Source organism: Actinophytocola gossypii (assembly GCF_025165815.1).
In the GTDB taxonomy this organism is placed as follows: Bacteria; Actinomycetota; Actinomycetes; order Mycobacteriales; family Pseudonocardiaceae; genus Actinophytocola; species Actinophytocola gossypii.
On the sequence record NZ_JAFFZE010000015.1, the window covers coordinates 225,724 to 280,822 of the forward strand.

The 55,099-nt window shown below is 72.5% G+C and carries 55 protein-coding genes (2 of these 55 running past the window's edge); 26 read left to right on the forward strand and 29 right to left on the reverse strand.

What is annotated here, in order from left to right; translation table 11 throughout:
- Positions 1-87, reverse strand: partial view of a hypothetical protein gene (locus JT362_RS19955; protein WP_260192919.1) — the start only. Its footprint begins 1,281 nt before the window's first position; the window shows 87 of its 1,368 coding nt (coding positions 1-87); the start codon lies at positions 85-87; the stop codon falls past the left edge of the window.
- Positions 88-167: 80 nt separating this feature from the next.
- Positions 168-1,139 (reverse strand): non-homologous end joining protein Ku, encoded by a 972-nt coding sequence (gene ku / locus JT362_RS19960; RefSeq protein WP_260192920.1) that lies wholly within the window; start codon positions 1,137-1,139, stop codon positions 168-170.
- Between the two features lie 136 nt (positions 1,140-1,275).
- On the opposite strand from ku, the gene JT362_RS19965 reads away from it, so the two are divergent.
- The gene (locus JT362_RS19965; protein ID WP_260192922.1) at positions 1,276-1,575 is read left to right on the forward strand and encodes a WhiB family transcriptional regulator; all 300 of its coding nucleotides are present in this window, start codon (positions 1,276-1,278) and stop codon (positions 1,573-1,575) included.
- Here JT362_RS19965 and JT362_RS19970 read toward each other — a convergent pair.
- Positions 1,560-2,420, reverse strand: coding sequence for an alpha/beta hydrolase (locus tag JT362_RS19970; protein ID WP_260192924.1), 861 nt, complete (start codon positions 2,418-2,420; stop codon positions 1,560-1,562). The genes JT362_RS19965 and JT362_RS19970 overlap by 16 nt on opposite strands.
- 33 nt (positions 2,421-2,453) lie before the next feature.
- Between JT362_RS19970 and JT362_RS19975 the strand changes: the two genes are divergently transcribed.
- Entirely contained in the window at positions 2,454-5,426 is a 2,973-nt protein-coding gene (locus tag JT362_RS19975) for a glycine--tRNA ligase (RefSeq protein WP_260193237.1), read from the forward strand.
- Between the two features lies 1 nt (position 5,427).
- On the opposite strand, the gene JT362_RS19980 is transcribed toward JT362_RS19975, so the two are convergent.
- Positions 5,428-5,865, reverse strand: coding sequence for a VOC family protein (locus tag JT362_RS19980; protein WP_260192926.1), 438 nt, complete (start codon positions 5,863-5,865; stop codon positions 5,428-5,430).
- Positions 5,865-6,437, reverse strand: a complete 573-nt coding sequence (locus JT362_RS19985; protein WP_260192927.1) for a DinB family protein — start codon at positions 6,435-6,437, stop codon at positions 5,865-5,867. The genes JT362_RS19980 and JT362_RS19985 overlap by 1 nt, the downstream gene beginning before the upstream one ends.
- Before the next feature lie 54 nt (positions 6,438-6,491).
- Here JT362_RS19985 and JT362_RS19990 point away from each other — a divergent pair, with 54 nt between their 5' ends.
- Positions 6,492-7,442, forward strand: a complete 951-nt coding sequence (locus tag JT362_RS19990; RefSeq protein ID WP_260192929.1) for a helix-turn-helix transcriptional regulator — start codon at positions 6,492-6,494, stop codon at positions 7,440-7,442.
- A 7-nt stretch (positions 7,443-7,449) separates the two neighbouring features.
- Here the strand turns inward: JT362_RS19990 and JT362_RS19995 are convergent, their stop codons facing one another.
- Complete coding sequence (locus tag JT362_RS19995) at positions 7,450-7,701, reverse strand: hypothetical protein (protein WP_260192930.1); 252 nt, start codon at positions 7,699-7,701, stop codon at positions 7,450-7,452.
- A 166-nt stretch (positions 7,702-7,867) separates the two neighbouring features.
- Between JT362_RS19995 and JT362_RS20000 the strand changes: the two genes are divergently transcribed.
- Positions 7,868-8,041 (forward strand): hypothetical protein, encoded by a 174-nt coding sequence (locus tag JT362_RS20000; protein WP_260192931.1) that lies wholly within the window; start codon positions 7,868-7,870, stop codon positions 8,039-8,041.
- Here the strand turns inward: JT362_RS20000 and JT362_RS20005 are convergent, their stop codons facing one another.
- Complete coding sequence (locus tag JT362_RS20005; RefSeq protein WP_260192932.1) at positions 8,042-8,464, reverse strand: hypothetical protein; 423 nt, start codon at positions 8,462-8,464, stop codon at positions 8,042-8,044.
- Between the two features lie 116 nt (positions 8,465-8,580).
- Here JT362_RS20005 and JT362_RS20010 point away from each other — a divergent pair, with 116 nt between their 5' ends.
- The gene (locus JT362_RS20010; protein ID WP_260192933.1) at positions 8,581-8,835 is read left to right on the forward strand and encodes a ribbon-helix-helix protein, CopG family; all 255 of its coding nucleotides are present in this window, start codon (positions 8,581-8,583) and stop codon (positions 8,833-8,835) included.
- Positions 8,836-8,839: 4 nt separating this feature from the next.
- On the opposite strand, the gene JT362_RS20015 is transcribed toward JT362_RS20010, so the two are convergent.
- From JT362_RS20015 to JT362_RS20025, 3 genes are read right to left on the reverse strand one after another with little or no spacing between them, the layout of a single operon-like run.
- Complete coding sequence (locus JT362_RS20015) at positions 8,840-11,182, reverse strand: glycoside hydrolase family 65 protein (protein ID WP_260192934.1); 2,343 nt, start codon at positions 11,180-11,182, stop codon at positions 8,840-8,842.
- Positions 11,179-11,916 (reverse strand): HAD family hydrolase, encoded by a 738-nt coding sequence (locus JT362_RS20020; RefSeq protein WP_260192935.1) that lies wholly within the window; start codon positions 11,914-11,916, stop codon positions 11,179-11,181. Before JT362_RS20020 ends, JT362_RS20015 begins: the two co-directional genes overlap by 4 nt.
- A 45-nt stretch (positions 11,917-11,961) precedes the next feature.
- Positions 11,962-12,702, reverse strand: a complete 741-nt coding sequence (locus tag JT362_RS20025; RefSeq protein ID WP_260192937.1) for a PaaX family transcriptional regulator C-terminal domain-containing protein — start codon at positions 12,700-12,702, stop codon at positions 11,962-11,964.
- A gap of 55 nt (positions 12,703-12,757) precedes the next feature.
- Between JT362_RS20025 and JT362_RS20030 the strand changes: the two genes are divergently transcribed.
- The 3 genes from JT362_RS20030 to JT362_RS20040 all read left to right on the forward strand — a co-directional run bounded on the left by JT362_RS20030 (position 12,758) and on the right by JT362_RS20040 (position 15,966).
- Positions 12,758-14,395 (forward strand): acyl-CoA dehydrogenase family protein, encoded by a 1,638-nt coding sequence (locus JT362_RS20030; protein WP_260192938.1) that lies wholly within the window; start codon positions 12,758-12,760, stop codon positions 14,393-14,395.
- 25 nt (positions 14,396-14,420) lie between these two features.
- Positions 14,421-15,098, forward strand: coding sequence for a hypothetical protein (locus JT362_RS20035; RefSeq protein WP_260192940.1), 678 nt, complete (start codon positions 14,421-14,423; stop codon positions 15,096-15,098).
- Between the two features lie 100 nt (positions 15,099-15,198).
- Complete coding sequence (locus JT362_RS20040; RefSeq protein WP_260192942.1) at positions 15,199-15,966, forward strand: M15 family metallopeptidase; 768 nt, start codon at positions 15,199-15,201, stop codon at positions 15,964-15,966.
- 104 nt (positions 15,967-16,070) lie between these two features.
- On the opposite strand, the gene JT362_RS20045 is transcribed toward JT362_RS20040, so the two are convergent.
- A complete protein-coding gene (locus tag JT362_RS20045) occupies positions 16,071-16,481 on the reverse strand; it encodes a MerR family transcriptional regulator (RefSeq protein ID WP_260192944.1) in 411 nt (136 codons plus the stop codon).
- A gap of 111 nt (positions 16,482-16,592) precedes the next feature.
- Between JT362_RS20045 and JT362_RS20050 the strand changes: the two genes are divergently transcribed.
- Entirely contained in the window at positions 16,593-17,969 is a 1,377-nt protein-coding gene (locus JT362_RS20050; RefSeq protein WP_260192946.1) for a dihydrolipoyl dehydrogenase family protein, read from the forward strand.
- Positions 17,970-17,972: 3 nt separating this feature from the next.
- Here JT362_RS20050 and JT362_RS20055 read toward each other — a convergent pair whose 3' ends face one another.
- Complete coding sequence (locus JT362_RS20055; RefSeq protein WP_260192947.1) at positions 17,973-18,548, reverse strand: TetR/AcrR family transcriptional regulator; 576 nt, start codon at positions 18,546-18,548, stop codon at positions 17,973-17,975.
- Positions 18,549-18,623: 75 nt separating this feature from the next.
- Here JT362_RS20055 and JT362_RS20060 point away from each other — a divergent pair, with 75 nt between their 5' ends.
- The 4 genes from JT362_RS20060 (at position 18,624) to JT362_RS20075 (ending at position 23,508) form a co-directional block, all read left to right on the forward strand.
- A complete protein-coding gene (locus JT362_RS20060; protein WP_260192948.1) occupies positions 18,624-20,375 on the forward strand; it encodes an ABC transporter ATP-binding protein in 1,752 nt (583 codons plus the stop codon).
- 40 nt (positions 20,376-20,415) lie between these two features.
- Positions 20,416-21,495: a toll/interleukin-1 receptor domain-containing protein gene (locus JT362_RS20065; protein ID WP_260192949.1), complete on the forward strand. Its 1,080-nt coding sequence runs from the start codon at positions 20,416-20,418 to the stop codon at positions 21,493-21,495.
- A gap of 24 nt (positions 21,496-21,519) precedes the next feature.
- A complete protein-coding gene (locus tag JT362_RS20070; protein WP_260192951.1) occupies positions 21,520-22,386 on the forward strand; it encodes a LysR family transcriptional regulator in 867 nt (288 codons plus the stop codon).
- 66 nt (positions 22,387-22,452) lie between these two features.
- A complete protein-coding gene (locus JT362_RS20075; protein WP_260192952.1) occupies positions 22,453-23,508 on the forward strand; it encodes a tartrate dehydrogenase in 1,056 nt (351 codons plus the stop codon).
- Here the strand turns inward: JT362_RS20075 and JT362_RS20080 are convergent.
- The gene (locus JT362_RS20080) at positions 23,480-23,722 is read right to left on the reverse strand and encodes an HAD-IA family hydrolase (RefSeq protein ID WP_260193238.1); all 243 of its coding nucleotides are present in this window, start codon (positions 23,720-23,722) and stop codon (positions 23,480-23,482) included. The two genes, JT362_RS20075 and JT362_RS20080, sit on opposite strands and share 29 nt — an antisense overlap.
- A 112-nt stretch (positions 23,723-23,834) precedes the next feature.
- Here JT362_RS20080 and JT362_RS20085 point away from each other — a divergent pair, with 112 nt between their 5' ends.
- The gene (locus JT362_RS20085) at positions 23,835-25,067 is read left to right on the forward strand and encodes a pyroglutamyl-peptidase I (RefSeq protein WP_260193239.1); all 1,233 of its coding nucleotides are present in this window, start codon (positions 23,835-23,837) and stop codon (positions 25,065-25,067) included.
- A gap of 13 nt (positions 25,068-25,080) precedes the next feature.
- On the opposite strand, the gene betT is transcribed toward JT362_RS20085, so the two are convergent.
- The 3 genes from betT to JT362_RS20100 are packed head-to-tail and all read right to left on the reverse strand — an operon-like array spanning position 25,081 to position 30,238.
- Positions 25,081-27,096: a choline BCCT transporter BetT gene (betT, locus tag JT362_RS20090; protein ID WP_311202735.1), complete on the reverse strand. Its 2,016-nt coding sequence runs from the start codon at positions 27,094-27,096 to the stop codon at positions 25,081-25,083.
- A gap of 17 nt (positions 27,097-27,113) precedes the next feature.
- Positions 27,114-28,769 carry a choline dehydrogenase gene (gene betA, locus JT362_RS20095; RefSeq protein WP_260192954.1) on the reverse strand — a complete coding sequence of 552 codons (1,656 nt, stop codon included), beginning with the start codon at positions 28,767-28,769 and terminating at the stop codon, positions 27,114-27,116.
- Positions 28,766-30,238 (reverse strand): aldehyde dehydrogenase family protein, encoded by a 1,473-nt coding sequence (locus tag JT362_RS20100; protein WP_260192955.1) that lies wholly within the window; start codon positions 30,236-30,238, stop codon positions 28,766-28,768. Before JT362_RS20100 ends, betA begins: the two co-directional genes overlap by 4 nt.
- A gap of 83 nt (positions 30,239-30,321) precedes the next feature.
- Here JT362_RS20100 and JT362_RS20105 point away from each other — a divergent pair, with 83 nt between their 5' ends.
- Complete coding sequence (locus JT362_RS20105) at positions 30,322-30,888, forward strand: TetR/AcrR family transcriptional regulator (protein WP_260192957.1); 567 nt, start codon at positions 30,322-30,324, stop codon at positions 30,886-30,888.
- 2 nt (positions 30,889-30,890) lie between these two features.
- Positions 30,891-31,391: a DinB family protein gene (locus JT362_RS20110; RefSeq protein ID WP_375546534.1), complete on the forward strand. Its 501-nt coding sequence runs from the start codon at positions 30,891-30,893 to the stop codon at positions 31,389-31,391.
- A gap of 152 nt (positions 31,392-31,543) precedes the next feature.
- Here the strand turns inward: JT362_RS20110 and JT362_RS20115 are convergent, their stop codons facing one another.
- From JT362_RS20115 to JT362_RS20140, 6 genes are all read right to left on the reverse strand, one after another.
- Positions 31,544-31,846, reverse strand: coding sequence for a hypothetical protein (locus JT362_RS20115; protein ID WP_260192959.1), 303 nt, complete (start codon positions 31,844-31,846; stop codon positions 31,544-31,546).
- Between the two features lie 56 nt (positions 31,847-31,902).
- On the reverse strand, positions 31,903-33,330 hold the full coding sequence (locus tag JT362_RS20120) for an amidohydrolase (protein ID WP_260192960.1): 1,428 nt from the start codon (positions 33,328-33,330) through the stop codon (positions 31,903-31,905).
- Entirely contained in the window at positions 33,327-33,773 is a 447-nt protein-coding gene (locus JT362_RS20125; protein WP_260192961.1) for a response regulator, read from the reverse strand. Before JT362_RS20125 ends, JT362_RS20120 begins: the two co-directional genes overlap by 4 nt.
- Positions 33,766-35,334, reverse strand: a complete 1,569-nt coding sequence (locus JT362_RS20130) for a sensor histidine kinase (protein ID WP_260192962.1) — start codon at positions 35,332-35,334, stop codon at positions 33,766-33,768. The genes JT362_RS20125 and JT362_RS20130 overlap by 8 nt, the downstream gene beginning before the upstream one ends.
- Positions 35,331-36,536 (reverse strand): PP2C family protein-serine/threonine phosphatase, encoded by a 1,206-nt coding sequence (locus tag JT362_RS20135; RefSeq protein ID WP_260193240.1) that lies wholly within the window; start codon positions 36,534-36,536, stop codon positions 35,331-35,333. The genes JT362_RS20130 and JT362_RS20135 overlap by 4 nt, the downstream gene beginning before the upstream one ends.
- Positions 36,537-36,654: 118 nt before the next feature.
- Entirely contained in the window at positions 36,655-37,173 is a 519-nt protein-coding gene (locus JT362_RS20140) for a DinB family protein (protein ID WP_260192963.1), read from the reverse strand.
- 87 nt (positions 37,174-37,260) lie between these two features.
- Between JT362_RS20140 and JT362_RS20145 the strand changes: the two genes are divergently transcribed.
- Both JT362_RS20145 and JT362_RS20150 read left to right on the forward strand, forming a co-directional pair.
- Entirely contained in the window at positions 37,261-38,691 is a 1,431-nt protein-coding gene (locus JT362_RS20145) for an arylsulfotransferase family protein (RefSeq protein ID WP_260192964.1), read from the forward strand.
- 70 nt (positions 38,692-38,761) lie between these two features.
- On the forward strand, positions 38,762-39,883 hold the full coding sequence (locus JT362_RS20150) for a hypothetical protein (protein ID WP_260192965.1): 1,122 nt from the start codon (positions 38,762-38,764) through the stop codon (positions 39,881-39,883).
- Here JT362_RS20150 and JT362_RS20155 read toward each other — a convergent pair.
- The gene (locus tag JT362_RS20155) at positions 39,828-40,487 is read right to left on the reverse strand and encodes an enoyl-CoA hydratase-related protein (protein ID WP_260192966.1); all 660 of its coding nucleotides are present in this window, start codon (positions 40,485-40,487) and stop codon (positions 39,828-39,830) included. The genes JT362_RS20150 and JT362_RS20155 overlap by 56 nt on opposite strands.
- A gap of 80 nt (positions 40,488-40,567) precedes the next feature.
- Between JT362_RS20155 and JT362_RS20160 the strand changes: the two genes are divergently transcribed.
- Together JT362_RS20160 and ligD are read left to right on the forward strand one after the other, a co-directional pair.
- Positions 40,568-41,500 (forward strand): ATP-dependent DNA ligase, encoded by a 933-nt coding sequence (locus JT362_RS20160; RefSeq protein WP_260192967.1) that lies wholly within the window; start codon positions 40,568-40,570, stop codon positions 41,498-41,500.
- Positions 41,493-42,497, forward strand: a complete 1,005-nt coding sequence (gene ligD / locus JT362_RS20165; RefSeq protein WP_260192968.1) for a non-homologous end-joining DNA ligase — start codon at positions 41,493-41,495, stop codon at positions 42,495-42,497. The genes JT362_RS20160 and ligD overlap by 8 nt, the downstream gene beginning before the upstream one ends.
- On the opposite strand, the gene JT362_RS20170 is transcribed toward ligD, so the two are convergent.
- The gene (locus JT362_RS20170; protein ID WP_260192969.1) at positions 42,494-44,014 is read right to left on the reverse strand and encodes a glycoside hydrolase family 76 protein; all 1,521 of its coding nucleotides are present in this window, start codon (positions 44,012-44,014) and stop codon (positions 42,494-42,496) included. The two genes, ligD and JT362_RS20170, sit on opposite strands and share 4 nt — an antisense overlap.
- Before the next feature lie 141 nt (positions 44,015-44,155).
- Between JT362_RS20170 and JT362_RS20175 the strand changes: the two genes are divergently transcribed.
- Positions 44,156-46,642 carry a polysaccharide lyase family 8 super-sandwich domain-containing protein gene (locus JT362_RS20175; protein WP_260192970.1) on the forward strand — a complete coding sequence of 829 codons (2,487 nt, stop codon included), beginning with the start codon at positions 44,156-44,158 and terminating at the stop codon, positions 46,640-46,642.
- A gap of 452 nt (positions 46,643-47,094) precedes the next feature.
- On the opposite strand, the gene JT362_RS20180 is transcribed toward JT362_RS20175, so the two are convergent.
- The gene (locus tag JT362_RS20180) at positions 47,095-47,973 is read right to left on the reverse strand and encodes an alpha/beta fold hydrolase (protein WP_260192971.1); all 879 of its coding nucleotides are present in this window, start codon (positions 47,971-47,973) and stop codon (positions 47,095-47,097) included.
- A 58-nt stretch (positions 47,974-48,031) separates the two neighbouring features.
- Between JT362_RS20180 and JT362_RS20185 the strand changes: the two genes are divergently transcribed.
- Positions 48,032-48,865 (forward strand): helix-turn-helix transcriptional regulator, encoded by an 834-nt coding sequence (locus JT362_RS20185; protein ID WP_260192972.1) that lies wholly within the window; start codon positions 48,032-48,034, stop codon positions 48,863-48,865.
- On the opposite strand, the gene JT362_RS20190 is transcribed toward JT362_RS20185, so the two are convergent.
- Positions 48,837-50,033: a sensor histidine kinase gene (locus JT362_RS20190; protein ID WP_260192973.1), complete on the reverse strand. Its 1,197-nt coding sequence runs from the start codon at positions 50,031-50,033 to the stop codon at positions 48,837-48,839. The genes JT362_RS20185 and JT362_RS20190 overlap by 29 nt on opposite strands.
- Complete coding sequence (locus JT362_RS20195; protein ID WP_260192974.1) at positions 50,030-50,686, reverse strand: response regulator transcription factor; 657 nt, start codon at positions 50,684-50,686, stop codon at positions 50,030-50,032. The genes JT362_RS20190 and JT362_RS20195 overlap by 4 nt, the downstream gene beginning before the upstream one ends.
- Before the next feature lie 118 nt (positions 50,687-50,804).
- Here JT362_RS20195 and JT362_RS20200 point away from each other — a divergent pair, with 118 nt between their 5' ends.
- The 4 genes from JT362_RS20200 to JT362_RS20215 are packed head-to-tail and all read left to right on the forward strand — an operon-like array spanning position 50,805 to position 54,266.
- A complete protein-coding gene (locus tag JT362_RS20200; protein WP_260192975.1) occupies positions 50,805-51,323 on the forward strand; it encodes a hypothetical protein in 519 nt (172 codons plus the stop codon).
- The gene (locus JT362_RS20205; RefSeq protein ID WP_260192976.1) at positions 51,320-52,411 is read left to right on the forward strand and encodes an efflux RND transporter periplasmic adaptor subunit; all 1,092 of its coding nucleotides are present in this window, start codon (positions 51,320-51,322) and stop codon (positions 52,409-52,411) included. The genes JT362_RS20200 and JT362_RS20205 overlap by 4 nt, the downstream gene beginning before the upstream one ends.
- The gene (locus JT362_RS20210; protein ID WP_260192977.1) at positions 52,408-53,079 is read left to right on the forward strand and encodes an ABC transporter ATP-binding protein; all 672 of its coding nucleotides are present in this window, start codon (positions 52,408-52,410) and stop codon (positions 53,077-53,079) included. The genes JT362_RS20205 and JT362_RS20210 overlap by 4 nt, the downstream gene beginning before the upstream one ends.
- Positions 53,079-54,266: an ABC transporter permease gene (locus tag JT362_RS20215; protein WP_260193241.1), complete on the forward strand. Its 1,188-nt coding sequence runs from the start codon at positions 53,079-53,081 to the stop codon at positions 54,264-54,266. Before JT362_RS20210 ends, JT362_RS20215 begins: the two co-directional genes overlap by 1 nt.
- 24 nt (positions 54,267-54,290) lie before the next feature.
- On the opposite strand, the gene JT362_RS20220 is transcribed toward JT362_RS20215, so the two are convergent.
- Both JT362_RS20220 and JT362_RS20225 read right to left on the reverse strand, forming a co-directional pair.
- Positions 54,291-54,812, reverse strand: a complete 522-nt coding sequence (locus tag JT362_RS20220) for an ATP-binding protein (protein ID WP_260192979.1) — start codon at positions 54,810-54,812, stop codon at positions 54,291-54,293.
- An 80-nt stretch (positions 54,813-54,892) separates the two neighbouring features.
- Positions 54,893-55,099, reverse strand: partial view of a hypothetical protein gene (locus tag JT362_RS20225; RefSeq protein WP_260192981.1) — the end only. 405 nt of this gene lie beyond the right edge of the window; the window shows 207 of its 612 coding nt (coding positions 406-612); the start codon falls outside the window, past its right edge; the stop codon is at positions 54,893-54,895.

The window sequence follows — 55,099 nt, forward strand, 5'->3', positions numbered from 1 at the left end:
CGCCCGCCGCTGGGACCACTTCTCGCGTTGCTTGGACAACGACTCTTCCTCTTCCGGTGACAGCTCCACCGGGACGTTCTTGGTCATGCCGCCTCCCCACAGACGCATACCCCGGAATCGTTCTCAGGCTATCCGTCGTTAGGGGGCGGTGAGTGCGCAATCGACTACTACGCGGCGCCGGCTTTCGCGCGGGCCTCGGCCACCGCCTTGCTCAGCTCGTCGCGGCTCATCTTGGAACGGCCCTTGACGTCCAGGTCGCGGGCCAGCTTGTCCAGGTCGGCCTTGCTCAGGTTGTCCAGGTCGTCCGAGTCGGCCTTCGAGTCGGCCTTGCTCTCCTTCGCCGTGGGCTCGTCACGGCGCTTCTTGCGGCCCTCGACGCTGCGGGACAGCGCCTCGAACAGGTCCACGACCTTCGTCGGCTCGCTCGGCTCGGACTCGGCGACGATCTCCCGGCCCTCGCGCTTGTCCTCGATCAGCTTCTCGACCTGCTCGGTGTAGGTGTCGTGGTACTCCTCCGGCCGCCACTCGTCGGTCATCGACTCGATCAGGTTGACCGCCATCTCGATCTCCTTGCCGCGCGCGGTGGTGATCTCCGGCAGCGACTTGAGCTCCTTGGCGGGGTCGCGGATGTCCTCGGCGAACAGCAGCGTGTTCAGCACCAGCAGCCCGTCGCCGGCGCGGACCGCGGTCAGGTACTCCTTGCCGCGCATGACGAACGACGCGATGCCGGCCCGGTTGGTCTTCTCCATCGCCTGCAGCAGCAGCGAGTACGACTTGCCGTACTCCTCCTTGGCCGGGGCGAGCCAGTACGTGCGCTGGAAGTGGATCGGGTCGATGTCGTCGAGCTCGACGAACGAGCTGATGTCGATCGTGCGGGACCGCCCTGGCGCGATGGCGTCCAACTCGTCCGGCTCGATGATCACGTACTCCCCGCCGCCGAGGTCGGCGCCCTTCACGATGTCGGAGAACGCGACCTCCTTGCCGGTCCGCTCGTTGATCCGCTTGTACCGGATCCGGTCCGAGGTGCCCCGCTCGAACTGCCGGAAGCTGATCGTGTGGTCCTCGGTCGCGCTGTACAACTCGACCGGGATGGTCACCAGCCCGAAGTTGATCGCGCCGCTCCAGATCGGTCGTGCCACCGTTACCGCCTCCCCACGCTGTCGTACGGATCATCATGACGTGTTCGAGGATCGGCGCACCAGTCGTGTTTGATCCCGATCCGCCTCGGGTACCACGTCTTCGCACGGCCAAGCGCGAACGACGGAGGGCACACCCATGGTTGACGTATCGAGGCTTCCCGGTCCCGTGTCGGAGACCTGGGACTGGCAACGGCTGGGCGCCTGCCGGGGCCAGAACAGCGAGATGTTCTTCCACCCGCGCGCCGAGCGCGGCCAGGCGCGGGAGGAGCGGATCGAGCGCGCCAAGGAGATCTGCCGCGGCTGCCCCGTCATCGTCGAGTGCCGGCACCACGCGTTGACCGTGTACGAGCCGTACGGCATCTGGGGCGGCCTCGACGAGGGGGAGCGCCGCGCGGCCTACCAGCACCGGAAGCGCCGAGGTCAGCACGTCGCCTGACCTCCCGCCTGGCTTGCGAGCCGGACCGTGGCGCCGACCAGTCGGGGGCCGTCGAGGAGTTCGGGGTCGTTGTGACCCGCACCGGGCACCTCGACGGTGGTGACCGGCCCTGCCGCCGCCTCCGCCACGGTCCGGCTCAGCATCACCGGCACGATCTCGTCCGCCGACCCGTACACGACCGTGGTCGGCACCCGCACCCGCCGGACGTGCTCGGCCACCCGGAACCGGTCCTTGAGCAGCAGCCGGACCGGCAGGAACGGGTACAGCTCCGCCGCGACGTCGGCCAGCTCGGTGAACGGTGAGCGCAGCAGCAGCCCGCACGGCGGGTGCTCGGTGGCCAGCTCGGCCACCACCGCCGCGCCGAGGCTCTCCCCGAAGTACACGATCCGCTCCGCGCCCCGCTCGACCAGGTATCGCCTGGCCGCGCGCACGTCCAGCGCGAGCCCGTCCTCGGTGGGGTCGCCCGGGTTGCCGCCGTACCCGCGGTAGTCGAACAGCAGTACCGACATCCCGCGCTCCCGCAGCGCCGCCGCGAGCGGTGCCCTGGCCGCGCGGTTGCCGGCGTTCCCGGCCGCGACCAGCACGGTCACGCCGGTGCCGGTGCCGCGTGCCGGCACGTACCAGGCGCCGAGGGTGAGCCCGTCTGCGGTGCGCAGTTCGACGTCGCGGGCGCCGTCGAGCACCGAGCCGGCGGCGGGCACCGGGCCGTCGTCCGGCAGGTACACCAGGCGCCGCTGGAACAGGTAGGCGAGTGCCAGCACCACGACCGCCAGCACCACCACGACGACGAGCACTCTGAGCAGCACGGCACGAGTCTTGCGCAGCGCCCCGGACACGGCGTTCATGGTGCCCGACACTAGGGTTTACCCGTGCTGACCATGCAGGACGCGTTGCTGGCGTTGACCCGATACTGGACCGACCGTGGCTGCATGATCGTGCAGCCGTTCAACACCGAGGTCGGTGCCGGAACCCTCAACCCCGCCACGATCCTGCGCGTGCTCGGTCCCGAGCCGTGGCGGGTGGCCTATGTCGAGCCGAGCGTGCGGCCGGACGACGCCCGGTACGGCGAGAACCCGAACCGGCTGCAGACGCACACCCAGTTCCAGGTGATCCTCAAGCCAGACCCGGGCGACCCGCAGGAGCAGTACCTGGCGAGCCTCGAGGCGCTCGGCATCGACATCGACGCGCACGACATCCGCTTCGTCGAGGACAACTGGGCCAACCCGGCCACCGGCTCCTGGGGCCTCGGCTGGGAGGTGTGGCTGGACGGGCTGGAGATCACCCAGTTCACCTACTTCCAGCAGGCCGGCGGGATGAGCCTGGACCCGGTGTCGGTGGAGATCACCTACGGCGTCGAGCGGATCATCATGGCGCTGCAGGGCGTCAGCCACTTCAAGGACATCCAGTACGCGTCCGGCATCACCTACGGCGAGGCGTTCGGCCAGGCCGAGTACGAGATGAGCCGGTTCTACCTGGACGACGCCGACGTGGAGACCCAGCGGCGGCTGTTCGAGGACTACGCGGCCGAGGCCCGCCGGATGCTGGACGCGCGGCTGCCGGTGCCGGCGCACGTGCACGTGCTCAAGTGCTCGCACACCTTCAACGTGCTCGACTCGCGCGGTGCGGTCTCGACCACCGAGCGCGCCAGGGCGTTCGCGCGGATGCGCGGGTTGGCGCGGGAGGTGTCGGCGCTGTGGGCCGCGCGCCGCGAGGAACTCGGGCACCCGCTCGGCGAGACGCCCGCGCTCCCGGCCGCCACCCCGCCCGCGACGCTTCCGGAGGTCACCGGCCCGGCACCGCTGCTGTTCGAGATCGGCACCGAGGAACTGCCGCCCGGCGAGGTCACCCGCTCGGCGGGCGCGGTGCGGGACGCGCTGGTCGCCAAGCTCGCCGGGACGAGGCTCGCGCACGGCGAGGTGACCGTGCACGCGACGCCCCGGCGCATCGTGCTGCTGGTCGACGACGTCGCCCCGCGCGAGCCGGACGCCGAGCGGTTCGTGCGCGGGCCGCGCGTCTCGGCCGCGTTCGCCGCCGACGGCTCGCCGACGAAGGCCGCCGCCGGGTTCGCCCGCGGCCAGGGCGTCGACGTGTCCGCCCTGGAACGGGTGACCGTCGGCGACGCGGAACACGTCGGGGTACGCAGGACCGACACCGGGCGCGGTGCCGTCGAGGTGCTGGTCGAGGTGCTCGGCGCGCTGGTCGCGGAGCTGCGCGCGGACAAGAACATGCGCTGGAACGATCCCGCGCTGTCGTTCACCCGCCCGGTGCGCTGGCTGGTGGCGCTGCTCGGCGACGAGGTGGTGCCGGTGGTGGCCTCGACCCTGGCCGCCGGGCGCGTGACCCGCGTCCACCGCACCGCCGACACGCCCGAGGTCGAGGTCCCGTCGGCGTCCGGCTACCTGGAGTTCCTGGCCGCGCACGGCATCGTGGCCTCCGTCGCCGAGCGCCGCTCGTCGGTGGTGACCGACGCGACCGCGCTCGCCGAGTCGGCGGGCGGCACGATCGACGTCGACGGCGAGTCGGCGCTGCTCGACGAGATCACCAACCTGGTGGAGCAGCCGAACGCGATCCTCGGCGGCTTCGCCCCGACGTATCTCGAACTGCCGCAGGAGATCCTGACGACGGTGATGCGCAAGCACCAGCGGTACCTGCCGGTGCGCGCCGCCGACGGGGCCCTGCTGCCGCACTTCGTGGCCGTCGCCAACGGCTCGTGCGACGCCGACGCCGTGCGCGCCGGCAACGAGGCGGTGCTGCGGGCGCGGTACGAGGACGCCAGCTTCTTCTGGCGGGCGGACCTGAAGGTGGCCCCGGAGACGATGAAGGCCGGCCTGGCGAGGCTGGCGTTCGAGGAGCGGCTGGGGTCGATGGCCGACCGCGCGTCGCGGATCGCCCGGGTGGCCGGCGACCTCGGCTCGTCCATGCCCGACGCCGAGCGGGCGACCCTGGCACGCGCGGCCGAGCTGGCGAAGTTCGACCTCGGCTCGCAGATGGTGATCGAGCTGACCAGCCTGGCGGGGGTGATGGCCCGCGAGTACGCGGTGCGGGCCGGGGAGCCGGCGGAGGTCGCGCAGGCCCTGTTCGACATGGAACGCCCCCGCTCGGCCGGCGACGCCGCGCCGGCGACGGTGCCCGGCGCGGTGCTGGCCCTGGCCGACCGGTTCGACATGCTGGTCGGACTGTTCGCGGTCGGGGCGGCGCCGACCGGTAGCTCGGACCCGTTCGGCCTGCGCCGCGCGGCCGCCGGCGTGATCACGATCCTGCGCGCGCACCCCGGCCTGCGGGAGATCACGTTCGCCCGAGGCCTGTCGGTGGCCGCCGAACACGTACGCGCCCAGGGCATCGAGGTGGCCGAGGAGACCCTGGCCGAGGTCGCCGAGTTCATGCGCCGCCGCCAGGAGCAGCAGCTGCTCGACGCCGGCCACGACCACCGGCACGTCGCCGCCGTCCTGGCCCTGCCTCCCGCCACCGCCGCCGAAACCCTGGCCGAGTTGGAGTCCCGCCAGGGCGACGAGGAGTTCGCCGCCCTGGTGGCCGCGTTGCAGCGCGTCCGCCGCATCGTCCCGCCCGAGACGACGGCGACCTACGACCCGGCCCGCCTGACCGAGCCCGCCGAAGCGGCCCTGCACCAGAGCCTGACGAAGGTGAGCGCCACCCTCGGCGACGGCACGAGCGACCTGGCGGAGTTCGTCGCCACCGCGAGTGGCCTCACCGCCCCGATCAACACCTTCTTCGACGACATCCTGGTGATGGCCGAGGACCAGGACGTGCGCCGAGCCCGCCTTGGCCTCCTGGCCGCGATCCGCGACCTGGCCGCCCCGACCCTGGACTGGCAGGCCCTGGGCACCCAGTAGGTCAGTCCAGGCAGAACTCGTTGTCTTCCGGGTCGGTGAGGATGATGTGGCCGGCGCCCAGTGGGGGAGCGGGCTCGTGCCGGGACACCCGGGTGGCGCCGAGGGTGACCAGCCGGGCGGCCTCCGCCTCCAGGGCCGCCATCCGCTCGTCGCCGGTGCGGCCGGGGGCGGCGCGGAGGTCGAGGTGCACCCGGTTCTTCGCCTGCTTGCCCTCCGGTACCCGCTGGAAGAACACACGTGGGCCGGCACCGTCCGGGTCGACCAGGGCGGAGGCGTCGTTGCGGCGTTCGGGTGGCACGCCCATCGCCGCCAGGGCCTGGTCCCACGTCTCGAAGCCGGCGGGTGGGGCCTGTACCTGGTAGCCGAGCGCCTCGGCCCAGAACTCCGCCAGGGCGGCGGGGTCGGCGCAGTCGAACGTGATCTGGATTTCGCGGGCCATCAGCGGGTCTCCCGGGGAGTGTGCAGGTAGAGGTCGCGGAGCAGGCTGACCTCGGACAGGTGGTGGATCAGCTCCCGATGAATGTGCAGCACCAACGCCGCCATCGGCCACTCGGCGTACGGGCCCTCCGCCTCGCCGCACGGGCGGGCCAGGCCGGCCTCGCCGAGCGACTCGACGCCGGCCAGCCAGGTGGCGTACTCCGCGTCGAGCTGGGCCAGGGCGTCGGCCGCCGTGGTGGCGTACTCGAACGAGAAGTAGTCCGTCGGCTGCCGGCCGAAGTGGGCGGCGTTGCGCACGGCGAGCACGCCGACGATCACGTGGCCGAGCCGCCAGGCGATCGTGGTGAACGGTTCCGGGTCGGGCACCGGCATCGCGAAGTCGATGGTCAGCTCGCCGGCTCCGCCCTGCACCGGAGCGGTGCCGGTGCCGCGTGGACGCACCGTCCAGCAGCCGGGCACGGGCTCCCAGAAGTACTCCTCGTCGGTCAGCCCCTCGATGCGGTCGCGCAGCTGGTTGTCCCAATGCCAGGTGATCTGCTCGCGGAGCAGGGCGTTCCAGTTCTGGTCGGTCATGGCACCCACCCTGCCGCACATAGCGGACAGGATCGGTCCGCGATCTGTGCGACCATGACCTACGTGACCACGACCGAGCGCGTACTGCGGCTGCTCGGACTGCTGCAGCGACGGCCGTCCTGGACCGCCACCGAGCTCGCCGCCGAACTCGGGGTCACCGACCGGTCGGTGCGCCGGGACGTGGAGCGGCTGCGTGCGCTCGGCTACCCGGTGCACGCGACCGCGGGCGTCGGCGGCGGGTACCAGCTCGGCGCCGGCACCAGGCTGCCGCCGCTGCTGCTCGACGACGAGGAGGCCATCGCCACCGCGGTGTCGTTGCGGCTCGCGTCCGGTGGCACGGTGGCCGGAACGGGCGAGGCGGCGTTGCGGACGCTGGCGAAGCTCGACCAGGTGATGCCGCCGCGGCTGCGTGCCGAGGTGCGCGCGGTGCACGGCGCCACCGACACCCTGGTCGGCCCCGGGGTCGAGATCGACGCGGAGCTGCTGGTGACGCTCGCCCGGGCCTGTCGGGACGCCGTCCGGGTGCGGTTCGGCTACGCCGGCCGGTCGGGCGACACCACCGAGCGCACGGTCGAACCGGTGCGGATGGTCGCCACCAGCCGGCGGTGGTACCTGATGGCCTGGGACGTCGACCGGGACGACTGGCGTACGTTCCGGCTGGACCGGATGCGGAGCGTGACCGCCACGACCTGGCGGTTCCGGCCGAGGGAGCATCCGGACCCGGTCGCGCACGTGCAGCGGTCGGTCACCGAGGCGCCGTACCGGTACCTCGCCCGCGTGCGCCTGCACGCGCCGCCGGACCGGGTGCGGGAACTGGTACCGCCCCAGGTCGGGCGGGTCGAAAACGACCGGAACGGGTGGTGCGTGCTGGTCGCGGGCGGTGACGACCTGGACTGGCTCGCCGTACACGTGGCCCGGCTGGGCTTCGACGCGGAGATACTGGAGCCGCCGGAGCTGCGAGAAGCCGCCGCCCGGCTGGCCAGGCGGATCGCCGCGATGGCCTGACCACGGCCTAGAGGAGCACCACCTCACGCGTCGTGTCCTCGCCCTTGACCATGAGCTGCTCGCGGTTCTCCCGGACGGACCGGTAGACGAAGTCGCCGTAGCCGACCAGACGACGCAGGGCCTCGGTGAGGGTGACGCCCTCGCGTTCGATGACGTTCTCCAGGGCGCGGACGGTGTCGGGGGAGACCGCGACGTTGATGCGCTTCGGTTCCGTGCGCTGGGTCGCGGCGGAGTCGGTTCGTGCGCCCTTTGCCGGCATGGTCACATCCTGTGAGTGAGGGTTGGGGCGATCGGGTTAAGTATAGGTGCGGCTCCGGCGCATACACAACACGCGTTCTACACGCAATCGACACTTACGGAGTGTTGTCACTCTGTCTGCGGGGCGTTATCCTCGCAGGTAACCCAGGCTAAAGGGGCGACACGCGATGCCGGACACCAGCGAAGCCGCCTTCCGTGCGGAACGGTGGCATCTGGAAGGTGACCTGTACGAGAAGCCAGCGCGCAGCGGTGTCGAACCGCTCGACGGAACCTGGTTCGAACTCGTCGAGTCCGTCGTGGACACTCCGCTGATCCTGCTGGTGCCCAGGGATTCCCGCTGATCACTCCCGGTCACGGGATCGCCGGGGGATCTCGAAGCCGTTGCCGGGGTTGAGCACCGAGCCGACGCCGAAGAACGCGCCGACGATCGTGGCCGCCGCGCCGAGCAGGACCGGCAGCGCGGTGCGGGCGAGTTCGATGGCGAACTTCGGGCTGATCGCCCCGACCCACAGTCCGACCACCAGTACGAGGATGACCAGCACGATCAGCGACCCGGTGCCGACCAGGATCCAGGTCTGCATCCGCAGGAAGTGCCGGCGCGCGTCGGCCCTGGCGTCGATCTCCGCCCGCCGCGCCCGCAGTTCGAGCGCGATGAGCTCCCGGTCGCCGGGTGGGGACCGGTCGACCCAGGTGCCGTCCTCCTCCACCACGCCCGCCGCCGGCCGTCGCAGCCTGCGGAGTACGCGGGGCTGTGCGGGTCTCATCGTCGCTCCGTAGCGGAAGTGCTAAAACAGGATAATAGCACACGAAAGGATGAGAATTCGTGTTGATTCTCTGTATACAGCGTGCCAGACTGAGCGGAGCGAGGGAGGATGTGGTCATGTCGGGCCATCACCCGGACGCCGCGGCTGCGCACAGCCCGGTCCGCACCGAACCGAAGCGACTCAACGTCGCCGTCTCGCCCGCCACCGTGCGGGCGCTGGAACACGTGATCGAGCGCGAGGGCGTCAGCCTCACCGAGGCCCTGCGCCGCCTGGTCGGCTACGGCGACTTCGTCTACCGCGCGGTGCGCCAGAACGGCGAACAGCTCACCGTCGCCGGCCCGGACGGCACCCGCGAGGTCGTCATCCTCTGAACCGTCACGGCGTACGCCGCTTCGGCTCCCGCCCTGGCGGCTGCCGGACCGGCTCCGGCGGGTCCAACGCCGGGATCTTCCGCCGCAGCGGCGAGTCCTCGATCTCGATCCGGGCACCGTGGTGGGTCGCGGTGAGCGGCGGGCCGTCCAGCAGCCGGTAGGTCGCGTCGGCGCGGGAGATGTCCACGGCGAACCGGCTGCCCCGGTAGGTCATCCGGAACTCCAACCTGGACAGCGCGGACGGCAGTCTCGGCGCGAACGACAGCGCGCCGTTGTGGTCGCGCATCCCGCCGAACCCGGCCACCGCCACCAGCCACGACGACGCCAGCGACGCGATGTGCAGACCGTTGCGCACGTTGTGGTGCAGGTCGTGCAGGTCGGTGAACGCGGTCTCGGCGAGGTAGTCGTAGGCCAGGTCGAGGTGCCCGACCTCGGCCGCCAGCACCGCCTGCGGCCCGGCCGACAGCGACGAGTCCCGTACGGTCAGCGGCTCGTAGTAGGCGACGTTGCGGGCCTTCTGCTCCGCGGTGAACGCGTCGCCGCGCACGTACAGCGCCATCACCAGGTCGGCCTGCTTGACGACCTGCTTGCGGTACAGGTCGAAGTACGGGTAGTGCAGCAGCAGCGGGTAGTGCTCGGGTGCGGTGCCGTCGAAGTCCCACATCGCGTGCTCGGTGAACCGCTCCGACTGCGGGTGCACGCCGAGCATGTCGTCGTAGGGCACCACCATCTTGTCCGCCGCGGCCAGCCAGTCCCGCACCTCCTCGGCGGTCACCTCCAGCCGTTCCGCGGCCTCCGGCAGCCGGGCGCACGCGTCGGCCGCCGCGCGCAGGTTCCGCTGCGCCATCAGGTTCGTGTACACGTTGTTGTCCACGACCGCCGAGTACTCGTCCGGTCCGGTGACGCCGTCGATGCGGAACCCGCCGTGCACGTCGTGGTGGCCGAGCGAGGCCCACAGCCGCGCGGTGTCCACCAGGATCTCCACGCCGCTCTCGGTCTCGAAGTGCTCGTCGCCGGTCGCCGCGACGTACCGCACCACGGCGTCGGCGACGTCCGCCCCGACGTGGAACGCCGCCGTGCCGGCCGGCCAGTACGCCGAGCACTCCGCGCCGTTGATCGACCGCCACGGGAACGCCGCGCCGCGCAGCCCGAGCGCCGTCGCCCGGTCCCGCGCCTTGTCCATCGTCGAGTGCCGCCAGCGCAGCGCGTCCCGGGCCGCCTCGGGCACCGTGTAGGTCAGCACCGGCAGCACGAACGTCTCGCTGTCCCAGAAGGAGTGCCCGTCGTACCCGGGACCGGTCAGCCCCTTCGCCGGGATCGCCCGGCTCTCCCCGCGCGCACCGGCCTGCAGCACGTGGAACAGCCCGAACCGGATCGCCTGCTGCAGCTCGTCGTCGCCGTCGAGGACGACGTCCGCGCTGTCCCAGAACGCGTCCAGGTACCGGCGCTGCTCGCCGAGCAGGCCCTCCCACCCGGTCTGCATGGCACCGGCGAGCGCGGCCTCCACCTGCGCGCGCAGCGCGGGCGCGGACCGGCGGGCCGACCAGCCGTAGCCGAGGTACTTGGTCACGCACAGCCGCGAGCCGCTCGGCACGTCGACGGCCACGGTGAGCCGGGCGAGGTCGTCCTCGGCCTGGATCTCGGTACGCAGGCCGTCCTCGGTGGCCAGCTCGTGGTCCATCGCCGCGGCCATCCGCAGCCGGGAACGCCGGGTGTGGTGGATGAGCACGGCCCGGTGGTCCTCGGCGTACGACTCCTCGGCCTCCAGCGGGTCCCGCAACGTGGCCGCGACGCGCGGGTCCTTGCTCTCGGTCTCCAGCGGCTCGTTGGCCAGCAGGTCGGACTGGACCACCAGCTGCACGTCGCCGTCCAGCGGCTCCACCTCGTAGCGGATCGCGGCCACCGCGCGCTGGGTGAACGACACCAGCCGTTCGGTCCGCACCCGCACCCGCCGGCCGGTCGGCGACTCCCACACGGTGTCGCGGCGCAGCGTGCCGGAGCGGAAGTCCAGGGTCCGGTGGTGCTCGATCGCGCGGCCGTAGCGCATGTCCAGCGGCTCGTCCTGCACGAGCAGCCGGATCGTCTTGCCGTCGGTGACGTTGACGACCGTCTGGCCGTCCTCCGGGTAGCCGTAGCCCGCCTCGGCGTAGGGCAGCGGGTGCTGCTCGTAGAAGCCGTTGAGGTACGTGCCGGGCAGCACCACCGGCTCTCCCTCGTCGAGGGTCCCGCGCAGGCCGATGTGCCCGTTGGACAACGCGAAGGTGGACTCGGTGCGTTCCAGCGCGGACAGGTCGAGGCTGTTCCAGCGCAGCTCCCACGGGGACACCTGGAAACCGTGCTCGGTCACGCGTCGCCCTCCTCCAGCAGCTCGGCGAGGTCGGTGACCACCACGTCGGCGCCGTGCGCGCGCAGCTGGTCGGCCTGCCCGGCCCGGTCGACCCCGACGACGTAACCGAACCCGCCCGTCGCCGCGGCCCGCACGCCGGACAGCGCGTCCTCGAACACCGCCGTGTGCTCGGCCGCCACGCCGAGGGCCTCGGCACCGGCGAGGAAGCTGTCCGGCGCCGGCTTGCCGGGGAGGTTCCGTTCGGCGATGACCACCCCGTCGATCCGCGCCTCGACGAACGGCGTCAGGTTCGCCGCGTCGAGCACCGCGGCGCCGTTCGCCGACGACGTCACCACGCCGATCCGCACCCCGGCGGCCCGCGCGGCCTTCAGGTAGCGCACCGATCCGGGGAACGGCGACACCCCGCGCTCTGCGATGATCTCCTGTACCCGGATGTTCTTGCGGTTGCCGACGCCCTGCACGGTGTCGTCCGACGGCGCGGCGTCCGGGTCGCCCTCCGGCAGCACGATGTCGCGCGAGGCCAGGAAGGCGCGGACCCCGTCGAAGCGCGGCCTGCCGTCGACGTAGCTGTTGTAGTCGGCCTCGGTGAACTCGCGGAAGGCGTCGCCGTCGCGTCGTCGGAGGAACCCGTCGAACGTCTCCTTCCACGCGGCGCGGTGCAGCGCGGCGGTGCCGGTGAGCACGCCGTCGAGGTCGAACAGGCAGGCGGTCACGTGGTCTGGCAAGCCGATCACAACCCGGACGCTACCCAAACCGGACGCCCCTCGCCGATCGTGCGATCACCCGACCCCGAGCCGGTCGCGGAGCACCGACTGGAACGTCTCCTCGAAGCGGTCGTAGCGGGCACGCAGCTCGGCACCCGGCCAGTCCGACGGCAGCAGTGGGCCCGGCAGCAGCGGGTCGGCGACCAGGTGGCGCAGCACGGCCGCCGAGACGATGAACCCCGCGGCCAGGTCGCCGGACCGGGCGGTCTCGTCCAGCCCGTCGTGCAGCAGCCGCGCCCGGTCGGCCCAGGCCGGCAGGTCCCACAGGCTCGCGGCCAGCGCCACCGGATCGATCGCCGGGCGGCCGAGCAGCACCAGGCACGGGAGGTCCAGCGGCCGGTCCAGGTTCGCCGGGCGCAGCCACGTGCCCTCCCGGACCTCGGCCAGCCGCAGCCCGGCCATGGTCTGGCGGAACGCGGTGCGCGAGGCCGGGGAACGCCGGTCGGCGGTGACCACGACGATCTCCCAGTCGCCGGACCACGGCCGGGTGGCGGGGGAGCGGCTCTGGTCCTGACGGGCCTGCCGCCCGGCGAGCCGGTCGGTGAGTTCGTAGTCGCCGTCAACCTGGCGCAGGTCGCCGGCCGCGACCATTCGCGACAGGGCGACCCGGATCGTGCCCTCGGTGATGCCGAACAGCCCGCCGACCTGCACCAGGCTCCTGGCCGGCAGCCGGGGCGGGTGAGTGCCGAGCAGCGTGCTCAGCACCACCGACCGGGCGGTCAGCGGGCGCAGGCCGGGGATGTCGGGCACTCCCATCGCAATTTCCTTACACATCTGGTGTTGCGTGTTCAGAAAACGTAACATCGTGGGCATGCCGGCAACGCACGCTGTGACCAACCAGGTTCCGCCGCTCGTCGACCACGACGTCGCGGATGATGCCGCCCTGCTCGAGGGCCTGCGCCGGGAGGGGGCCGGCTGGGCCGAGGACGACCTGCACCAGCTCGGCCGCCTCGCCGGCACCGCCCGTGCCCAGGAGTGGGGCAGGCTCGCCAACGAGTACGAGCCCGTGCTCCGCACCCACGACCGGTACGGCCACCGGATCGACGAGGTCGAGTACCACCCCGCCTACCACGAGCTGATGACCGTCGCGATCGGCAACGGCATGCACGCCGCTCCCTGGCGCGACCCGCGACCGGGCGCCCACGTCGCCCGCGCGGCGCGGTTCTTCACCTGGGCCCAGGTCGAGGCGGGCCACGGCTGCCCGGTCTCGATGACCTACGCGGTCGTGCCGGCGCTGCGGCACAGTCCCGAGTTGGCGGAGCGGTTCGAGCCGCTGCTGGCCGCCACCGACTACGACCCCGGCCTGCGGGTGCCGGAGACCAAGCGCGGGCTGACCGCCGGCATGTCGATGACCGAGAAGCAGGGCGGCTCCGACGTGCGTGCCAACACCACCCGCGCGGTGCCGGCGAGCGACGGGAGCTACCGGCTGACCGGGCACAAGTGGTTCACCTCGGCGCCGATGTGCGACGTGTTCCTCGTGCTCGCGCAGGCGCCGGGCGGGCTGTCCTGCTTCCTGCTGCCCCGGGTGCTGCCCGACGGCACCCGCAACCGGATGCACCTGCAGCGGCTCAAGGACAAGCTCGGCGACCGGTCCAACGCCTCGGCCGAGGTGGAGTACGACGAGGCGGTCGCCTGGCTGGTCGGCGAGGAGGGTCGGGGCGTGTCGACGATCATCCAGATGGTCAACCTGACCCGGCTGGACTGCGTGCTCGCCGGGGCCGCCGGCATGCGGGCCGCGCTCGTGCCGGCCGTGCACCACGCCACACACCGCAGGGCGTTCGGCGACCACCTCGTGGACGCCCCGCTGATGCGCAACGTGCTGGCCGACCTGGCGGTCGAGTCGGAGGCGGCGACCACGCTCGCCTTCCGGCTGGCCGGCGCCACCGACCGCGCGGTCGCCGGTGACGAGCAGGAGGCCGCGTTCCGCAGGCTCGCGCTCGCGCTCGGCAAGTTCTGGGTGTGCAAGCGGACCGCCCCGCACGCCGCCGAGGCGCTGGAGTGCCTGGGCGGCAACGGTTACGTCGAGGAGTCCGGCATGCCCCGGCTGTACCGGGAGGCGCCGCTGATCTCGATCTGGGAGGGCTCGGGCAACGTCGTCGCGCTGGACGTGCTGCGTGCGCTCGGCTCGGTCGGCGCGGACGCGTTCCTGGCCGAGGTGGACCGGGCCGCCGGCGCCGACCGCAGGCTCGACGAGGCGGTCGCCCGGCTGCGCAAGGACCTGCACGGCCTGTCCGACCCGGCCGCCGCGCAGGCCGGCGCCCGGCGGCTGGTCGAACGGATGGCCCTGGTGCTGCAGGGATCCCTGCTCGTCCGGCACGCCCCGGCGGCGGTGGCGGACGCCTTCTGCGCCTCCCGCCTCGACGGCGACTGGGGCGTCGCGTTCGGCACCCTCCCGTCCGGAGTGGACACCGCGGCGATCGTCGAGCGGTCCCGCCGGGCGACGGGCTGACCAGCCGCCCCTACGATGCGGTCCGATGGGCGTGGGGGACGGATCGACCAACGAGCGGGCGCAGGCGATCGAGCAACGGCTGGACGTGCCGGTCCTCGTCGCGGCGCTGGTGTCGGTGCCCGCGGTCTTCCTCACCATGACCGACGGCGTCCTCGCCGTGTTGGGCAACGTGCTGAACGTCGTCTCCGGAGTGGTGCTGGTCGGCGAATCGGTCTTGTTGCTCCTGCTCAGCCGGGAGAAGCTCGCGTGGATCCGGGAGCACCGGTCGGAGCTGCTGCTGGCCGTGGCGACGATCCCCGCGGTGGTCCTGCTGGTCGGGCCGGTTCAGGTGTTCCGGCTGCTGATCTTCGTCTCCGCGTTGCGGATGCTGCGGGTGCGGCGGATCCTCGGCGCCGCCGACGTGATCAGCCGGCGGACGAACCTCGGGCCGAGGCGGCACCGGGCCGTGCTCTGGGTGGTCACGGTGATCGCGGTCGTGTTCGTCGGCGTCGTGCTGGCCGATCCGACCTCGGCCAGCCGGCGCGCGGTGGACTGGATCGTGGCGCACGTCGGGCTGGTGCCGGCAGCGGTGGCGGCGGTGCTGGTCGTCGGGACCGTGCTCGTCGCCTGGCGGGTGCAGCTGGTGTCGCGGCTGGTGCGGCGCTTCCGGTCGGCCGGCTCGGTTCAAAAGGACAACGGAAAAGGTCCGCACGACGAAGGGTAGAAATTACCCAACCGTTCATTGACTTGTCCTGTTCCGCGCTGTCACGATCTCCGCGGTGGCGGAAACCCCTGCACCGCCGCAGTTCATTCGTGGAGGACGTATGCGTAGACGTCTCGTACCCCTGTTAGCCGCCCTGTTCATGGCCGTCACCGGCACGGTCACCGGCGCCGTGGCGGCCGCGGAGCCGGTCGCCACGGAACCGTCCGTGGCCGACGTGGCCCCGGCGGACGCGTGTTACACCTGGAACCGCACCCTGAGAGAGGGCATGAGCGGCTCCGACGTCACCCAGCTGCAGATCCGGGTCGCGGGCTGGGTCGCGTCGGGCGAGAACCTCGTCCTCGACGGGGTGTTCGGCCCGGCGACCAAGCGGGCGGTGACGAGGTTCCAGTCCGGCTACGGGCTCGGCGCCGACGGTATCGCCGGCTCGCAGACCTACAGCAAGATCTACGAGCTCCAGGACAACGACTGCACGCCGATCCACTTCGCGTACTCGGAGTTCGACGACAACTGCGGTGCCAACAACTTCAACGGCGGCAAGGTCTCCGCGGCGACCGCCAAGGAGAACATCCGCCGGGTGATGTGGCAGCTGGAGGCGGTGCGGCGCAAGCTGGGCGACCGGCCGCTGAACATCACCTCTGGGTTCCGCAGCGTCTCGTGCAACTCCTCGGTCGGCGGTTCGCCGAGCAGCCTGCACATGTACGGGCAGGCCGCAGACCTCGGCCTGAGCAACCCGCCGCAGTGCACGATGTGGAACGGCGGCAAGACCGCCGGGTTCGAGGAGCTGCTCGGCCCGGGCTACCCCGGACACAACGACCACGTGCACATGGCGAACAGGTCGAGCCGCTTCTGGAGCGCGCCGAACTGCTGATCCCCGCCTGACCGACTCGGGCCCGTGCCTCCTCCGGCGCGGGCCCGAGTTCTGGGTTCAGCAGCAACCCTCGTCGCACTCGTCGCACTCGTCGCAGCAGTCGGTCACCGGGTCACCTCCTCTCCGGCGGGGCACCACGTGCCGGGCTCCGGCTCGCGGCACTCGGGCATGCTCTCGACCATCCGCACCAGGTCCTCGCGCAGCGCGGCCAGCCGGGCCAGCTCGGTGTCGACCTCGGTGATCCGCCTGCGCAGCAGCGTCTCCGCCGGTTCGCACGGGCAGTCGCCGGTGTCCCGGACGGACAGCAGCTCGGCGATCTCCCGCAGCCGCAGCCCGAGCCGCTGGCAGCCCTGGATGAACCGCAGCCGGTCGACGGCCTCCGGCGGGAACCGGCGGTAGCCGCCGGGGGTCCTCGGCGGCGGGGCGAGCAGCCCGGTGCGCTCGTAGTACCGGATCGTGTCGGTGCCGACGCCGGCCCGCGCGGCCAGCTCGGCGACCAGGAAACCCGTGGCCATGAACCGACGGTAAACCTTGGAGTCCGGTCCAGGGTCAAGCCTGCCGATGCGCGTGCGCGCACGACATGCTGTGCTGTGCACGCACGCTCACGAGCCAGCTGGGAGTCGAAGATGCCGGGTACCGAGGTCGATGTCGTCGTGATCGGGATGGGGCCGGGTGGCGAGGACGTCGGCGCCCGGCTCGCCCGCGCCGGGTTGTCCGTGGTGGGGGTCGACGCCCGGCTGGTCGGCGGCGAGTGCCCGTACTACGCGTGCGTGCCGACCAAGATGATGATCCGCGCCACCGACGCGCTCGGCGAGGCCGCCCGGGTCGACACCCTCGCCGGCTCGGCGTCGGTCCGGCGGGACTGGGCGCCGGTCGCCACCCGGATCCGCGAGGAGGCCACCGACGACTGGGACGACACCGTCGCGGTGGACCGGTTCACCGGCACCGGCGGCGAGTTCGTGCGCGGGAGCGGCCGGATCACCGCGCCGCGCGAGGTCACGGTGTCCACAGCGGACGGTGCGCGGGTGTTCCGCGCCCGCCGCGGGATCGTGCTCAACACCGGCACCGACCCGGCGGTGCCGGCGATCGACGGCCTGGCCGAGACGCCGTACTGGACCAACCGGGACGCCGTCGCCGTCGAGGAGGTGCCCGGGTCGCTGGTCGTGCTGGGCGGCGGCCCGGTCGGCTGCGAGCTCGCGCAGGTGTTCGCCCGGTTCGGCGCGGCGGTGACGATCGTGCAGCACGCCGACCGGCTGCTGCCCGGCGACGAGCCGGAGGCCGGGGAACTGCTCGCGGACACGTTCGAGGCCGAGGGAATCACCGTGCGGACCGGTATGTCGGCCGCGCGGGTGCGGTACGACGGCGGGCGGTTCGCGGTCAAGCTGGACAACGGCGAGGAACTGGCCGTCGACCGGCTGCTGGTGGCGGCCGGTCGGCGAACGGACCTCGCGGCGCTCGGCGTCGGTGCGGTCGGGCTGCCCGAGGACGTGCGCGGCGTGGACACCGACGAGCGGATGCGTGCCGCCGACGGGTTGTGGGCGATCGGCGACATCACCGGCCGGGGTGCGTTCACGCACGTGTCGATGTACCAGGCGCGGATCGCGGCGGCCGACATCCTGGGCGAGGACGGCGCAGAGACCGCCGACTACCGCGCGGTGCCGAGGGTGACGTTCACCGACCCGGAGGTCGGCTCGGTCGGGCTCACCGAGGAGGCGGCGCGCGCGAAGGGCATCACGGTCCGGACGGGCCTGTCCGAGATCCCGTCGTCGTCGCGGGGGTTCATCCACAAGGTCGGCAACAAGGGGTTCGTCAAGCTGGTCGAGGACGCCGAGCGCGGGGTGCTGGTCGGCGCCACCTCGGTCGGCCCGACCGGCGGCGAGGTGCTCGGCGCGCTGGTGGTCGCGGTGCACGCGGAGGTGCCGACCACGACGCTGCGCCGGATGATCTACGCCTACCCGACGTTCCACCGCGCGATCGAGGACGCGCTGAACAACCTCGCCTGACGCTCAGGGGGCGAGGGCCTTCGCCAGGGAGCGCAGGCACAGGCTCAGCGCGTGGTGCTTGGGCACCTCGTTGTCCCGCACGTGCGACCAGCCGCTGAACAGCAGGCTCCACAGCAGCTGCTGCACCCACAGCGGGTCCATCGCGGGGTCGATGCTGCCCTCCTCGTGGCCCCGCTCGACCAGGCGCAGCAGCGCCCGGTCGCCGTCGGTCTCCTCCTCCCACGCCGGCCCGGCCATCACCTCGGGCACGGTGAAGCACAGCGTGAACAGGTCGCCGAACTCGAAGAACTCCTGGCACAGCCGGCTCAGCGCCTCGGGGGCGGTGCCGGTGTCGAGCTTCGCGCGCTCGGTGGCCCGGTCGATCCGCTCCAGCAGGTGCGCGCTGACCGCGTCGATCAGGTCGGAGCGTTCCGGGAAGTAGCGGTGCACGGTCGTGCGGCCGACGTTCGCCGCCTGCGCGATGTCGGCCAGCGTCGCGGACGCGTTGCCGACCAGCGTGCTGACCGCCGCGTCCAGGATCGCCCGTCTGGTCCGCAGCCGCGCCCCGGACTCCGCGATCGCGCTCTCTCCCCGGCTCATAGCGGTATACCGTACAACGCCGCCCAAGATGAAACTAGTTTGACTGAAGTGGAACATGTGTGTTCCATTGTCGGTATGGAATCTCCACAAAGGTTCGCGCGGCTCCGCGTGCTCTGGACGTTCGCCAGACCGCACCGGGGCACGCTGGTGCTCGGCCTCGTGCTGGGGCTGCTGGGATCGGCCTCGGGGCTGGCCACCCCGATGGTCACCAAGTGGGTGCTCGACTCGCTCGGCACGTCGGCCTCGCTGTCCGGGCCGGTGCTCGCGCTGCTCGTGGTGTTCCTCGGCGGGGCCGTGGTCTACCTGTGGCAGTGGATCCTGCTCGGCACCATGGGGGAGCGGGTGGTGCTCGGCGCGCGGGAGTCGATGGTGCGGCGGTTCGTCCGCGCCACCGTGCCGGCGGTGACCAGCCGGTCGTCCGGCGAGCTGGTCACCCGGGTCACCTCGGACACCGTGCTGCTGCGCGAGGCGGCGTCGTCCAGCATGGTCGGGCTGATCAACGGCGCGGTGATGCTGGTCGGCTCGCTGGTGCTGATGAGCGTGCTCGACCTGGTGCTGCTGGCCACCACGGTCGGCGCGGTGATCGTGGTCGGGGTGCTGTTCATGGTGCTGATGCCGAGGATCGCCAAGGAGGAACAGCTGGCGCAGGAGCGGATCGGCCTGCTCGGCGGCGCGCTGGAGGGCACGCTGCGCGCGATCCGCACGGTCAAGGCGAGCCGCGCGGAGGAGCGGCAGTCCGGCCGGGTGCTGACCGAGGCGGTCGCGTCCACCGAGCACGCGATCCGGGCGGTGCGCCGAGGGGCGGTCGCCTGGGTGACGGCGTGGTCGGGCATCCAGCTGGCGATCGTGCTGATCCTGGGCATCGGGGCGTGGCGGGTGGCCGAGGGGCAGCTCGCGGTGTCCAGCCTGATCGCGTTCCTGCTGTACGCCTTCGCTTTGATGGAGCCGATCACCGAGCTGAGCCAGAACGTCACCGCGCTCCAGTCCGGGATCGCCGCGGCCGGCCGGATCCGGGAGGTCGGCGCGCTGCCGGTGGAGGTCGACCCGTCACCGCGTTCCGGCGACCCGGTCGAGACCGCCGACATCCTGGAGCTGCGCGACGTGGTCGCCCGGTACGGCCCGGACGCCGAGCCCGCGGTGGACGGGGTCACGCTGACCATCCCGCGGCGCGGGCACACCGCGATCGTCGGGCCGTCCGGCGCGGGCAAGACCACGCTGTTCTCGCTGATCCTGCGGTTCCTGGAGCCGCAGCGGGGGTCGCTGACGCTCGACGGGCGGGACTACGCCGGGCTGTCCTACGCCGACGTCCGGGCCAGGCTGGCGTACGTCGAGCAGGAGACGCCGATCGTGCCGGGGACGATCCGGGAGAACCTGCTGTTCACCCACCCCGACGCCACCGAGGAGGAGCTGCGCCGGGTGCTGGCCGAGGTGCGGCTGACCGACAAGGTCGACGAGCTGCCGGACGGGCTGGACACGTCGCTGACCTCGTCGTCGGTGTCCGGCGGCCAGCGGCAGCGGATCGCGCTGGCCAGGGCGATCCTGCGCACCCCGGACGTGCTCCTGCTGGACGAGGCGACCGCGCAGGTCGACGGGCTGACCGAGGCGGCGATCCACGACTGCATCCGCGCCCGCGCCCGCACCGGCGCGGTGGTGACCGTCGCGCACCGGCTGTCCACGGTGATCGACGCGGACACGATCGTGGTGATGGAGCGGGGCCGGATCCGGGCGCAGGGGACGCACGAGACGCTGCTGGCGACCGACTCGCTCTACCGGGAGCTGGTGGAGGCACTCCGCATCGCGAAGGAACAAGCCGAGATCCCGGCGTGACCTTCTGGCCATCGGAACACGTGTCGTCGAGAATGGCCCGATGCCAATCGGTCGTGGCTTCCTCTCCTATGTGCACGCGGACAACCTGGCGGAGGGCAACCGGATCGCCGATCTGGCGCAGGACGTGGCGGATCAGTACCGGTTGCTCACCACCGAGGAGTTCCGGCTGTTCCGCGACAAGGACCACCTGTGGTGGGGCGAGGACTGGCGGGAACGGATCGACGAGGAACTGGCGCGGGCGACGTTCTTCATCCCCGTGATCACCCCGTCATATTTCGAACGCCCGGAGTGCCGCCGCGAACTCGACCTGTTCGCCCACCGCGCCGTCCAGCGGGGAGTCGACGCGCTGGTGCTACCTGTCATCTGGGTCGACTTCCCCGCGCTGCGCGCCACCCCGTCCGGCGACGACCTGATCGACCTGGTGCGGCGGTTCGCCTGGCAGGACTGGACGAAGCTGCGTTTCGCCGAGCGGTCGTCCACCGCGTACCGCACGGCCGTCGCGGACCTGGCGGCGAGCCTGGTGTCCGCGTCCGAGGCGGCCGAACGCGTCCCGCTCGGCTCGGGCGACGCGCCGTCCTACCGGGACGTGCTCACCCGCGTCGAGGACACCCTGCCCGCGTGGCTGCGCACGATCGACCTGGTGCACGCCAACCTGTCCGAGGTCGGCACGCTCATGCAGGAGCGCGCCGGCACCCGCCAGCCGAGCAGCTTCGTCGAACGGGTCGGCCTGGCCGAGGTGCTGGCGGTCGCCCTGCACCGCCCGGTCACCGACCTGGGCCGGCTGTCCACCGAGTTCCTGACCCACGCGCACGAGGTCGACCAGGGCTTGCGGGTGGTCGTCGACCGGGCCAACCGGGACGCCGCCGGCAACCGCGAACTGACCGGCCGCGTCGCCCGCTTCGCCCACGACCTGCGCACGATCGTCGAGGAGGAGGTCCGCGACCTGGCCGACGCCGAGGACGTCATCGCCATGGTCGCCGAGATCGAGCAGGGCACCCGCACGCTGCGCCCGATGGCCCGCTCCCTGCGCAGATCCATCACCCTCCTCGCCGACGGCCGCGACCTGATGACCACCTGGCCCACGATCCTCGACGACCTCCCGCTCACCCAGGACCTATAGGCTCTCCCTATCAGGGGAGGGCGAATGGACGTTCGGCAGCTGCAGTACTTCCTCGCGGTGGTCGACCACGGCAGCGTGCACCGGGCGGCGCGGGAGCTGTTCGTGGCGCAGCCGTCGGTGTCGCAGGCGTTGCGGGCGCTGGAGCGCGACCTCGGCGCCGAACTGTTCCACCGCACCGGGCGCCGGCTCGTGCTCACCCCGGCCGGCGAGCAGCTGATCGACCCCGCCCGCGACGTCCTGCGCGGCATGGACCTCGCCCGCGCGACGGTCGCCGCCGTGGACGGGCTGCGCGGCGGTCGTCTGCTCGTGGCGTCCATGCCGTCACAGGCGGTGGCGCCGCTGGCCGGCATGATCAGCCGGTTCGCCGCCCGGTACCCGGACGTGGAGGTCGTCGTCCGGGCCGCGGCGACGCCGCCGGAGGTGGTCGACGCCGTGCGGGTCGGGGCGGTGGAACTGGGTGTCCTCGGCGCGGCCATGCCGCCGGAGCTGGACGGGCTGGTGGTCACGCCGCTGGAGACGCAGCGGTTCGTGCTCGTCGCGGCGTCCGGGGCCGACCTGCCCGACGCGGAGCCGGTGCCGCCGGCCGCCCTGCGCGGCGCCCGGCTGATCGTGGGCCAGCCGGGCACCGGGATGCGCCGGGTCGCCGACGACATCGTGCGGGTGGCCGACGGCAGCCGGGTGGCGGTCGAGGTCGGGCACCGGGAGGCGGTGCTCCCGCTGGTGCTCGCCGGCGTCGGGGTCGCGGTGCTCAGCGAGTCGTGGCGGCGGCTCGCGCTGGACGCCGGCGCGGTGGTGCGGGACCTGGAGTCGACCGAGGTGCTGCACGTGTGCCTGGTGCACCGGGCAGGTCGCCTCAGCCCCGCCGCGTCGGCGTTCCGCACTGATAGGTAGTCCCTATCGCCAGGGGAGGAAACTGGTCTTGGACCTGCCTACCCGCGAGCCGATCCACTTGACGGTATGGCAACTGAGCACCGCATCGCGTTGATTCCCGGGGACGGCATCGGGACGGAGGTGCTGCCGCCGGCCACCGCCGTGCTCGACAAGGTCGGCGCCCGGCACGGCATCACCTTCCGCTACGACGACTTCGACTGGTGTTGCGAGCGGTACCTGCACGAAGGCGCGATGATGCCCGCGAACGGGCTCGACCAGATCCGGCACCACGACGCGATCCTGCTCGGCGCGGTCGGCTGGCCCGGCGTGCCCGACCACGTGTCGCTGTGGGGCCTGCTCATCCCGATCCGCCGGCAGTTCGACCAGTACGTGAACCTGCGCCCGATCAAGGTCATGCCCGGCGTGCCGAGCCCGGTGCGCAGTGCCGAACCCGGCCTGGAGTTCGTCGTCGTCCGGGAGAACGTCGAGGGGGAGTACTCCGAGGTCGGCGGCCGCTTCCACCGTGGCTTCGCGGACGAGATGGCCGTCCAGGAGTCGATCTTCACCCGCCCGGGGGTGACCCGGATCCTCGACTACGCGTTCGAGCTCGCCGCGACCCGCCGCAACGTCGTCACCTCGGCGACCAAGTCCAACGGGATCGTGCACACCATGCCGTTCTGGGACGAGCTCGTCGCCGAGGCCGGCCTGCGTCACCCCGACGTCCGCTGGCACCAGGAGCACATCGACGCGCTGGTCGCCAAGGTCGTCCTCGACCCGTCCCGCTTCGACGTGATCGTCGGCTCCAACCTGTTCGGCGACATCCTCTCCGACCTCGCCGCGGCCGTCGCCGGCAGCATCGGCATCGCCCCGGCCGGCAACCTCAACCCGTCCCGCGAGTTCCCGTCCATGTTCGAGCCGGTGCACGGGTCCGCCCCGGACATCGCCGGCAAGGGCGTCGCCAACCCCCTCGGCGCGATCTGGTCGGCGGCCATGATGCTCGACCACCTCGGCCACCCGGACGCCGGCGCCGAGGTCGTCGCGGCCATGGTCGACGTGCTCGGCAACACCCCCGTCCGCACCGCCGACCTCGGCGGCACCGCCTCCACCGAGGAGTTCACCAAGACCCTGCTCGACCGGATCTGAGCAGCGCACGCAGGTCGGCCGGGTCGACGTGGTGGTGCCCGGTCATGCCGAGCGCGCCGGCCGCGGCCACGTTCTCCGCGCTGTCGTCGACGAACAGGCAGCGTTCGACGGCGACCCCGGCAAGCTCGGCGGCCGCGCGGTAGATCCGAGGGTCGGGCTTGGCGAACCCGACCCGCGCGTGTCCCCGCGCCGCAGCACGCCGTCCAGGTCGCAGAGCACGGCGTCGAAGCGGGTCACGTGGCGATCATCGCACTTGCCGCGGGTGGTGTCGGCCGACGAGGATTGGCCGACCGTGACGCCGAGCGAGGGAGTGTGCGGTGCGAGTGATGGTACGAGGGGCGCTGGTCGCCCTGCTGGGGTTGGTCGGCACGCTGGTGCCCGTCGGGACGGCCGCGGCGGCGCCCGCACGGACCTGCGCTGATCCGAACGCCCCGCTGACCGTCGAGGAGCAGCGGCTGACCCTGCCGCAGCCGACGGAGATCCTGGCGCGCAGCGGGTTCGACCGGTTCGCGAAGGTGTTCACCCCCGCCCTGTGCGCGCTGCCGAACGCCTGGGTCGCCGAGGTCCTGATCGGCGCCCAGGGGCGGGTGCTGTGGGAGGCGGCGGTGGCCCGCGCCCAGGGCGAGGCCCCGGCCGGCGACCTCCCGGTCACCGACGACCGGCCGCTGTACTGGGCCCGGCTCCAGCTCACCAAGGCGCTCCGCCAGTGGGAACCCCGGTTCACGCTGAGCGACGAGCGGCGCGCGGAGCTGCTCGACCGCCTGGAGACCGCCTCCCGCGGCCAGGACTCGATCCGCTACCGGCCCGGTACGCGGCGGATCCTGGTCAGCGGGTTCGACCCGTTCCAGCTCGACGCCGACCCCCGCCGCAGCAACCCCTCCGGCGTGGCCGCGCTCGCGCTGGACGGCACCGTCGTGGACACCGACGCCGGCCCGGCGCGGATCGAGACCGCGATGTTCCCCGTGCTGTGGGACCCGTTCGCCGAGGGCATGGTGGAGCGGACGTTCCTGCCCTGGCTGGACCGGGTGGACGCGTTCACCACGATCAGCCAGGGCCGGGTCGGGCGGTTCGACGTGGAGCGGTACAACGGCCGCTGGCGCGGCGGCTTCCCGGACAACGACAACCTCGGCCGCACCGGCGTCATCCCGATCCCGGACGGCGTGCCGACGGTGACCCCGGCACCCGAGTTCGTGCCGACAACGCTGCCCTACGACGAGATCGTCGCCGCCGACACCGGTCGGTTCCCGGTGTTCGACAACACCTCGGTGACCGAGATCCCCGCCGGGGAGACCGAGCCGGTCGTCCGGCCGGACGGGCCGACACCCGGCTCGGTCGCGCGGGCCGGCGGCGGCGGGAACTACCTGTCCAACGAGATCGCCTACCGGGCCACGCTGCTGCGGGACGCGCTTGGACTCGACCTCCCCGGCGGGCACCTGCACACGCCGGTGCTCCAGTTCGCGCCGGACAACACGACCGAGCTGACCGACCCGGTGTTCGAGCGCAACCAGCGTGACATCGTCGACCAGGTCCGGGCGGTCGTGGTCATCGCGGGCGGATGAGCGGGCGGGTGAGTCAGCGCCGCACGCCCTCGATGGTCTCCCGGCGCAGCCGCAGGAACTCCAGGTGCCGCTCGTACTGGTCGAGCACGTCGCTGATCAGCTGCTCGCGGGTGTAGCCGAGCACGTCGTAGTCCTGGCCGCCGTCGGTGAGGTGCACCTCGTACCGGTGGTACACCTCGGTGCCGGCGGCCTGGAGCGCGAACGAGGGTGTGCGGCACGTCCTCGGCCGCACCCGGTAGCCGAACTCGTCCTCCTCGCCCAGGTCCACCCGCAGCGCGAGCCGGGGCAGGCCGGTCGGCCCGTCGGGCCGCTCGGTCACCTCGGCGTCCGCGCCCTGCGCGGTCAGCTCCTCGGCGACCTCGGTCAGCGCCGGTCGGCACACCTCGTCGGCGAACCGGGCCGCGTCGTCGCGGTCCGGGAAGCTCATCGCGCGCCGCAGCCGCTGCCGCCAGGTCCGCGCGGTGCCGCGGGCCTCGATCGCGGTGCGCTCGGACAGCGACGACGGCAGGCTCGTGCGCAGCGCGTCCTCGCGGAACCCCTCCACCCGCAGCGCCTTGTAGAGCCCCCACATCACCAGGAACATCACGAACGAGAACGGCAGGCCCATGATGATCGTCGCGTTGGTCAGCGCGGTGACGCCGCCGACCAGCAGCATCGCCAGGGTCAGCAGACCGGTCACCACGGCCCAGAACGCGCGCAGCCACGGCGCCGCGTCCGTGGTCGGCGTGGCCAGCCGCGAGGTGAAGTTGGCGGTCACCAGCGCGGCGGAGTCGGCCGAGGTGACGTAGAACAGCAGCCCGACGACCGTGGCCAGGCCCGCGCTGAACGTGACCCCGGGGTACTGCTCCAGCAGCGCGTAGAACCCCTGTTCCGGCACGTTCACCGCGGTCTGCCCGAACTCGGCGTTGCCGTCCCGCACGACCTCCAGCGCGCTGTTGGCGAAGATCGACAGGAAGCACAGCGTGAACAGGAACGGCACCACCAGCGTCGCGGCAACGAACTGGCGGATCGTGCGGCCGCGGGAGATCCGGGCGAGGAACAGGCCGACGAACGGCGCCCACGCGATCCACCAGGCCCAGAAGAACAGCGTCCAGGTGTTCAGCCACTCGGTCGGCTGGTCGTAGCCGAACGTGTTCAGCGTCATCGACGGAAAGCGGCTGACGTAGTCGCCGATGTTCAGCACCAGCCGGTTGAGCAGGTCGATCGGGTTCTGGAACAGCAGCACGTAGAGCATCAGCCCGATGGCGAGGACGATGTTGAACTCCGACAGCCGCCGGATGCCCTTGTCCACGCCGGCCACCGCGGACACCGTCGCCAGCAGCACCGCGACCACGATCAGCCCGATCCGCGCGCCGATGCCCTCCTCGATGCCGAACAGGAAGTTCAGCCCGTAGTTGAGCTGCACGACACCGATGCCGAGCGACACGCCGACGCCGAACACGGTGCCGATCACCGCGGCGAGGTCGACCGCGTCACCGAGCCCGCCGTGCACCCGCCGGCCGAAGATCGGGTACAGCGCGGACCGGATCGACAGCGGCAACCGGAACCGGTAGGCGAAGTAGCCCAGCGCCATGCCCATCAGCGCGTACATCGCCCAGCCGGTGATGCCGTAGTGGAACATCGTCCACACCACCGCCTGCCGCGCGGCCTCGACCGTCCCACCCGGACCGGACGGCGGCTCCAGGTAGTGCGAGACCGGGCCGGACACCGAGAAGAACATCAGGTCGATGCCGATCCCGGCGGCGAACAGCATGGACAGCCACGCGAACATGCCGAAGTCCGGCTTCGAGTGCTGCGGGCCGAGCTTCACCTTGCCGTAGCGGGAAAGCGCGATGTAGACGACGAAGACCAGGAACAGGGTCGCGGCGAGGAAGTAGTACCAGCCGAGGCCGTCGGACACCCAGCCGACGGCGGTGCCGATGACGGTCTCCGCGCCGGTCGGGGTGATGATCGCCCAGACCGAGATGGCGAGGATGAGCGTGGCCGAGCCGTACAGCACGACCGGGTTGACGCGGCGTTCCTTCTCCATGCTGGTCGTCACGATCGTCACCCTTCTGGTAAGCCGTGCCGGTGGTAGTCCACTGTGGAGGGTTCGAGGGGAGTGTTGCCGAGGATCAGGTCGGCCGACTTCTCGGCGAGCATCATCACCGGCGCGTAGATGTTCCCGTTGGTCACGTACGGCATGGCGGACGCGTCGACCACGCGCAGTCCGGTGACCCCGTGCACCGCCATCGACTTCGGGTCGACCACGGACAGCTCGTCCACGCCCATCTTGGCGGTGCACGACGGGTGGTAGGCGGTCTCCGCGTCCCGGGCCACCCAGTCGAGGATCTCCGCGTCGGTGCGCACGTCCGGGCCGGGGGACAGCTCGCCGCCGTCGAACGGGGCGAACGCCGGCTGGGCCAGGATCTCCCGCGCCACGTGCACCGCCTCGACCCATTCCTTGCGGTCGTTCGGCGTGGACAGGTAGTTGAACCGCAGCGCGGGGTGCCGGCGCGGGTCGGCGGAGACGATCTTCACCGTGCCGCGCACGTCGGAGTACATCGGTCCGATGTGGACCTGGTAGCCGTGATCCGCGCCGACCGGGGTGCCGTCGTAGCGGACCGCGATCGGCAGGAAGTGGAACATCAGGTTCGGGTAGGCCACCTCGTCGTTGCCCCGGACGAACCCGCCCGCCTCGAAGTGGTTGGTGGCCGCCGGCCCGGACCGGGTGAGCAGCCAGCGCAACCCCACCGCGGGCCGGTTGCGCAGCTTCAGTGCCGGGTTGAACGACACCGGCCGGGTGCAGGCGTGCTGCACGTACACCTCGAGGTGGTCCTGCAGGTTCTCCCCGACGCCGGGCAGCGCGTGCACCACGTCGACCCCGAGTGGACGGAGCTCGTCCGGGTTCCCGATCCCGGACAGCTGCAGCAGCTGCGGGGTGTTGACCGCGCCGCCGCTCAGGATGACCTCGCCCGCGTCGACCCGTCTGGCCCGCCCGCCCGGCCTGCGGTACTCGACCCCGGTGGCCCTGGTGCCGCTGAACCGCACCCGGTCGACCTGGGCCAGACAGCGCACGGTCAGGTTGGGCCGGTGCTTCACCGGGTGCAGGTACGCCCGTGCCGACGACCAGCGCCGCCCGTCGCGGATGTTCCGGTCGAACCGGGCGAAGCCCTCCTGCCGGTAGCCGTTGACGTCGTCGGTCAGCGGGTACCCGGCTTCCTGCGCGGCGGCCAGGAACGCGCCGAACAGCGGGTTGGTCGCCGGCCCGCGCTCCAGCCACAGCGGGCCGCCCCGTGCGCGCCAGTCGTCCTCGCCGGCCGCGCAGTGCTCCATCCGCCGGAAGTACGGCAGGCAGTGCGCGTAGTCCCAGGTCTCCATGCCAGGGTCGGCGGCCCACCGCTCCAGGTCCATCGGGTTGCCGCGCTGGAAGATCATCCCGTTGATCGAGCTGGAGCCGCCGAGCACCTTGCCCCGCCCGTGGCTGACCCGCCGCCCGCCCAGGTGCGGCTCCGGCTCGGACTCGTACTTCCAGTCGTAGAGCCGGTTGCCGATCACCATGGTCAGCGCGGCCGGCATGTGGATGAACATGTCCCAGATCCAGTCCGGGCGCCCGGCCTCCAGCACCAGGACGCTGGTGCCAGGGTCGGCGGATAGCCGGTTCGCCAGCACACAGCCCGCCGAGCCGCCGCCGACGATCACGTAGTCGTACCGCTCGGTCATCGCTCACCTCCGAACCAGCGCTGCGGTGCGGGTCGGATGTTGTGGTAGATGTGCTTGAGCTCCTGGTACTCGCGCAGCCCGGACGGGCCGAGTTCGCGCCCGATGCCGGACTTGCCGAAGCCGCCCCACTCGGCCTGCGGCACGTACGGGTGGAAGTCGTTGATCCACACGGTGCCGTGCCGCAGCGCGTTGGCCACCCGCTGCGCCACCGAGGCGTCCCGGGTCCACACCGCGCCGGCCAGCCCGTAGTCCGTGTCGTTGGCGAGCGCGATCGCGTCGTCCTCGGTGGTGAACCGCTCCACCGTGACCACCGGCCCGAACACCTCCTCGCGCACGACCGCCATGTCGCCGTGGCAGTCCGCGAACACCGTGGGCCGCAGGAAGTAGCCGTCGGCGAGCGCGGGGTCGTCCGGGCGGCAGCCGCCGGTCACCAGCCGGGCGCCCTCGGCCACGGCCCGCTCCAGGTAGGCCTCCACCTTGGCCCGGTGTTCGGCGGACACCAGCGGCCCGCACTCGGTGGCCTCGTCGAGCCCGTCGCCCAGCCGGATCCGCTCGGCGCGGGCGGCCAGCTCGGCGACGAACCGGTCGTGGATCCCGTCCTGCACGATCAGCCGTGAGCCGGCCGAGCACACCTGTCCGGAGTGGACGAACGCGCCGGCGAGCGCGTAGTCCACCGCGGTGTCGAAGTCGGCGTCGGCGAACACCACGTTCGGGTTCTTGCCGCCCAGCTCCAGGGCGACCCGCTTCACGCCGGGCGCGGCGAGTGCCATGATCCGCTGCCCGGTGTGCAGGCCGCCGGTGAACGACACCAGGTCGACGCCCGGGTGCGCCACCATCGCCGCGCCGACCACCGGCCCCGCGCCGAGCACCAGGTTCACCACGCCGTCCGGCACGCCCGCCTCGACGAGCAGCCGCACGAGGTGCACCGTGGACAGCGGGGTGACCTCGCTTGGCTTGAGCACCATCGTGTTCCCGGCCGCCAGCGCCGGCGCGACCTTCCACGACATCTGCAGCAGCGGGTAGTTCCACGGCGCGATCAGCGCGCACACCCCCACCGGCTCGTGCACCACCCGGCTGACCACATCCGGGTCGCCGGTGTCCACGACCCTCCCGGCGTCGGCGTCGGCCAGGTTCGCGTAGTACCGGAACACCGAGGCGACGTCGTCCACGTCGACCCGGCCCTCCTTGAGGGTCTTGCCGGTGTCCAGGCTCTCCGTGCGCGCCAGCTCCTCGCGGTCGCGGATCAACAGGCCGGCGACGCGCCGCAACAGCTCGCCCCGCTCGACCGCCGCCGTGGCCCGCCACGGTCCGTGGTCGAAGGCCGTCCTGGCCGAGGTGACCGCGGCATCCACGTCCCGCTCGGTCGCCTCCGCGACCGTGGCCAGCTCGCGCCCGGTGGCCGGGTTGCGCACCACCCGCTCCGGTCCGGAGCCGGGACCCCACCGCCCGGCCGTGAAGAGTTCCGTCATGGCTCTCCCCTCATCCGCGCCGGAAATGCGGACAACCGTACACATAATGTGTACTCGAGTCCATATCCAGCTACGGTTGTGGCATGGACAGGGGAGGAACGGCACGTCGGGGGCGCGGCCCGACCGACCCCGACCGCCGCGACCGCATCGCGCGCGCCGCCATCACCGTCGTCGCCCGCCAGGGCATCGCCGGGTTGACGCACCGCCGCGTCGCCGCCGAGGCCGAGGTGCCGCTCGGTTCGACCACGTACCACTTCGCCACCCTCGACGACCTGGTCGCAGCCGCACTGGAGAAGGCGGCCGAACGCAGCGTCGCCGAGCTCCGCACCTGGGCGGATGCCCTGCCGCCGGACGCCGACCTGGCCGAGGAGCTGGCCGCGTTCGTCGTCCGCTCGGTCGGCGAGAAGCGCGCGGACACGATGGCCGAGTACAACCTCTACGCGCTCGCCCTGCACCGCCCGCAGCTGCGGCGAGCCGCCGTGGCCTGGGACGACGCCCTGGCCGACGTGCTGCGGGCGCGGACGGACCCGCTGACCGGCCGGATGCTCGGCGTGCTGCTGTGCGGGCTGCTGATGCAGGCGGTGCTACGCGACGACCCGGTCCCCTGTGCCGAGATCGAGGCACAGGTCCGACGGGCACTGGAGGGGTGAAGGTGGAACGTGTCGGCCCGCCGCTGGTCGCGGGGGAGCGGGAGACGCTGCGCGCGTTCCTCGACTTCCACCGCGCGACCCTGGCGATGAAGTGCGCCGGACTGTCCGACGAGGACCTGCGGCGCCGGTCCATGCCCCCGTCGACCCTGACGTTGCTCGGCCTGGTACGGCACATGGCCGAGGTGGAGCGCACCTGGTTCCGCCGCGTGATCGACGGCGAGGACGTTCCCCTGGTCTGGTCGGCCGACGGGGACTACCAGGTCGCCTACGACGCCGCCGGGTCCGACCGCGCGGAGGCGTTCGCCGCCTGGGAGGCGGAGGTCGAGCACTCCCGGCGGATCGAGCGGAACGCCGAGTCCCTCGACGTCACCGGTCACAACGCCCGCTGGGGCGAGGACGTGTCGCTGCGGCTGGTGATGCTCCACCTCATCCACGAGTACGCCAGGCACAACGGCCACGCGGACCTGCTCCGCGAGGGCATCGACGGCGAGGTTGGCGCGTAGGTCGCCTCAGCCCGGCCGCTGTCCGGCGGAATGGAAGGTGACCTACGGCCCCGCGCCCGAGTCGTCGTCGAGGACCGCGACCGCGTGGGCGAGCCCGGACAGGTCGTCCTCGAACGGCGTGGTGTCCACGGAGGCGAACAGGTCGGCCACGTTCAACAGGTTGACCTTGGCCTCGACCGCCGCGCGGTCGCCGCCGAGGGCACCGAACCAGTCGTCGACGACCGCCTGGCGTGCGGGGCGAGTCGTGGTCCTTCCACCGCACGGTTCTTCACGACGACGACGCAGTCGCGGTACTCGACGAAGTCCGGGCAGAACAGCCAGCGGGCGGCGATGACGAACGGAACCGCCTGCTCCTGGTTGACGAAGTCGAGCGGGCTGAAGTCGGCGGCGTCCTGGCCGAACCCGTCGCGCCACTCGACGAAGAACCCGGGCAGCTCGGGCGTCTCGCCGTTCACGGAATCTCCTCGGATCGAGCCGGCCGCATCGTCCGCGCCGAGCGCAGGCTCGATTCCTAGGCCGCGTGGGTGAGGTGGCCGTCGAGGACGGTCGCGGTGATCGGGACCTCGCGCAGCTCGTCGGGCGGGAGGGCGCTCAGGTCGCGGCCGATCAGGACCAGGTCGGCCGGGTCGCCCACCTCGACGGTGGTGCGGCCGCCGGTGCTCGCGGCCAGGGCCTCGGCCAGGGTCAGGGCCTGTTCGGGGTGCCAGGGCGGGCGGTCGTCGTCGGTGCGGGTGATGGCCGAGGCGATCGCGTCCCACGGGTCGAGCGGGGCCACCGGAGCGTCCGAGCCGAACTCCAGGCGGGCGCCCGCGTCCAGCAGCGACCGGTACGCGAACGCGCGTGTGGTGCGGCCCGGCCAGTGCGCGTCGGCGGCGTCGCGGTCGTCCGGGGCGTGGGCGGGCTGCACGCCGGCGGTCACGCCGAGGGCGGCGAACCGGGGGACGTCCGCCACGTCGAGTAGTTGGGCGTGCTCGATCCGGCCGCCCGTGCCCAACGCGGCGAACGTGTCCAGCGCGATCGTGTTGGCGTCGTCGCCGATCGCGTGCAGGGCCAGGGCGATGCCGTGCTCGGTCGCCCGACGGGTGAGGGGGAGCAGGTCCGCCGGCGGGAGCAGGAGTTGGCCTCGGTGGCCGTCGTGGTAGTGGTCGCGGCAGTACGCGGTGCGGGTGTTCAGCGATCCGTCGAGGAACAGCTTCAGCGGGCCGACGGTCAGCAGGCCGCGCGCTCCCGGGAGCACGTCGCCGGTGCGGTGACCACGCTCGATCGCCCGCTCCAGCGCGAACCTGGCCACCACGCACCGAATCCGCGTGGACGGCTCGCGCCGCGCCGCCCGGCGGGTCCAGTCGGCGATCGTGTCGGTGTACTCGTAGTCGGCGATCGCGGTGACGCCCCTGGCGGCCGCCGCGTCGGTCGCGGCCAGCACCCAGTCGTCGCTGACCGCCACGGCCGGGGCGGGTAGGGCCGCGGTGAGGGCCATGCACTCGTCCTCGACGAACACGCCGGTCGGGTGGTCGCGCCCGGCCAGCCGCAGCGCCGCCGAGTTGAGCCACAGCGTGTGCAGGTCGTTGCTGAACAACGCGGCCGGACGGGTCGGCAGCACCCGGTCCAGCACCGTCTTGTGTGGACGGTCGGGCCACAGGGCGGCGTGGAAGTGCGCGCCCCGCACCAGATCCTCGCCCGGCGGCGCCGACGCGGCGAGCAGCGACGCGGCGTGTGCCGCCGACGTGGCCGCCGCCAGGTCGACCCGCCGGCGCGCGCTGGCCCACTGGAGCAGGTGCGCGTGCGCGTCGACCAGCCCGGGCAGCAGCGTCCCGCCGCGCCCGTCGACGTCGCCACCCCCGCCGACCGGCTCGATCGCCGCGACCCGCCCGTGCTCCACGCGGACGGTGGCGCGGCGGCCGGTCAGACCGAGCGCGACGTCGTGGAGCGTCAGGCTCATGTGCCGGGCAGCTTGACCACGGTCACGAAGAAGTCGTCGATCTGGCGGATCACCTCGATGAACCGCTCGAAGTCCACCGGCTTGCTCACGTACGCGTTGGCGTGCAATGAGTAACTGCGCACGATGTCCTCCTCGGCCTCCGAGGTGGTCAGTACGACGACCGGGATCAGCCGCAGCTCCGGGTCGTCCTTCAGCTCCGCCAGCACCTCGCGGCCGTCGCGGCGCGGCAGGTTCAGGTCCAGCAGGATCAGGCCGGGGCGCGGCGCGTCGGCGTACTCGCCCTCCCGGCGCAGGAAGTTCAGCGCCTCCTCGCCGTCCTGCACCACGTGCAGGTGGTTGCGGATCTTGTGGTGCTCGAAGGCTTCCTTCGTCATCAGCACGTCGCCGTCGTCGTCCTCGACCAGCAGCACGTCGATCACGTCGAGCGGGGTTGGCTCAGCCATCGGTGTCCTCTTCCTCGGGGGTCTTCGGGTCCTCGGGCGGCTCGGGATCGGCCAGCACCGGCAGCGTGAAGCAGAACCGCGACCCGGACTCGACCGACGTGTCGAGCCAGATCGTGCCGCCGTGGTACTCGATGATCTTGCGGCACATGGCCAGGCCGATGCCGGTGCCGGGATAGTCCGCCTTGTTGTGCAGCCGCTGGAAGATCACGAAGATCCGCTCGGCGTACTCGGGGTCGATGCCGATCCCGTTGTCGGCGATCGAGAACTCCCAGAACCCGTCCTCGACCGGGCGCACGCCGACGTGCACCTGCGGGGGCGCGTCGCCGTGGAACTTCAGCGCGTTGCCGATGAGGTTCTGGAACACCGTGGTCAGCAGCGGCACCTCGGCGTTGACCTCGGGCAGGTCGTCGGAGGTGACGCTCGCGCCGGTCTGCTCGATCGCGGTCGCCAGGTTCGCGGTCGCCTGTTCCAGCACCGCGTCGCAGGACACCACGGTCGGCTCCCGCACGATCCGGCCCACCCGGCTGAACGCCAGCAGGTCGTTGATCAGCACCTGCATCCGCTTCGCGCCGTCGACCGCGAACCCGATGTACTGGTCGGCCCGCTCGTCGAGCTGTCCGGCGTAGCGCCGTTCCAGCAGCTGGCAGAAGCTCGCCACCTTCCGCAGCGGCTCCTGCAGGTCGTGCGAGGCGACGTAGGCGAACTGCTCCAGCTCCTGGTTCGACCGCTCCAGGTCCTGGGTGCGCGCGTCGAGCACCGCGTGGGCCTCCCGCAGCGCGGCGAGTTCGTGCAGGATCCGCTCCCGCATGCGGTTGACGTCCGCGCCGAGCTCCCGGATCTCCCGGGGTCCGCTCCGCTCGACCTCGTGCTCGAAGTCGCCGCCCGCGACCGTGCGCACCTCCTCGGCCAGCCGCGACACCGGACGCAGCGCCGTGGTCCGCAGGACGAACGCCAGCGCGAGCACGATCAGCACGAACCCGGCCGCGATCACCACGCAGACCACGTTCAGCGTGGTCTCCGAGGTGCCCAGGCTGGCCACGGCGCTCTCCCGGGCGTCGACCAGGTTGTCCTGCACCCGGTTGAGCGCCGCGCGGACCCGGTCGAACGCCGCCTGGCCCAGCCTGATCGTCGAGTCCGCCGGGCGTCCGGTGGCCTCGACGGCGGCGATCGTCGGCTCGGCGTAGGTGGTGCGCCACAGCTCCATCCGCTCGGTGACCTGCCGCAGGTTGGTCTGGGCCGCCGGCAGGTCGGTCACCAGGTCCTCGAGCTGGCCGACCGCGTCCTGCTGCGCCTCCACGCCGCCGATGAACGGGCGGAGCAGGTCGGTCTGCGCGCCGAGCACGTACCCGCGCACCCCGGTCTCCTGGTCGACCAGTGCCGCCTCCAGCCGCAGCGACTGCAGCAGCGCCGGGTCGATCCGGTCCACCACCCGCTTGCGGACGTCGGAGAGGTTGGTCAGCGCGAACCCGCCGACGACGATCGCCGCCAGCGAGAACAGCGCGACCGCGGCGACGCTGACATTGACGATCCGCCGCAGCGACCAGCGGGCCGGCTCGGTCATCCGCTCTCCCGCGCCGGCCAGCGCAGCGACACCACGCACATGTCGTCGTCGAGGTCCTCGCCGTTGAGCTCGCGCACCCGGCTGACCACCTCGTCGAGCAGCCGGCCGTCGCGCAGCCCGGCGCCCGCTGCGCTCTCCACGAGCCGGACCAGCCCGTCCACGTCGAGGCGGCGGCGTTCGGTGCCGACCCGGCCGTCGATCAGCCCGTCGGTGTACATGAACAGCGTCCACCGCTCGCCGAGGGTGATCTCGCCGCTCGGCCAGGTGTCCCGCTCGCCGACCCCGACCGGGCTGCGCACCGGCGCAGACAGCTCCCGAACGCCTTCCGGGGTGAGCAGCAGCGGCGGTGGGTGGCCGACCAGGTGCATGCGTGCCTTCGTGCGGGACGGGTCGATCGAGATCATGCACAGCGTGGTGAACAGGTGCGGCTTGAACCGCTCGTGCCGGAAGACCTGGTCGACCACGGTCAGCACCTCGGTGGCCGGGCGGTCGGAGAGCACCATCGTGCGCCAGGCGACCCGCATGGACACGCCGAGCGCGGCCTCGTCCGCGCCGTGTCCGCAGACGTCGCCGACCACGGCGTGCACCCAGCCGTCCGGCGTCTCGATCACGTCGTAGAAGTCGCCGCCGAGCAGCAGCCGGCGGCCGCCCGGGGTGTAGCGCGCCGACACCCGAGGCGCGTCGTCGGCGACCAGCGGGGACGGCAGCAGGCCGCGCTCGAGCCTGCGGTTCTCCTCGGCGAAGATCTCGGCGTCGCGGAGCTGGCGTTGCAGTTCGTCGGACCGCTCGCGCTCGACCGCGTAGCGGATGACCCGGACCAGCGCGTTTCCGTCGACCTGACCCTTGACCAGGTAGTCCTGGGCGCCGACGCGCACGGCCTCCTCGCCGAGGTCCTGGTCGGCGAGGCCGGTGAGCACGACGACCGCCACCGCGGGCACGTTCTCCTGCAGCCAGCGCAGCCCGCCGAGCTCGTGGGTGTCCGGCAGGCCGAGGTCGAGCAGCACGCACGCGGCGCCGGGCAGGGCCTCCTTGGCCTCGGCGAGGGTGCGCACCCGGTCCAGTTCGACCGGCGCGCCGCCGTCGAGCAGCAGCTCCTCGACCAGCAACGCGTCGCCGTCGTCGTCCTCGATCAGGAGTACCCGCGTCGGACCGGACCGCTCGAGTCCACGCGCCCCGTTCGGCGCCACGTCCCGGGTTGCCATCGGCACCTGCCGTTCCTTCGTTCCCGGGTGCCGACCTCCTTCGCGGCCGATACGGGTCCGCTCATCCTAGCCACCGCGACCGCGTCGTCCCCGCCGTGGTCGAGGGTGTCGTCGGCCGTCAGTAGTAACCCTTCCCGCTGTCGAGCAACTCGCGGATCGTGTCCGCGTGACCGGCGTGCCGGGCGGTCTCCTCGATCATGTGCAGCATCATCCACCGCAGGTTCGCCCGGCCGGAGCCGAAGTCGCGGTTGCGGCCGACGGTGTCGAGCGGGTGCGCGGCCAGGATCTCGTCGGAGACCGCGCACTGGCGCCGGTAGTCGTCGAGCAGGGTGGCCAGCGGGACGTCGCCGACCATGAAGTCCGCGTCCTCCTCCGCCGACTCCTGGAACTGCGGGTTGTCCTCCCGGCCGCGGTCGAGGAACAGCACCTCGAACCAGCAGTGCTCGACCCAGCGCAGATGGGAGACCAGGCCGGCCATCGTCATCAGTGGCGAGTCCGGGAGCACCGAGCGGTGTGCGTCGGCCTCGGCGAGTCCTTCGCACTTCCAGTGGACGATCGCGCGCTGCAGGTTCAGCCAACCGGCCAGTTGGGACCGCTCGTCGGCCTCGAAGTCGGGGCGTACCCGGGGAATCGTCATGCGCGCGGAGGCTACGGCCCGGTCCGGTACGCGCGCACGCGCATTTCGTGTTCGGTACCCGGGTTGACGCCGTGATAGGAATGTTACATGTTGCGTTGGCGTGTCTTGATCGTGCTGGCACTGGTCCTGCTCTCCGGGTGCACGGCGCAGGCGCCGGCGGCCAGCCCACCAGGCCCGGAAACCCCGCAGGCCTACCAGCTGGTCAGCCGGCCGGACCTGCGACCACCACGGATCTCGATCCGCACCGCGGAGGCGGGGCTCGATCCCGGTTACGTGTTCCTGATGGTGCGGTTCAGCGACCGGGAGAAGGGCGACCCGCAGGCCTACGCGGTCGTCGTGGACCGGACGGGCGAACTGGTGTGGACCAAACGCTTCGACGACGACGGCACCTTCCCCAACGACCTGGCGGTGCAGACGTACCGGGGCCAGCCGGTGATCACCTACTGGCGGGGCGCGTCGGAGGAGCAGGGCTGGGCCAACGGCGAGTACGTGCTGCTGGACTCCCGGTACCGCGAGGTCGCCACGGTCGCCGGCGGCAACGGGTACCACGCGGACTTCCACGACCTGGAGATCACCCCGCGCGGGACCGCGTACGTGCTGTCCTACCCGACCGTGCGCGGGAACGAGGAGGTGCGCGAGGGCGTGATCCAGGAGGTCGACATCGACACCGGGAAGGTGCTGTTCGAGTGGCACAGCATCGACCACATCGGTCTCGAGGAGTCGGCGGCCCCCGCCCCCGAGGAGAACGAGGCGTTCGACTACTTCCACATCAACTCGGTCGACGAGGGCCCGGACGGCGACCTGCTCGTGTCCGCGCGGCACACCAAGGCGATCTACCGGATCGACCGTGCGACCGGCGAGGTCGAGTGGACGATGGGCGGCTCGCACAGCGACTTCGACCTCGGCGAGGGCGTCGAGTTCGGCTGGCAGCACGACGCGCGCTGGCACTCCGACGGCCGGATCAGCCTGCTGGACAACGCGTCCAACCTCGACGACCAGGGCCCACCGTCGCGCGCGCTGACGCTGGAGGTCGACGAGGACGAGCGAACGGCGGAGATCGCCAGCGAGTACGAGAGCCCGGACGAGCTGACCAGCGGCAGCCAGGCCAACCACCAGCTGCTGCCGAGCGGGAACAGCGTGGTCGGCTGGGGGTCGCGGCCGGCGTTCACCGCGTTCGCCCCGTCCGGCGAGATCCTGCTGCACGGGACGCTGCCGCAGGACACGTTCTCGTACCGGGCGGTGCTCGCCGAGTGGGCCGGCGAGCCGGACGGGTCGCCGGCGGCGGTGGTCCGGGACTCGAAGGTGTACGTGTCGTGGAACGGTGCCACCGAGGTACGCGAGTGGCGCCTGCTCACCGGCGACAGCGAGGGCGAGATGGCGGAGGCTGCGGTGTCCCCCCGAACGGGCTTCGAGACGGCCATCGACCTCCCGGACGACGCCGCGTACGTGGCGGTCGAGGCCGTTGACGACCAGGGCAACGCGATCGGGCGCTCCGGGGTCACGTCAGCCGAGCGCTGACCACCCGATGGGCTGAACGGCCCAGCCGGTACGGCCGTTGGGCGCTGCCGTACCGATACGGTCGGTGACTGTGCGTGTCGAACCGGCTGCGGTCCTCGGGGTTGGCTGGTACCTGCCGGTGCCCTACCTCGCCGTGCGGTTCGGCGGGGGATGGGCGGCCGGGCTGGTGCTCGCGGCGCTGCTCGCCGGAGTGGTGCTCGGGCGTGCGGTCCGTTGGCGGGTTCGAGGGTGCGTGCTGGGTGCCGCCGGGTTCGCCGTGCTCGGTCTGGCCGACGCGCTGCCGGCGGTGCTCGCCGGGGCGGTGGCGGTCGGGGCCGGAGGTGCGCTGACCGGTGCGGGGGAGAGCCGGTTCGGCGCGCTGGTCGGGCCGGTGCTCGGGCTCGCGCTGGTCACCGTGGGGTTCCCGGTCGCCTGCCTGGTGGCCGCGAGCGGTTGGGCCGTGGTCGGCGGACTGTCGCTGCGGGACCGCCTGTCCCCGGTGGACGCCGGTGGCCTGGCGGGCGACGTCGGCGGGCGGCCGTCCTGGGTGGACGGCGGTGCTCGGGGTGCGACCGCCGGGCGGCCGTCCTCGGCGGACGCTGGTGGGCCGTCGTCCTCGACCGGCGCTGGTGGGCTGTCGTCCTCCACCGGCGCTGGTGGGCCGTCGTCCGCCACCGGCGACGGTGGGCGGGGTGTGCTGCGTCGACTGGTGTTCGCCGTCGGGGGGCCGTGGGCATTGGTGCCGGTGCTGCCGTTGGCCGCTCGCCATGTCGGCGGTGCGGTCGTGGCCGCCTCGCTGTTCGTGGCGTTCGTGGTGACGGTGGTGGTGGTCCGGGACGGGGTCGCGGTGTGGGCGTGCGCGCGGTGGACCCGGCACCGGCGGCGCGTCGTCGGCGTCGCGGTCCTCGGCGTGGCGTTCGTGCCGCCCGCGCTGACCGCGGCCACCGGGGCCGAGCCGGTGCCGGCGGCGATCGCGCTGCTGTTGTGCGCGGCGCTGCTGGCGCTCGGGACCGCGCTCGTCCCGGTCGGCCCGGGGGTGGCGGCCGTGGTGGTGCTCGCCGCCGGTGGTCTGGCCGGACTCGGCGTGGCGGTGCTGCCGTGGCTGGTGCTCACCGCCGCCGGGGCGGGCGGTGCCCGGTTGCTGCACCGGTCCGGGATCAGGCCATCGGCTCGCGCAGCCTGCGCAGTGTGTCCGCGTACATGCCGGCCTTGATCGCGCCCAGCGTGCTGGGGTTCTTGCCGGCCAGCGGCCGCACCTTCGCCACCGCCGTGGCCAGCACCTCCGCCTCCGCGACCGCGGCGTCGACCACGCCGGCCGCCGCCGCGTCGGTGCCGCCGAAGCGCCGGCCGGTCGTCATCGCCTCGAGCGCCGCGGCCGGGGTGAGCTTGTGCTGGACGAGCGCGGACATGCCGGGCGCGAACGGGAGGTTGATGTCGACCTCGGGCAGGCAGAAGAACCCCCGGTCGGCGCGCATCACCCGGAAGTCGTGCGCCAGCGCCAGCATCGCGCCGGCCGCGAACGCGTGTCCCTGGATCGCGGCGACCGTCGGGGCCGGGAACTCCAGCACCCGGGCCAGCAGGGCCTGCACGTCGCCGATGTAGGACGCCAGCTGGTCGCCGTGCCGGCCGAGCCATTCGAGGTCGAGCCCGTTGGAGAAGAACTTGCCGGTGGCGGTGGTGACCAGCGCTCGGGGCTCGGCCCGCTCGACCTCGTCGAGGGCCGCGCCGACCTCGGACAGCCAGTCGGGATGGAACCGGTTCTCGTCGTCGCCAAGGTCGAGCACGAACACATCGGCGTCACGGGTCAGTTTCGGCATGACACGACAATACTCGCCGGTAACATCTCTTCGGGTGAGTCCACTGAGGACGTCGCTGACCTGCGGGTACCGTGTGGGTGATGCTTCGGCCACCGGTGGAGATGGCGTTGGCACGGGACGAGCGGGAGGTTCCGGGGCCGGACCACCGCTGGAGCTACGAGCCGAAGTTCGACGGCTGGCGGGCGGCCGTGTTCACCGCCGCCGGCGTCGTCCAGTCCCGCCGGGACAACGACCTCGCCGCCCGGTTCCCCGAGGTCGTCGTCGCCGTCGGCGGCCTGGGCGACCTGGTGCTCGACGGCGAGCTGGTCGCGCTGCGCGAGGGCAGGCTCGACTTCGGTGCCCTCACCTCGATGCCGAGGTCCCGTCTCCGCGCCGGCATCGCGGTCTACTTCGTCGCGTTCGACCTGCTCGCCGACGGCGACGAGGACCTGCGCCCGCGCCCGTACCGGGAGCGCCGCGAGCGGCTCGAATGGCGCCTCACCGCGGTGGGCCCGCCGCTGCAACTGGTGCCCGCGACGCCGGACCGGGACGCCGCGCTGGAGTGGATGAAGCCCGAGGTCGCCGACGTCGGCATCGAGGGCGTGGTCGCCAAGGACGCGAACAAGCCGTACCGCGCCGGCCGCACCGGCGACTGGCTCAAGATCCGGCAGAAGATCGTGGTCGACGCGGTCGTCGTCGGCGTCGCGGGCGCCGTCTCCCGACCCGAGGCCCTGGTCCTGGCCCGCCCGGACGAGACGGGCGAGCTGCGCCAGATCGGCCTGTCCCTGCCGTTGTCACCGGCGCTGCGCGACGCCGCGGCCCCCCTCGTCATCCCCACCGACGAGCCGCGCCGCCGCCTGCCGGGGGCCGTGCTCGGCCAGCAGGGCACCGAGTACCAGCCGGTGCGCCCCGCGCTGGTCGTCGAGGTGGAGGCCGAGGCGACCGTGCTGGGGTTCACCGCCCGCCTGCGCCCGAAGGTCTACCGGATCCGCCCCGAGCTCGCCCCAGCTGACGTACGGTTCACCCGTGGCTGACGAGGTCGAGGTGCTCGAGGTGGCCGGTCGCGCCGTCCGGATCACGAATCCCGGCAAGGTGTTCTTCCCCGAACGCGGCGAGACCAAACTCGACCTCGCTCGCTACTACCTCGCGGTCGCCGACCCGCTGATGGCCGCGATGGGCGGCCGCCCGGTCATGCTGCAACGGTTCCCCAACGGCGTCGGCGGCTCGTCGTTCTTCCAGAAGCGGGTGGCCGCCACCAAGGCCGACCCGTGGCTCACCACCACCCGCGTGTCCACCCCGAACGGCACCGTGTCCGACGCGCTGGTGGCGGTCGACCTGGCGCACGTGCTGTGGGCGGTGAACATGGGCTGCCTCGGCTTCCACGTCTGGCCCACCACCGCCGCCGACCCCGAGCACGCCGACGAACTACGGGTCGACCTGGACCCGGGCCCCGGCGTCACCTTCGGGATGATCCAGGAGGCCGCCGCCGAGACGAGGACACTCCTCGACGAGTTGGGCGTGGCCGGCTTCCCCAAGACCACCGGCAACCGCGGCATCCACGTGTACGTACGGCTCCAGCCCCACTGGGACGGCTACGCCGTGCGCTCGGCGGCCGTCGCCCTGGCGCGCGAGCTGGAGCGCCGCCGCCCGGACCTGCTGACCGCGGCCTGGTGGAAGGAGGAACGCGGCACCCGCGTGTTCGTCGACTACAACCAGAACGCCCCGCACAAGACGGTGTTCGGGGCGTGGTCGGTGCGCGCCAACCCACACGCGGGCGTCTCCACCCCGTTCGCCTGGCCCGACCTGGAGTCGATCGACCCGGCCGCGCTCACCCTGGCCACCGTCCCCACGCGCCTCACCGAACACGGCGACCCATGGTCCGCGATGACCCCGCAGTCCCTGGAACCGTTGCTGGCCATGCACGAACGCGACGCCGCCGCCGGCCTGCTGGACGCGCCGTGGCCGCCGGTCTACCCGAAGATGCCCAACGAACCCCCGCGCGTCGCGCCCAGCAGAGCCCGCAAGGACTAGGCGGAGTTCATCAGGTCCAGCGCGCTCTGTTGGCGGGCGGCGTCGGTGCTGTCCAGTGGTCCGGCCCAGTGCAGGCCGTACTGGTCGAGGGCGTTGCGGTTCGTCGCGTGGGCGCGGTCGGCCTGGCGGTGCAGGTACGACGTGTACGGGTGGTCGGGCAGGGCCGCGTTCAGCGCGCCGAGGCCGCGGGCGTAGATGCCCTTGAACGACGGTCCGTCCGCCCCGCACGAGCCCGACTCGCACGGGTCGCGGAGGATTCCGCCCGGGTTGAGGGTGGGGTCGGTGGTGGAGGCGTCGGCCAGTTGCCTCGCGCGGGCGAGCAGGGACGGGTCGCCGGTCGCTCGGCGCAGTTCGACCAGGGCGTCGAGCAGCACGCCCTGGTTGTAGCTCCACACCGGCTGGCCGTTGTTGCGGCAGGACGCGTCCAGGCCGTCGTTGACCAGGTTCGCGGCGTTGATCATGCCGGTGCCGGCGAACCACGCCCACCCGGTCCGCGCGCGTGCGAGGTGGACGGTGTCGCCGGGGATCCGGTTGTGCAGGGCGGCGTTCACCTGGATGTACAGCTCGTTGGTGATCGCGTTCTTGTACGTTCGCGCGGTGCTCCACCACACGCCGCCGCCGCAGGTGTCGTCCCAGTAGGCGTGCATGTGGTCGGCGGCGATGCGCGCGGTGTCGAGGTAGCGGCGGTCGCCGGTGAGGTCGTAGGCGGCTGTCCAGGCCATCGCCCACCAGCCGGTGTCGTCGAGGTAGTCGTTGCGGAAGTGGCCGAGGGCCGCGTCGACGTTGCGGTCGTAGGTGGTGGGGATGACGTAGGCGTAGCTGGCCATGCCGGACACCCGGATGTTGTCGATCACCGCGGTGAGGGCGTTGGCCGAGTTCCACCAGCCGGTGGTGGCGAACAGGCCGGTGTCCTGGCGGTAGAACATCATCAGCGCGGTCGCCGCGGCGGTCCGCCGGTCCCAGGCGTTCCACGTGGTCCGCGCCCACTCCGTGCACGCGATCCCGGGCGCGTCGACCGCCTTCCCGCACGCCCGCAGCGCGCCGACGCCGCGGTTGGCCCAGTCGTCCACGTTGTACATCAGGGTGCGCCAGCCGCCCGCGCCGGGCGGGACGCGGGTGTCGCCGAGCCGGCTGCCCCCGGCCCAGGTGCGGCCGCCGTCGAAGGAGCGGTCCAGCCACAGCTCGTCGCCCTCGTGGCCGCCGGTCAGGGCGGCCCAGCCCATCGCGTCGGTGTCGTTGACGTGCAGGGAGATCCGCCGGCCGTGCAGGGTGACGGCGACCGGCTCACGGTCGGCCGGCGCGAGTGCCGGGTCCCTGGCGTCGCAGTACTTGTTGCACACCACGGCCAGCGGGGCCGGCGCGGGGGATGCCGGGGGCGAGGTCGCGGGAGATGGTGCGGGGGCCGACTCGATCGGTGCCGAGGGCGACGGCTTCGGGTCGGGCTCGGCGGTCGCCGTCGGGGCCGCGAGCACGAGCAGGGCGGTGACGAGGGCAGGGGTCAACAGCGATCTCGGCATCGAGACCTCCTGGCGATGCGCTCCCGGAGCCGGGCAGGGGTCGGCTCCGCGGGGGAGAGCGCTTACCTCGACGGTATTTCACCAACTACTCCAGGTCAACGAACCTTGTGCACGAACCAGAACCGGCGGAAGCTGAGCGCCATGGCTCCGATCTCCCGCCGCCGCGCCCTGTCCCTGGTCCCCGCCGCGGGGCTGCTCACGCTGGTCCGCCCCGGACTCCCGGCCGCCGGAGCGGCCGCCGCTGGAACGTCCGCCGCCGAACCGGCCCGGCTGCTGACCAACGCCGTCACGATGCTCGCCGGCACCGCCGAGACCAACGCCCGACCCGAGGTCGCCGGCCGGCTCGCCGCGATCGACAACGCCGCGCGCACCCGCCTCGCCGCCCTGGACGCCGCGGGTGACGGCGAGCTGTTCGCCGGCCTCCCGCTCGGCACCAGCGACGTCAACCTGACCCGCTCGTTCCAGTACCTGTACGAGATCGCCCTCGCCACCCGCACCCCCGGCCTCGACCTCGACCCCGCCGCGACGGCCCGCGTGCTCGACGGGCTGACCTGGCTGCACGAGCACCACTACGGCGACCAGTCCGCCGGCTACTACGGCAACTGGCACAACTGGGAGATCGCCATCTCCACCCACGTCAGCCGGATGCTGGCCCTGCTCGGCGACCGGGCGGGCGACCTCGCCGCCACCTACGTCGCCTCGATGGACGCCTACCTGCGCAACGGCAAGAACGGCGACGTCGACCTCGACTCCCGGTTCCACACCGGAGCGAACCTGGCCGACATCACCACCAACCGGATCCTGCAGGGCGCGGTGCTCGCCGACGAGTCCCGGGTGACCAAGGCCGTCGCCGACCAGAGCACGGTGTTCGCCACGATCGACCCCTACCGGCTCCAACACGGTGTCACCGACGGCTACTACGCCGACGGCTCGTTCATCCAGCACCACTCGGTGGCCTACACCGGCTCCTACGGCAAGGCGCTGCTGACCAGGGTGGTGCAGGCGATCAAGATCCTCGACGGCACGCCGTACGGGGGCGGCGCCGGCCTGACCGACGTGGTGCGCGGCTGGGTGGTGAACGGGTTCGCGCCGCTGATCTTCGAGGGCTGGATGATGGAGACGGTCAAGGGTCGCGCGGTCTCCCGCACCACCACCGGGTACGCCGACGTCGGCATCGTGGTGGAGGCGATCGTGGACCTCGCCGACCACGTCGACCGCGCGTCGCTCGCCGGTTACGTCAAGCACCTCCGCTCGACCTCACGGGAGGACCTGGACCCGGCCCGGTTCGTGTCCCCGGTGAGCGTCGCGCGCTACGCCGACATCCTGGCCGACGACACCATCCCGGCCGGTGACCTCAACCCGTCGCGGCGCAGCGTCGCGTTCAACGCGATGGACCGCACCGTGCACCGGCGCCCGGGCTGGGCGTTCGCGCTGTCCCGCAGCTCCGACCGGATCAGCAAGTACGAGTACATGAACGGGGAGAACCTGTTGCCCTGGTTCCAGGGCGACGGGTCGTACCACCTGTACCTGTCCGGGCAGGACCAGCGGCGGACCCACGGCGTCGACTTCTACACGACGGTCTCGCCGTACCGGCTGCCCGGCGTGACCGCACCGGTCGAGGAACGCCGGTCGATCCCCGAGCTGTACGGGCGGTACTGGTACGAGAACCCGGACCACCCGCTGGGGTTCACCTCGTCGTCGGAGTCGCAGAACACCTACGTCTACTTCCCGCGCGGCACCAACGAGTTCTCCGGTGGCGCCACCCTCGGCGCGTACGGCGCGGCCGGCATGACCCAGTCCGACGACGTGCCCTATGTGGACAAACAGGCCGGGGTGCTCCCGGACGACTTCGTGGTCTACCGGAACGCGCGCTCGACGAAGTCCTGGTTCCTGCTCGACGACGAGGTCGTCGTGCTCGCCGCCGGCATCCACGACCCGGACGGCCGCGACGTCGTGACCACAGTGGACAGCCGGATCGCGCTGCCGGACGACGACATCACGGTCACCGGCGCCCGGCCCGGCACCGACCGGGTACGTTGGGTGCGCTGGGCGAACGCCACCGAGGGCACGGCCGTCGGCTACGTCTTCGCCCGGCGGCAGCGGGTGAACGTCGAGCTGGGACCGGTGACCCGCAGCCGCCGCGTGGTGCGCGTGTCCAATCCGGACACCGAGGTGACCAGGAACGTGTTCACCCTGTCGGTCGAGGGGGAGGGCGAGCTGGCCTACGCACTGGTGCCCAACGCCACCGAGGAGCGCCTGCGTTCCTATTCGGACGGTCCGCTGAGCGTGCTGGCGAACTCCCGGCGGCTGCAGGCGGTCAAGCACGCCGGCCTGGAGCTGGTGGCGCTCAACGCGTTCACCGACGGCTGGCACCGCGCCGAGCGCCTCGCCGTGCACGGCCCCGCCTCCGTCATCGCCCGGCGCGACCGGCACACCGTGGAACTCGGCGTCTCGGATCCGACCATGAACCGGAACGAGGTGCGCGTCGTCGTCCGCGGCGGCCCGCTGCGGCTCGTGCATGCCGACGAGGGCGTCCGGACCCGTCGTGTTCCCGGCGGCACGCTGGTCACCGTCCGCACCCACCAGGCCTACGGCCGGAGTTTCACCGCAACCCTCCGGCACCACTGACTCCGAAACTTCCGGACGCCCTTCTCGGTCGCAGGAGGGCGTTGACAGGCATGCACGCAGGGTCCTAGCATCAATTTCGGAACGAATCCGAAAGTTTCGGACGAGGCGACGGAGGTTCCGCGTGCGCTCACCGGCCCGGTGCGTGGTTCGCCTGCTGACGCCCCTCGTCCTCATCGGCTCGGGGCGGGGCCCCCCCCCCCCCCCCCCCCCCCCCCCCCGCGCGGGCCCCCCCCCCCCCCCCCCCCCCCCCCCCCCCCCCCCCCGCCCGCGGCCCCCCCCCCCCCCCCCCCCCCCCGCGGCCCCAGCCGAACCCGCCACCAGCCGGCGCTCCGGCCGCCGGTCCACCCGCCGGCGCCAGTCCGCGATGCCGCCGCCGGGCACCGTCTCCGCACTTCCGCCGGTACGGCCCAACAACGTCCCCGGCATCGAGGATCCCTCCCGGTACGAGGAGATCACCCCGATGGGCTGACGCTCCTGGCCAGGATCTCGTCCACGATCCGTCGGCGGTTCCGCTCCGTCAGCCACATGAGATGGTCCGCCTCCGGCCACAGTTCGACCTCCGCCTCCGGCAGCAGCTCACGGAACCGCGCCGCCGCGCGGGTGGCCTCGTGCACCCGGCTCCGACCCGCGAACAGCGCCAGCACCGGCACCCTGATCGCCGCGATCCGGTCGGCCGGCGGGCGGAACTGCGGGGGCATGCGCGCGCGGAAGTTCCTGATCCCGGCCAGGATCAACCGCACATCGGCGCGGTCCAGCACGTCTCCGCCCGCCATCCGGCGCAGGAACAGGCGCCACAACGGGTCCCGGTCGACGAGGGTGGCGAGCAGCCCGATCCACATCACCGACCGCGCGAACCGGACCGTCACCGTCGTCGGGTCGAGCAGCGTCACCCGCCCCAGCCGCTCCGGCGCGTGGATCGCCTGCTGCACGGCGTAGAAACCACCGCTGGAACCGCCGACAAGGTGCACGTCGTCGATGCCCAGCCCGGCCAGCACCTCGTCGAGCCAGCGGGCCCGGTCGGCGTGGTCGCGCAGCGGCGCGGTCTGCACGCTCATGCCCGGCTCGCCGATCGTGTCCACCGCGTACACCGGGTGCTCGGCGCTCAGATCGCCGACCAACGGCGCCCAGCACGCGGCGGTCGCCGACAGGCCGGGCAACAGCACGATCGGCCGCCCACCCGGCTCGCCCCACCGGTACACCCGCGTGACACCGAACGCGGTGTCGACGTCCAGCTCCTTGCTCGGAACGGGAGCCACGCGCATGGCGTCGACGTACCGCTCGACGTACCGCTCCCGATGCTCCCGACTGCGGAAATCCCCGATTCTGCTCATGGTCGGGACGCTACGGTCGCACCTCGCGCACGTCTTGGAAGAACGTAAGCTCCGGGATGTGAGCTCCTGGTCGATGGTGGCGTCCGGGCAGCAGGTCTCGCGGCTGCCCGAGCTGGCGTACGGCCACCCGCACCCGCTGCTCGCCGCGCACGTGCTGACCTACACCGCGCACGACTACGTCCACCCCGAACCGATGCCGTGGCGGTTCGTACCGCTGTGCGCGGTCAGCGTGGGCATCGACCTGGTGGCTCCGCCGCGCTCCGGCATGCCGCCCAGCCCGGTGCTCGGGCTGCGGGACCGTCCGCTGGACGCGGTCGAGGAACCCGGTCACACCAGCGGGATCGCCCTCGGTCTGACGCCGCTCGGGGCGCACGCGTTGTTCGGGCTCCCGCTGGGCGAGTTGGCGAACCAGGTCGTCGCGTTGTCCGACGTGCTCGGGCCGGACGCGGTCCGGTTGACCGAGCGGCTGGCCGAGACGCCCGGCTGGGCGGCCCGGTTCCGGCTGCTGGACACCGAGTTGCTGACCCGGTTGCGCACCGCGCCGGTGCTCGCCCGGCCGGTGCGCGGCGCGTGGCACCGGCTCACCAGCTCCCACGGCCGCGTGCGGATCGCCGACCTGGCCGACGAGCTCGGCTGGACCCGCCAGCACCTGGCCGCGCGGTTCCGCGAGCACATCGGCCTGACCCCGAAGACCGTCGCCAGGATGGCCCGGCTGAACCGGGCGGTGACACTGCTACCGGGCCGACCACCGGCGGACGTCGCGCTGGCCTGCGGATACGCCGACCAGGCGCACCTGAACCGGGACTTCCGCCTGCTGACCGGGAGCACGCCGTCGGCCTACCCGCCGGCCGACCCGCCCCGGCTCAGCGCGGTTGGTCGGGATCGCGCCTGAGGGCGTCCCCGGGCAGCGTCACCGTCACCACGAGTCCACCGCCCTGCCGCGCGACCGCCACCGCGTCCCCGCCGTGCGCCCTGGCCACCGAGCGGACGATCGACAGGCCCAAGCCGGCCCCGGGCGACGTCGCCAGGCGGTCGGGCTGGCGGCGGAACGGCTCGAACAGGGCGGGCACCTCGTACGGCGGCACCACCGGACCGGTGTTGGCCACGACCAGCTCCACCAGGTCGCCGGCCATCCGGCTCGACACCCGCACCCAGCCGTCCGGCACGTTGTACCGAACCGCGTTCTCCACCAGGTTGTGCACCAGCCGTTCCAGCAACAACGCGTCGCCGGCCGTCCACGCCTCCTCTGCGCTGAGCTCCACCGGGAACGACGACTGCCCGACCACGTGGGTCACCACGTCGGCCAGGTCCACCGGGAACCGGTCGGTGACCTCGTTGTCCGCGCGCGCCAGCAGCAACAGCCCCGCGATCAGCCGCTCGTGCCGCGTGTAGATCTCCAGCAGGTGCTCGCCGAGCCGCCGCACGTCCTCCGAGGCTGACCTGCGGTGCATCGCCACCTCGACCAGCGACCGGCCCAGGGTCAGCGGCGTGCGCAACTCGTGCGACGCGTTCGCCACGAACCGGCGCTGGCCGTCGAAGGACCGGTCGAGCCGCTCGACCATCGTGTCGAACGTGTCGGCGAGGTCCTTCACCTCGTCGTCCGGGCCGCGCAGCGCGATCCGCTCGTGCAGGCCCTTGTCCGCGGCTGGAGCAAGGGAGATCCGGCGCGCGGTGTCGGTGACCCTGTGCAGCGGAGCCAGGACCCGCCCCGCGACCAGCCAGCCGAGCCCGGCGGCGGCGCCGCCGACCACGCCGAGCGCGATCGCGCCCTGAGCGAGCAGCGAGGTCGACGCGGCGTCGCGCAGCCGGCCCTGCTGCTCGATCATCCACCGCTGTGCCTCCGGGACGGCGATCTCCGCCCCCTCACCCGTCCGGAAGCTGGTCTCGCCGGTCCCCGGGTCCACCTGCGCGACGATCTTCTGCGTCGAGCGGGAGATCTGCTGGCTGAACAGCGCGTACGTCGCGCCGAGCAGGACCACCCCGGCCACCAGGAACAGGCCCCCGTAGATGAGGGTGAGTCGGGCGCGCAGCGTGATCCGGCGCGGCAGCACTCGCCTCACGGGATGCGGTACCCGACGCCATTGACGGTCCGCACGACCGCCGGCTCGCCGAGCTTGCGACGCAGCTTCAGGATGGTGAGCCGCACGACGCCGGTGAACGGGTCCGCGTGCTCGTCCCACGCCTTTTCCAGCAGGTGCTCGGTCGGCACCGCCGCGCCCTCGGCCAGCAGCAGCTCGGTGAGCACGGCGAACTCCTTGCGGGACAACGGGACGTAGTGCCCGTCGCGGAACACCTCGCGGCGGGCCGGGTCGAGCGTGATGCCGGCGCGGCGCAGCACGGGCGGCGCGGCCGGCCTGGCTCGCCGTCCGAGCGAGCGCACCCGCGCGGCGAGTTCGGGGAAGGCGAACGGTTTGGTGAGGTAGTCGTCGGCGCCCAGCCCGAGGCCTTCGACCCGGTCGGTGACCTCGGCGGCCGCGGTCAGCATCAGCACGCGCGCGGTCGACGGTGACGCCACCAGCTCCCGGCAGACCTCGTCACCCGACACCGCGGGCAGGTTCCGGTCCAGCACCACCACGTCGTAGTCGTGCACGGTCAGCCGGTCGAGCGCGGCGGCGCCGTCGAGGGCGACGTCCACCGCGTGCGCCTCGTCGCGTAGCCACTCCGCGATCGCCTCCGCGAGCATCGGCTCGTCCTCCACCACCAACACCCGCATCTCCGAATGATCGCCCAGCACCGTGTTTCCTCTCCGTTAGCGAGGACGGAAACCCCGCGGAAACCGGCGAGCGCGTTGGCTCCTCCCCGACCGGACCACCGATCGAGGAGTGCGAGACATGAGACGCGGACTGACCGTGCTGGCCGCCGTCGCGGCCCTGGCCCTGGCGGGATGCGGGTCCGAGGAGGACGGCGGTGGGGTGGCGTCCGCCAACGGCGGCGGCACCACTGAGGACACCGGCGCCGCAGAGCCCGGCCTGAGCCGACAGGAGATGGGCGTCAAGTTCGCCCAGTGCATGCGGGAGAACGGCGTGCCCATGGACGACCCCGAGCCGGGCAAGGGCGTCCAGCTCAAGCTCGACGGCAGCGTGCCCCGGGAGACCGTCGACGCGGCGATGGAGGCCTGCCGCGAGTACAGCCCGCAGCAGAACGGCGGCGGCGACCCGCGGATGGAGGAGCGGTCCCGCGTGTTCGCCCAGTGCATGCGGGACAACGGCGTCGAGGAGTTCCCGGACCCCGAGCCCGGTCAGGGCGGCATCCGGATCGACCGCGGAGTCGCGCAGGACCCGGACTTCGACGCCGCGCAGCGGACCTGTCAGGAAGTCCTCGCCGGGCCGGGGGCGGAGGGCGGCGCATGACCGAGGTCGAGGAGAGACGACCGCGCCGGAAGGGCCGGGGCTGGAAGGTCGCCGTGGCGGTCGTGGTGCTCGCCGCCGGCGGCGCCACCGCGGCCGCCGTCCTGCGGCCGGGCACGGGCCGGTCGGCCGCGCAGACCGACGCCGACCTTCCGATCAGCACGGTCGAGGTGACCAGGCAGACGCTCGACGACACGCACACCGCCGACGGCGAGCTCGGCTACGGCGAGACCACCACCGCGGTCAACCGCCTGCGCGGCACGCTCACCGCGGTGCCCGACGGCGGCGCTGTGGTCAAGCGGGGCCAGGCGCTGTACGCGGTGGACGACCAGCCGGTGACCCTGCTGTACGGCGCCGTCCCGGCCTACCGCACGCTCGCTCCCGGCACCGAGGGCGCCGACGTGCGCCAGCTCGAGGAGAACCTGGCCGCCCTCGGCCACACCGGCTTCACCGTCGACGAGGAGTACACCGGCGCCACCGCCGAGGCCGTGTCGGCGTGGCAGGCGAGCCAGGGCGTCGAGGAGACCGGCACCGTCCAGCTGGGTCGGATCGTGTTCGCGCCAGGTGAGGCGCGGGTGGACAGCGTCGCCGCCGGAGTCGGCGAGCCGGTCGCACCCGGCGTGCCGGTGCTCGCCTACACCGGCACCGAGAAGGCCGTCGTCGTCGAGCTCGACCCGGCCGACCAGCGGATGGCCCGGCCGGGCGCGACGGTGACCGCCACCCTGCCGGACGGCTCGACCACACCGGGCAGGATCGCCGAGGTCGCCACCGTGATCGAGCCGGGCGACGGACAGGGCCAGGAACCGGCCACCAAGGTCCGGGTGTTGGTCCCGCTCGCGGACCAGAAGGCCGCGGAGATGTGGGCGCTCGCGTCGGTCGACGTCACGTTCACCGCCGAACGGCGGGAGGACGTGCTCACCGTGCCGGTCGCCGCGCTCGTGGCGCTGGCCGAGGGCGGGTTCGGTGTCGAGGTCGTGGCGGGTTCTGCATCGCGGTACGTGCCGGTGCGGACCGGCCTGTTCGCCGGCGGCCGGGTCGAGGTCACCGGGGACGGGCTCGCGGAGGGGACGACCGTGGGGGTGCCGGAATGATCGCGCTGACCGACGTGGCGAAGGTCTACCCCGGTGGCGTGACCGCGCTCGACCGGGTGTCGCTGGAAGTCGGGGCCGGTGAGTTGGTCGCGATCGTCGGCCCGTCCGGTTCGGGCAAGTCGACGATGCTCAACGTCCTCGGCACGCTCGACCGGCCGACCTCGGGGACCGTGCGAGTCGACGGGCACGACGTGGCGGCCCTCTCCGACGCGAGGCTGTCGGCACTGCGGGCGCACCGGATCGGGTTCGTGTTCCAGCAGTTCCACCTCGCCGCGGGCACACCGGCACTGGACAACGTCGCCGACGGGTTGCTCTACACGGGGTCGCGGGCGGCGGAGCGGCGCCGCCTGGCCGCCGCCGCGCTGCGCCGGGTCGGGCTCGGGCACCGGATGGACCACGAGCCGCAGGAGCTGTCCGGGGGTGAGCGGCAGCGGGTGGCGGTCGCGCGGGCGGTGGCGGGCGACCCGCCCCTGCTGCTCGCCGACGAGCCGACCGGCGCGCTGGACTCCGCGTCCGGCGCCGGCGTGATGGCGCTGTTGCGGGAACTGCACGCGGCCGGCACGACCGTCGTGATCATCACCCACGACCGGGACATCGCCGCGTCCCTGCCTCGCCAGGTCAGCATGCGCGACGGCCGGGTTCTGGCCGACACGGGGGTGACGGCGTGATGCGGCCGGCTCGGTTGTCGCCGAGGGACGTGGTGCGGGTCGGGGCGGTCGGGTTGCGGACCCGGCCGACGAGGGCGTTCCTGTCGGCGTTGGGCATCGCGATCGGGATCGCGGCGATGGTCGGGGTCGTCGGCATCTCGTCGTCGTCCCGGGCGGAGTTGGACGCGACGTTGGAGTCGCTCGGCACCAACCTGTTGACGGTGTCGCCGGGGAGCACGTTCACCGGAGAGGCGGCGGTGCTGCCGCTGGCGTCGGAGGACATGGTCGGCAGGATCGGGCCGGTGGAGTCGCTGTCGGCGGTCGGCCGGGTCGGCGACGCCAAGGTGTACCGCACCGACCGGATCCCCGAGGCGCAGACCAACGGGCTCGTCGCGTACGCCGCCCGCACAGACCTCCGGGACACGGTCGGCGCGCGGGTGCGTAGCGGGACCTGGCTCAACCAGGCCACGAGCAAGTACCCGGCGACCGTGCTCGGCGCGACCGCGGCGGCCCGGCTGGGCATCGGCCGGGCCGCCGCGGACATCCAGGTGCTCGTCGGCGACGAGTGGTTCACCGTCGTCGGCATCCTCGACCCGGCCCCGCTCGCGCCCGAGCTCGACTCCGCCGCACTCGTCGGCTGGCCGGCCGCCGAGTCGGTGTTGGGCTTCGACGGCCACCCGACGACCATCTACACCCGTTCGGCGCACGACCAGGTGGAGGCGGTGCGCGACGTGCTCGGCCCGACGGCGAACCCGGAGGCGCCGAACGAGGTCGAGGTGTCCCGCCCGTCGGACGCGCTGGTCGCCCGACAGGCGGCCGGCGAGGCGTTCACCGGGCTGCTGCTCGGACTTGGCGCGGTGGCGTTGCTGGTCGGTGGGGTCGGGGTGGCGAACACGATGGTGATCTCGGTGCTGGAACGGCGCGCGGAGATCGGGCTGCGGCGCTCGCTCGGCGCGACCAGGGGCCAGATCCGCACCCAGTTCCTGGCCGAGTCGCTGCTGCTGTCCGCGCTCGGTGGGACGGGTGGCGCGCTGCTAGGCGCCGCGGTCACCGCCGGCTATGCCACCTACCAGCTCTGGCCGGTCGTGGTACCGCTGTGGGCCGTGGTCGGTGGCGTGCTCGCGACGCTGGGCATCGGCGGCCTGGCCGGGTTGTACCCCGCCGTCCGCGCGTCCCGGCTGTCCCCGACCGAGGCGCTGGCGACGTGACGGTCGGGGACGTACCCGCCCGGCTCAGCGCGGCTGGTCGGGATCGCGCTTGAGGGCGTTGAGGATCCGGTTCATCATCTCGTCGTCGAGGCCGGAGATGTTCTCGTCCTCGGCGGGGCGGATCGCGGGGGCACGGGTGGTGCCACGGCGCGGGAGCGGCACGACGGTGGCGTCCATGCCGGTGGGCAGCGGCAGGTCCGACCAGATGAGCTGACGGCCGTCGGCCAGGACCTCGACGCCGCTGCTGGACTGCGACAGCTCGGGCGGCACGACCAGGCGCGGCGTCGGGCGGTCGTCCTCGATCTCGACCGACAGGCTGGAGCCGGACAGCCGCAGCCGCACGGTGATCATGGCGAGCGGGGCGGACTTGTCGACCTCGCCGACGACCGCGCGGACCAGGCTCTTCGCCGTGTTGGTGACGTCGGTGACCATCGACTTCACGCGCCACTCGGTCAGGGTGAACCGCACGAACATGTCAGCACAGTTCATGGCGCTCGGCAGCGCGACGAGCCGGAGGTCGTCGACCTGGACGGTCTGGTCGTGCACGGGGTCCTTCCACCGCTTCCTACAGGCAGTTGAGCCAGATCTTGCCCCCAACGGCGCCCACTTGGCAAACGCCCCGGTAGTCAGTGCGGCAGCAGGACCGCGACCCCGGCGATCTCGTCCAGGAACGCGTCGTCGAGCTCGCCGTCGGCGACCTCCTCCGCCTCGGCGACCACGGTCAGTGAGCCCTCCCGTCGCGAGGCGTAGTGTTGGCCGGACAGGCGGATGTCCGGCAGACCGAGGGTCGAGCCGGGCAGCGGGCGCACCTGGCCGGTGCCCCAGGTGTCGTC

What these genes read in the sequence shown, in the direction of transcription:
- JT362_RS19965 (WP_260192922.1), top strand. Translation starts at nt 1,276, where the DNA reads ATGGTTGACGTATCGAGGCTTCCCGGTCCCGTGTCGGAGACCTGGGAC.
- JT362_RS19970 (WP_260192924.1), bottom strand. Translation starts at nt 2,420, where the DNA reads ATGAACGCCGTGTCCGGGGCGCTGCGCAAGACTCGTGCCGTGCTGCTC.
- JT362_RS19975 (WP_260193237.1), top strand. Translation starts at nt 2,454, where the DNA reads ATGCAGGACGCGTTGCTGGCGTTGACCCGATACTGGACCGACCGTGGC.
- JT362_RS19980 (WP_260192926.1), bottom strand. Translation starts at nt 5,865, where the DNA reads ATGGCCCGCGAAATCCAGATCACGTTCGACTGCGCCGACCCCGCCGCC.
- JT362_RS19985 (WP_260192927.1), bottom strand. Translation starts at nt 6,437, where the DNA reads ATGACCGACCAGAACTGGAACGCCCTGCTCCGCGAGCAGATCACCTGG.
- JT362_RS19990 (WP_260192929.1), top strand. Translation starts at nt 6,492, where the DNA reads ATGACCTACGTGACCACGACCGAGCGCGTACTGCGGCTGCTCGGACTG.
- JT362_RS19995 (WP_260192930.1), bottom strand. Translation starts at nt 7,701, where the DNA reads ATGCCGGCAAAGGGCGCACGAACCGACTCCGCCGCGACCCAGCGCACG.
- JT362_RS20000 (WP_260192931.1), top strand. Translation starts at nt 7,868, where the DNA reads ATGCCGGACACCAGCGAAGCCGCCTTCCGTGCGGAACGGTGGCATCTG.
- JT362_RS20005 (WP_260192932.1), bottom strand. Translation starts at nt 8,464, where the DNA reads ATGAGACCCGCACAGCCCCGCGTACTCCGCAGGCTGCGACGGCCGGCG.
- JT362_RS20010 (WP_260192933.1), top strand. Translation starts at nt 8,581, where the DNA reads ATGTCGGGCCATCACCCGGACGCCGCGGCTGCGCACAGCCCGGTCCGC.
- JT362_RS20025 (WP_260192937.1), bottom strand. Translation starts at nt 12,702, where the DNA reads ATGGGAGTGCCCGACATCCCCGGCCTGCGCCCGCTGACCGCCCGGTCG.
- JT362_RS20030 (WP_260192938.1), top strand. Translation starts at nt 12,758, where the DNA reads ATGCCGGCAACGCACGCTGTGACCAACCAGGTTCCGCCGCTCGTCGAC.
- JT362_RS20035 (WP_260192940.1), top strand. Translation starts at nt 14,421, where the DNA reads ATGGGCGTGGGGGACGGATCGACCAACGAGCGGGCGCAGGCGATCGAG.
- JT362_RS20040 (WP_260192942.1), top strand. Translation starts at nt 15,199, where the DNA reads ATGCGTAGACGTCTCGTACCCCTGTTAGCCGCCCTGTTCATGGCCGTC.
- JT362_RS20045 (WP_260192944.1), bottom strand. Translation starts at nt 16,481, where the DNA reads ATGGCCACGGGTTTCCTGGTCGCCGAGCTGGCCGCGCGGGCCGGCGTC.
- JT362_RS20050 (WP_260192946.1), top strand. Translation starts at nt 16,593, where the DNA reads ATGCCGGGTACCGAGGTCGATGTCGTCGTGATCGGGATGGGGCCGGGT.
- JT362_RS20055 (WP_260192947.1), bottom strand. Translation starts at nt 18,548, where the DNA reads ATGAGCCGGGGAGAGAGCGCGATCGCGGAGTCCGGGGCGCGGCTGCGG.
- JT362_RS20060 (WP_260192948.1), top strand. Translation starts at nt 18,624, where the DNA reads ATGGAATCTCCACAAAGGTTCGCGCGGCTCCGCGTGCTCTGGACGTTC.
- JT362_RS20065 (WP_260192949.1), top strand. Translation starts at nt 20,416, where the DNA reads ATGCCAATCGGTCGTGGCTTCCTCTCCTATGTGCACGCGGACAACCTG.
- JT362_RS20070 (WP_260192951.1), top strand. Translation starts at nt 21,520, where the DNA reads ATGGACGTTCGGCAGCTGCAGTACTTCCTCGCGGTGGTCGACCACGGC.
- JT362_RS20075 (WP_260192952.1), top strand. Translation starts at nt 22,453, where the DNA reads ATGGCAACTGAGCACCGCATCGCGTTGATTCCCGGGGACGGCATCGGG.
- JT362_RS20085 (WP_260193239.1), top strand. Translation starts at nt 23,835, where the DNA reads ATGGTACGAGGGGCGCTGGTCGCCCTGCTGGGGTTGGTCGGCACGCTG.
- betT (WP_311202735.1), bottom strand. Translation starts at nt 27,096, where the DNA reads ATGGAGAAGGAACGCCGCGTCAACCCGGTCGTGCTGTACGGCTCGGCC.
- betA (WP_260192954.1), bottom strand. Translation starts at nt 28,769, where the DNA reads ATGACCGAGCGGTACGACTACGTGATCGTCGGCGGCGGCTCGGCGGGC.
- JT362_RS20100 (WP_260192955.1), bottom strand. Translation starts at nt 30,238, where the DNA reads ATGACGGAACTCTTCACGGCCGGGCGGTGGGGTCCCGGCTCCGGACCG.
- JT362_RS20105 (WP_260192957.1), top strand. Translation starts at nt 30,322, where the DNA reads ATGGACAGGGGAGGAACGGCACGTCGGGGGCGCGGCCCGACCGACCCC.
- JT362_RS20120 (WP_260192960.1), bottom strand. Translation starts at nt 33,330, where the DNA reads ATGAGCCTGACGCTCCACGACGTCGCGCTCGGTCTGACCGGCCGCCGC.
- JT362_RS20125 (WP_260192961.1), bottom strand. Translation starts at nt 33,773, where the DNA reads ATGGCTGAGCCAACCCCGCTCGACGTGATCGACGTGCTGCTGGTCGAG.
- JT362_RS20130 (WP_260192962.1), bottom strand. Translation starts at nt 35,334, where the DNA reads ATGACCGAGCCGGCCCGCTGGTCGCTGCGGCGGATCGTCAATGTCAGC.
- JT362_RS20135 (WP_260193240.1), bottom strand. Translation starts at nt 36,536, where the DNA reads ATGGCAACCCGGGACGTGGCGCCGAACGGGGCGCGTGGACTCGAGCGG.
- JT362_RS20140 (WP_260192963.1), bottom strand. Translation starts at nt 37,173, where the DNA reads ATGACGATTCCCCGGGTACGCCCCGACTTCGAGGCCGACGAGCGGTCC.
- JT362_RS20145 (WP_260192964.1), top strand. Translation starts at nt 37,261, where the DNA reads ATGTTGCGTTGGCGTGTCTTGATCGTGCTGGCACTGGTCCTGCTCTCC.
- JT362_RS20155 (WP_260192966.1), bottom strand. Translation starts at nt 40,487, where the DNA reads ATGCCGAAACTGACCCGTGACGCCGATGTGTTCGTGCTCGACCTTGGC.
- JT362_RS20160 (WP_260192967.1), top strand. Translation starts at nt 40,568, where the DNA reads ATGCTTCGGCCACCGGTGGAGATGGCGTTGGCACGGGACGAGCGGGAG.
- JT362_RS20170 (WP_260192969.1), bottom strand. Translation starts at nt 44,014, where the DNA reads ATGCCGAGATCGCTGTTGACCCCTGCCCTCGTCACCGCCCTGCTCGTG.
- JT362_RS20175 (WP_260192970.1), top strand. Translation starts at nt 44,156, where the DNA reads ATGGCTCCGATCTCCCGCCGCCGCGCCCTGTCCCTGGTCCCCGCCGCG.
- JT362_RS20180 (WP_260192971.1), bottom strand. Translation starts at nt 47,973, where the DNA reads ATGAGCAGAATCGGGGATTTCCGCAGTCGGGAGCATCGGGAGCGGTAC.
- JT362_RS20195 (WP_260192974.1), bottom strand. Translation starts at nt 50,686, where the DNA reads ATGCGGGTGTTGGTGGTGGAGGACGAGCCGATGCTCGCGGAGGCGATC.
- JT362_RS20200 (WP_260192975.1), top strand. Translation starts at nt 50,805, where the DNA reads ATGAGACGCGGACTGACCGTGCTGGCCGCCGTCGCGGCCCTGGCCCTG.
- JT362_RS20205 (WP_260192976.1), top strand. Translation starts at nt 51,320, where the DNA reads ATGACCGAGGTCGAGGAGAGACGACCGCGCCGGAAGGGCCGGGGCTGG.
- JT362_RS20210 (WP_260192977.1), top strand. Translation starts at nt 52,408, where the DNA reads ATGATCGCGCTGACCGACGTGGCGAAGGTCTACCCCGGTGGCGTGACC.
- JT362_RS20215 (WP_260193241.1), top strand. Translation starts at nt 53,079, where the DNA reads ATGCGGCCGGCTCGGTTGTCGCCGAGGGACGTGGTGCGGGTCGGGGCG.